Genomic DNA, 57,671 nt, shown 5'->3' on the forward strand with positions numbered 1-57,671 from the left:
AAAATCGTACATATAAGTACGTAAAAATGCACCTTTGCGAAAACCGATTTTAGTGGTGGAGGCATCAAACAAATGGCTGGCATCTATAGCGACTAAATCTTTGTCCAGCGTTTTATCCATCGCCATAGACGCTATAACCCCAACGCCCAGCCCCAACCTGACATAGGTTTTAATCACATCGGCATCGGTAGCGGTAAAAACAATTTTCGGCTCCAGCCCCTTAGCAGCAAAAGCTCTGTCCAGCTCAGAGCGGCCGGTAAAACCAAATACGTAGGTTACTATCGGGTGCTGTGCGACATCTTCTACGGTAATTTTTCCACCAAGCTGCAGTAGCGGATGATCCTGCCGCACGATAACGCTGCGGTTCCAGTGATAACACGGCAACATCACCAGATCGCTGTACAAATGCAAGGCCTCGGTAGCAATAGCAAAATCGGCATCGCCGCGTGAAGCTGCTTCAGAAATTTGTTGTGGCGTGCCCTGATGCATATGCAACGATACCTTGGGATATTTATGCATAAAGCCACTGATCACCGGCGGTAGGGCATATCGCGCCTGGGTATGCGTGGTAGCAATATTCAGCTTGCCCTGATCCGGCAGCGTGTGCTCTTTGGCAACCGCTTTGATACTTTCAACTTTTGCCAGAATTTGCTGGGCTATATCAATAACATCACGCCCGGCCGGGGTAACGTGAGTCAGGTGCTTGCCACTGCGGCCAAAAACCTGAATACCCAGTTCATCTTCCAGCATACGCACCTGTTTACTGATCCCAGGCTGTGAGGTGTATAGGCTTTCAGCGGTAGAGGAAACGTTAAGATTGTGGTTCAGCACTTCAACTATATAACGCAGCTGCTGCAATTTCATGTGTCACTGGTCCGGTAATGGCATATCATTGCTCAATATACATATATGGCAGGATATTCCAACTAATTTTTATTTATCTACTTACTATAACTAATGGTAGCTAAAACAGGCGGCGCACCTGCATTGCCAGCGCCTTTATCGGAGGTTACATGACATCAGATGTTCAGGCCATAGACTTTGCTTCTGTATTGGCCTCTACCGTGCATGATATGAAAAATTCACTTTGCATGCTGATACAGTCTACAGAATTTATTCAACAGGAAAGTGAGCAATTGTCTGAGCCGGCAAAAGACGAACTGGCCCGGCTAAATTATGAAGCAAACCGGCTGAATTCTAATCTGTTGCAGTTGCTGTCGCTGTACCGCTTAGAGCGTAACCAACTGCCGGTACAAATTGATCAGCATTACATTGCTGATCTAGTTGAAGAGATTTTACTAAAAAATCAGTTTTATACTGAACAGCGTGGTTTTTCCATTCAAGTAGAACAAGCCGCTGACCTGCACTGGTTTTTTGACTACGATCTGATGTCGAACCTGCTGAACGATGCCGTTGCCAATGCGATGCGTTATGGCAACAAACACATATTGCTCAGGTTCGGACAACTGGCAGGCAAATTACAGATAGAAGTGCATGATGATGGCCCCGGTTTTCCGGAGTTTATGCTAAATACCGACACTCTTGATATGAATACGCCCGATTTAACCAATAACCACACCGGCCTTGGAATATTTTTTGCTAAGCTTATTGCCAAAGCCCACGGCAATAAAGGCCAGTATGGCGCGGTTGAATTGTTCAACGGCGGTATCTATCACGGTGGCGTATTCCGGGTTACTTTGCCCTGAGTAATACAGATAGCTGTTATTTCAGTTGTTTTGTGATTAATATGAGTTGTTGAACCTGTCCATAATGAGGTTGGAATGCTGGTAACCTTGATCATTACACTGATAATTGCATTGGTAATTATTGCCGTTATTGTCAGTGCTATTCAGCAGCATAAGGAACGGCTGGCAACGTTAAAACGGGCAGAGTACAGCAAGTTACGTGCTGTACTGGAAGACAGTGAAGAATTATTAGTAAATTCTGCCAATGTGCCGTTATCGCCCGCTGTCAACCAGATGCTGTTAAAACGTGTCGCTTTTACGCTACGCGCAATGGTAGAGCTTGAACCTGGCGCACGCGATCTTAAACAACGCCTGCAAGAAACTGAAAACCAGTTAACTGACACTAATACCGATAACAATGCCTCTGCTGAGTCAGTCACGCTGCCAGACAACGACCAGCAACTGATAGGGATGATTAAAGGCATAAAGCGCCTGCGTACTGTGCTGCGTGGTGAGCACGCCAGGGGCAATGTTGATACCCAGATGGTTATTCAGGAAGATCGCCGGCTGGAAGTACTGCAGCTTCGCATTAATGTTGAAAGCCAGATTAAGCGCGGTAATCAGGCCCGTACCAATAATATGCTGGGCTCTGCCCGGCAGTACTTTGAAAAAGCCTTAACGGCACTGACTAATACCCCTCATCAGGACGACTACACCAACACCCGTAAATCTGAAGTGCTGCAAGCACTGGAAGACATTGCCACTCAGTTAAAAGAGGGCAATGTGCGCGACCGTGAGAAGAAAGAAGAAAAAGAAAACAAAGATTTAGACGAGCTGTTTGCACCCAAACGCAAATGGTAACACTTATAGTGTTATACGAAACAGGCCGCATTAGCGGCCTGTTTTTTTACTGTTGGCAATGCCTTTATTTAGCCACCACCCATTTGCCATTTTCATACCAGGCAGCCCAACCGGTCGCTTTGCCGTCTTTTTCCGACATCACATATTGCTGCTTGGTTTTACGGCTCCAGCGTACTATAGCCGGGTTACCATCAGGATCTTTTACCGGCGCATCGGCCAGATAATAGAACTTCGGCGATAGCTGAGCACGGTATTTAGCTAACTCTGCCACTAACGGTGCCCGGGTTTCACGTGATTTCGGGAAGGTAGATGCCGCCATAAACAAGCCGGCAGCGCCATCACGCAGTACAAAGTAAGCATCTGACTTTTCGCATTTCAGCTCTGGCAAATGTACAGGATCTTCTTTTGGCGGCGCGGCCTCGCCATTGCGCAGCAGCTTACGGGTGTTTTTACAGTCACTGTTAGTGCAGCCAAAATACTTACCAAACCGGCCTGATTTTAACTGCATATCACTGCCACACTTATCACACTCAATCAGTGGGCCATCGTAACCTTTAATTTTAAAACTGCCCTGCTCTACCTGATAACCATCACAAGCCGGGTTATTACCACAAACGTGTAATTTACGCTGCTCGTCAATCAGATAGCTGTCCATGGCCGTACCGCACTTAGTACAGCGTTTTTTCTGCCGCAGCGCTTCGGTTTCCATTTCATCTTCGTCGCTGACATTCACTGCCACATCACCCGAAACCAGGTTCATCGTAGTAGTACAGCGCTCTTTGGGCGGCAGGTTGTAACCTGAGCAGCCTAAAAATACCCCGGTAGAAGCCGTACGAATACCCATAGGCCGGCCACAGGTTGGGCAGGCAATATCGGTTAGCACAAACTGATTAACCCGCATGCCGCCCTGCTCAGGGTCGTTTTCGGCAGTTTTCAGTTTTTGATAAAAATCACCGTAGAAGCTATCCAGCTCTTTACGCCACTGCGCCTGGCCATTGGCGATATCATCCAGCTTTAACTCCATATTGGCAGTAAAATCGTAATTCATCAGGTCGTTAAAGTTTTCTACCAGCCGATCGGTAACAATTTCACCCATTTTCTCAGCGTAGAAGCGCTTATTTTCAACGCGCACGTAACCGCGCTCCTGAATAGTCGAAATAATGGCGGCATAAGTAGATGGCCGGCCAATGCCACGTTTTTCCAGCTCTTTTACCAAGCTTGCTTCACTAAAGCGGGCCGCAGGCTTGGTAAAGTGCTGCGCACTTATCAGCTCTTCAAGGCTCAGCACTTCGCCGGGTTTAACGTCAGGTAATACGTTGTCTTCTTCATCTTTACGTTTCACTGCCGGTTGTACTTTAGTCCAGCCGTCAAAACGCAACACCCGGCCTTTAGCTTTCAGTTCAAAATCGCCGGCCTGTACAATAATGTTGCTTACATCGTAAAGCGCTGGCGGCATCTGGCAGGCCACAAACTGACGCCAGATCAGCTCATATAATTTACGCGCATCAGCTTCCATATCGGCCAGGCTGGATGCCAGTACGTTAACATCGGATGGCCGGATAGCTTCGTGCGCCTCCTGAGCATTGGCTTTACTACCATAGCTTAATGGCTGCTCCGGCAGATATTTTTTGCCAAACTGCTCAGCAATATAATCGCGGCAAGCGGCAACCGCATCGGCACTTAAATTGGTAGAGTCGGTACGCATATAAGTGATATGACCAGCTTCGTATAAGCGCTGCGCCAGCATCATGGTTTTCTTTACACCATAGCCCAGCCGTGTGCTGGCAGCCTGTTGCAGAGTTGAGGTAATAAAAGGCGCCTGCGGCTTACTGCTGCTGGGTTTATCTTCACGCTCCTGCACGGTATAGCTGGCTTTGTTTAACAAGGCCAGGGCCGCATCAGCCTGGGTTTTGTTTACCGGCTTAAAGGCTTTGCCTTGCTGTTTAATAACATCCAGTTGTAAGGCCTGCTTTGCTGCCGTTTGCGTATCGGCAGCTATGGTCCAGTATTCTTCCGGCACAAAGGCTTTAATTTCGCGTTCACGCTCTACTACCAGGCGCACTGCAACCGACTGTACCCGCCCGGCTGATAACCCCCTGGCGACTTTTTTCCATAGTAAAGGCGACACCATAAAGCCCACAACGCGGTCTAAAAAGCGGCGGGCTTGCTGTGCATTTACCCGGTCGACATTCACTTCGCCAGGTTCTTTAAAAGCATTTTGAATGGCATTTTTGGTAATTTCGTTAAATACTACCCGCTTAAACTTTTGCTCATCACCACCGATAATTTGCTGCAAATGCCAGGCAATAGCTTCTCCTTCACGGTCTAAGTCCGTTGCCAGATAAACGGTGTCAGCTTTTTCTGCCAGCGCTTTTAGCTCTTTCACCACTTTTTCTTTACCGGGCAAAATTTCATAGCGGGCTTTCCAGCCATGCGCCGGATCTATACCCATGCGATCAACCAGTGCCTGGTATTCTTTTTCTTCTTTACTCAGTGATTTACTCGCCGCAGACTTTTCTTTGCTGCTGCTGGTGGGTAAATCACGAATATGACCTACGCTGGACTTTACAACAAAGTCATTACCGAGGTATTTGTTAATTGTTTTCGCTTTTGCCGGTGATTCGACTATAACCAGTGATTTCGCCATCTTAATCCCGAGATCCCTAACATTTTGTGCATGCCAACTATGCTGCTTTTTTAACGTATATCCGTAAACCGCAGTTGTGACAAGTGAATAAACTCATTATTATGCAAACCAGCTCATTTTCAGAGCTGCCTGGCGAAACCTTCGCCAATCCAAATGAAGCATCCTCAAGCGGCCGCAAAAATAATAAAAACAGTGCCCTTTCCAAACAAGGATATAAAGCAAAAATGAAATACTTCGAAGCAAACTTTGATGGGCTGGTAGGCCCAACCCATAACTATGCCGGTTTATCTATCGGCAATGTTGCCTCATTATCTAACGCTAAAAACAGTTCCAGCCCGCGTCAGGCGGCCAAACAGGGCTTAAGTAAAATGAAGGCCCTGCATGACCTGGGTTTAGTACAAGGTGTGCTGGCACCACAAGAGCGACCCGATGTATACACCCTGCGCCGTCTTGGTTTTACCGGCACTGATGCACAGGTAATAGAAAAAGCTGCCAAACAAGCACCTGCTGTGTTTAAAGCCGTTTGTTCGGCCTCCAGCATGTGGACAGCCAACGCCGCCACCATATCACCCTCTGCTGATACTGCTGATGGCAAAGTGCATTTTACCCCTGCAAATCTTACCAACAAATTTCACCGCTCACTTGAGCCTGTAACTACAGGCAAGATTTTGCAGGCAATGTTCCGTGATCCTCAACATTTTGCGCATCATACACATTTACCGGACAATGATCACTTTGGCGATGAAGGCGCCGCGAATCATACCAGACTTTGCAGCGCTTATGGTAAACGGGGGATTGAACTCTTTGTATTTGGCCGTTATGCATTCGATAGCAGCCAACCGGCGCCAAAGCGTTTTCCGGCCCGCCATACACTGGAAGCCTGCGAAGCGGTAGCCCGGTTACATGGGTTAAGTGCAGAGCACGTGGTATATATGCAGCAAAACCCCGATGTGATTGATCAGGGTGTATTTCACAATGATGTTATAGCTGTGGGTAACCAGAATGTGCTGTTTTACCATCAGCAAGCCTTTATCGACAGCCAGCAAAAGCTAACCGAGTTACAGCGTAAGTTTGGTAATGCCCCCCAGCTGCACCTGATTGAAGTAAAAGACAGCGAGGTTTCTGTAGCAGAAGCGATTAAAACTTACCTGTTTAATACTCAGGTAGTGACGTTACCCGGCGGCGAAATGGCCATTATTGCGCCAACTGAATGCAGCGAAAGCACCGCCGTGTCGGCCTATCTGGCTGCGCTGACAGAGCGCAATACGCCGATAAAACAGATCCACTACTACGATGTTAAACAAAGCATGCGTAACGGCGGCGGCCCGGCCTGTTTGCGCTTGCGTGTAGCCATGAGCGAGCAGGAAAAACAAGCCGTAAACCAGAACGTGCTGATGAACGATGCGTTGTTTACCCGGTTAAACCAGTGGGTAGATAAACATTACCGTGATCAGATTTCCGAAGCCGACCTGGCCGATCCGCAGTTGCTGCTGGAGTCCCGTACCGCACTGGATGATTTAACCCAAATTCTGGCTCTGGGTTCGGTGTATCAATTCCAGCAAGAATAAATAATGTGATTCAGGTAAAAAAAGGGAGCTGATTTAGCTCCCTTTTTTGGTTACTGCATTTTATCAGTTTGCTATTGCACAACTTGCAGCAACCCCGTAAGGATTTGCAGCAGGAGCAGATGTCTCGTTGGTGGTATCTTCAGATGACACCGGTAAACCATAATTACGATAGGTCACATTCTCAGTACCGGCAGCAAAACCTGATACCTGCAGTCTGACATCTAACCAGGCTCCGACATCCTGAGGGTAAATAATGTTAAACACCGCTATCCCATTCTCATCTGCGGTAACAGTTGCAGGGACCGTTACAGGATTTCCCGGCGTTAACAGACCGTCCCCATTGATATCTTCTCCGGCATCGATCATACCATTTAAATTTGCATCTTCGCTTACACAATCAAGTGGCAAATTGTTTGCGTCACGAACAGTGACAAACGGGACCCAAACTTTAAAAGCTGCAGGCGCTGGTGGAGATTCAACCCAATACCCTTTCCTGTATGCAACCGGCGCAACAGAGACATTCAGCGACTGATTCTGTACGGGGTTGCCTGAACTATCAGTTACGATAACAGAAAACTGTTTTGCATAAGTGCTGATACTGGGTTTAGTAATAACGTTGCCCGTACCAAAACGGAAAAACAATGTACGTTTACCCACTGCAATATCTGTCTCATCCGATATAGCGTTGTTGTTTTGTAATGCCGCTTTAATAACCAGATTCAAGCCTTCAACACCGGCGCCGGTATTAGCGTCAGCTGTAAACACTGTAGAGGCTATACCCTGAGAGTTAGTTACAGCAGTACCGGTACTAATAACACCACCAGCGGCGTTATCCAGAGAGAAAACAACAACCTGGTTTTTTACCGGATTATTGTTAACATCACGAACGATGGCGCGTATAGCGCTGGACTCGCCAGCACCAATCTGGGCCGGGAATGCCTGGGTTTCAACTTTTGTCGGGTTAACAGCAACAAACTCCACTACCTTTTTCGCGCTAACAGCATCCTCACCCACGCCGCCAGTTGCACTGATTGTTGCCAGGCCTGCAAATTGCGAACGTACAAAAGTGTGTGCCAGACCATTCGCGTCTGTCACATCCTGAGCAGTTACAGCATTCCCCAGATTAGCTGCAGCATCGGCAATTGCACCACGGGTAGTATTAAATACGATATTTTCACCCACATTAGCTGTGCCGTTAACCAACCACTCTACTGCAAGCTCCTGAGCCGTATTCAAATTAATTTCAAGCACTGCAGCTTCATTTGCGCCAGCCACAAATGCAAACTCATCCGCGCTAACATTTAGAGTAATTGTGCTGGTTGCGCCTAAGGCGGTAACCGTCAGTCTGTCGGTACCGGGATTCACTGCAGTATAAGTAAAACTGGCCTTGCCGGCCGAGCCAACTGTTGCCGGGCTGGTATCGCTTAAGGTATTACCCAGAGCTGACGCTACTTCAACTTCGGTGTTTGGAATACCAATGCCATTTGAGTCTGTTAAGAATACATCTATTGATGTTGTATCCCCCAGCACCACTGAATTAGGGGCAGCTACCTCAATTGAAGTGCCAGACACCGCTACGGTTAACCGTGATGTTTGCTGTTGTACGCGTGCAGTAATCACAATATCGCGGTTGTTTTTGTTGGTTTGAGTCGTCAGAGTAGCCTTCGCAGTGCCGTTAACGGCAGTTACTGCATCAACCTGCACTAATTCTCCGGAGTCGCTTGCGAAGGTAACAGGAACGCCAGGCACAACAACGTTATTGGCATCACGAACCAGTGCCGTCAGTTCTATTTTAGCGGACGCCCCAGAGCCTAACAGCAAGCTATCAGCAATTAATGCAACCGACCCTACTGTCACCCCAACCTGTTCCCCGCCATCACCGGCAGAGGTAAAACCAGCATTAGCCGTTGCTCCAGCAAAAATAGCGGATACAGTACCCGCGCCGCTTTTACTACCAACCAGCAGGCTGATAGTTGCGACACCGTTACTATTAGTCAGTGCAGTGCCAGCAGCATTACCCAACACGGCCAGCTCGGTATCACTAAGGGCGAAGTTGATAACCTGATTGGCAATATTACCGCTATTTGTCGCCGTCAGCGTTGCGGTTATTGTTAAAGGGGTTGCCTGAGATAATGCTGTTGCAGCAGTGCCTGCAGAGTTAGTTATGGTTAAAGCTACACGGTAAACGGGTGTAGTGCTGCCACCACCTGTGCCGCCGTCAGAGTCAAGAGTACCACCGCCACCGCAGGCTGCTAACATAGTTAAAAGCAGCGCAACGATAAGTTGCTGAACGTTTCGCATTAAACTCTCCCAAGCTGTTTTTTTATTATATAGTTTTTGTTAATTCTGCATCTTAAACCAATAATCTGGCAAGCGTGATAGCTATTCTCAAAAAAAAACCAGCGCAATCTGCCTTTCCAGAAGCCAACCTGTTAGGCTTAGTGCCACTGCTTAATTAAAACTAGTCTGATGTTATGACAGGAAATAAAAAACTTGGGTTAACTGCCCGTATTGTAATTGGTATGGCGGCAGGTATTTTGGTCGGCTTTTTCTTCAAATGGCTGCTTGCAGGCCAGGATGAACGGATACTGTATATTCTGGGGATGGAGCTGCCACTTAAAACATTCTTTATTGACGGTATTTTTCATATTGGTGGCGAGATCTTTATTGCCAGTTTAAAAATGCTGGTTGTGCCGCTGGTATTTGTGTCTCTGGTGTGTGGCACCTGTTCACTGTCTGACACGTCAAGCCTGGGCAGGCTGGGTGGCAAAACTATCGGCCTCTACATGGTAACAACAGCTATAGCCATTACTCTGGCTATTTTTGCTGCCTTGCTGATAAGCCCGGGTAAAGGTGTCGAAATGCACTCTGATGCCAGCTTTGATGTGAGCGAAGCGCCGCCGTTATCTCAGGTATTTATTAATATTTTCCCCAGCAACCCTATTGAGTCAATGGCTTCGGGCAATATGCTGCAAATTATTGTTTTTGCTGTATTGTTTGGCCTGGCAATGGCATTAAGTGGCAAAGCTGGTGAGCGTTTGGCGGCTGTTTTTAATGATCTTAGCGAAGTCATTATGAAGCTGGTAACCCTGCTGATGAATCTGGCACCTTATGGTGTGTTCTTTCTGATGGCAAAACTGTTTACCACGCTGGGCTTTGAAACTATCGCCAGCCTGATAAAGTACTTTGGCGTGGTAATGACAGTGCTGATACTGCACGGCCTGGTTACTTATGGCGTGATATTAAAGCTGCTTACCGGCCTGAACCCGCTTATTTTCTTTCGCAAAATGCGTGATGCAGCCCTGTTTGGTTTTAGCACCTCCAGCAGCAACGCTACGATGCCGGTTACCATGGAAGCGGTAACCAAAAAGCTGGGGGTTAAAAACAGCATAGCCTCCTTTACCGTGCCGCTTGGCGCCACTATTAATATGGATGGTACGGCAATAATGCAGGGCGTGGCTACGGTATTTATCGCTCAGGTATTTGTGGTTGACCTGACATTAACCGACTATTTAATGGTAATAGTTACCGCCACGCTGGCATCTATCGGCACCGCAGGTGTACCTGGTGTAGGTCTGATTATGCTGGCTATGGTGTTGCAGCAGGTTGGTTTACCGGTAGAAGGTATTGCACTGATTATTGGCGTGGACCGCTTATTGGATATGACCCGCACCGCTGTGAATATTACCGGCGATGCGATGGTGTCGTGTATTGTGGGTAAAAGTGAGAATGAGTTCGACGTTAATGTCTTTAATGACATTAACGCCGGAAGCAAAGAAGAAAGCGTCGATTTTCATCATTTGCGCTAACCGCTAAACTGCTCATCTGCGCTAGTCGCTAAGCAGGCAGTGTACGCTGCCTGCTACCCTAGCCTTGATTGCTGCATCAGTTTTTGCCACCACACCGATAAAATATTTGCCGAACCGATACCGACTTTTTCAGCAATACCTTTGCGCAGCTGATACCGCACCTGAAACAGATCACGCTGTGACATTTGCGACAATAAATAAGCATCACTTGTCTGGATCTCATCCACCAGTTTAAGCGGCAAAGCCTGGTAGCCAAACCAGTGCTCACCGGTGGCAACCTGATCTATATCCAGCTGTGGCCGGTGATCCTGTACAAACTGTTTAAACAACTGATGCGTTTGCTCCAGTTCCTGCTGAAATTTCTGCCGCCCTTTGTCGTTGTTTTCACCAAACAGGGTTACGGTACGTTTGTACTCTCCGGCAGTAAATTGCTCAAAATCGATATGGCCTTTTTTTAATAACTTATTAAAGTTAGGCAATTGCGCAATAACGCCGATAGAACCGACAATGGCAAAAGGTGCCGCCAGGATTTTATGACCAATACACGCCATCATATAGCCGCCGCTGGCAGCCACTTTATCGATGGCAACCGTCAGGCTTACCTCAGCTTTACGCAAACGGTCAAGCTGCGATGCAGCCAGGCCATAGCCGTGCACTACGCCGCCACCGCTTTCCAGACGTAGTAATACTTCATCTTCCTTGCCGGCAACAGCCAGTATTGCAGTCACTTCTTCGCGTAGCGACTCGGCCTCGCGTGCGTCCATACTGCCATGAAAATCAACCACAAACAGTCTGGGTTTGGTTTCTGCCTTTTTGCTCTGCTGTGTTTTTTGCCACTGCTTAAACTGTTTTTTATCCAGTAACTGCTGCTGCATATCTTCAGTTACGGCCTTGTACTGCGCCGTTAAATCGGTAAATTGCAGTTGGCCTTTTTTCGGCCTGGCTTTACCCGCAGCGGCACCGGCGATTAAACCAATAATTAAAGCTGCGGCCGCTACCAGCGTTACCGCTTTGGCCAGAAACATCCCATATTCGTATATAAACTCCAAGACAGGCTCCTCAATAAAGTTTTGCTGCATTGTAACGGCTTTGGCAAAAAGAAAAAGCCCGGCGAACCGGGCTTTACATGATAGAACAGTACAACTTAATTAGCAGGCGCTAATACTGCCGGGTTAGCAACAACCACTGCCGCCCCCTGAGTAGCCAGGAAAGATGCTACGTGGGTTTGCATTTCAACCGTAGCGGCCGCACTGCCAGCAGCTGGGTCCAGTAACGAGCTGTGAGAGCCGGCAGTAAAGCGGGCAATAACATTGCCTGCCAGTTGCTGCGGCCCGGCAACGGCGTTAATAGCGGTAGCGCCCAGCAGTCTGGCCAGCGGCTCAGTACCGCCCAACGGCATACCCACAGTCTGGTTTGGAATAACCCGATCAGAGGTAGCAGAGTTAATACCCGAGCCAATCACTTCTGCAATGTACACCGGGGTCTGGCTGGCAACCAGTAATTGGGCGTAGTTGTTTGGATCGCCGGCATCGGTAATAGTTTGCGCTGCAAAGGCAAACTGAGAGATAGTCGCCCTGATAGCTGCCAGAGTGGCAGCAGTACTTTCGCTCTGGGCCAGGCTGGCTAAATAGGCATCAACGTATTGCGCAGCACAGCCGGTAAAACTGGCCGGATTTGCCGCCACTGCCATACAGGGGCTTTCATCTTCCAGGTAATCGACAAAACCAGGCTTGAGGGTGTCTGCCCCCAGAATAACACTGGCACGGATCAATGCACCAAAACTGCCAGATTCAAGCAGGAAATTGGCTACCGCACCACCTGGTACAGATAAGGCAGCAGATTTCATATTGTATGCAGCATCAACCGCGGTAATACCTGAAGGTGTATTGGCAACGGCCACCGCGGATGAGCCTGTGATAGAGCCCAGTGACATACCCAGCAACTGAACATTGGCCATATTCAGGCTAATACCGTCAATGCTGTTCAGTGCTAAACGCAGCGCCAGCGTATCAGCAATACTTTGGCGTAAGTTGTCGCGGGTAACCAGTAAGTTAGACAGGTTCATGTACACGGTGGCATTGCCATTGGCTACACCACAACCTGTACCTGAAGCATTAATATCGATAAAACCACGTGAACCATGTAAAGGCTGGTCAATCGCTACTGTAGCAAAACCCTGCTGAGTTAACGCTGCCGTAACCGCCAGCATATTTTCTTTGCAAGAGGTAATACCGTGCGCCAATATCACTACCGGCCAGCCAGCAGCTGGTGCTGGTGCATTCGGCGCCGTCATAATAACGTCAACCGATTGAAACGAATTGATTTTTGGGATCGGGTTAAATTTCGTCAGGTGGCGGCGGCTATCCAGACCAAGATCACGTAACTGCACGGGCTGTTGCGCCGTTAATGCCATACAGACACCATCATTCTGGGATTGTGGTGCAGCAGGGATAGTACCTGCAGGGGCCTGAGCCAAAATAGCACCGCTATCGCAGGCCGCTGACCAGCGGGTGCTTAATGGTGCTGAAGGTGCGCTGCCGGTTTGTGCTCCTAAATAATACGGCAGGTTAAAACTGCCGCGATACAGCATCACATTATCAAAAGACGGATTACCGGTAAGCGGAGTTCCCGGAATCATTGATACCGGCGCGACAGCGGCCACTTCAAGCGCAGATGGCGCATAAGGCGAACCCGGGGCGGCCATTAATGATTTTACCGTTGCCAGCACATTTGAGATCGATTGTGTAGTCATTGCCGCAGTGTAGATAATGCTGTCGCGGTCAACGCCTTCAGCCTCAATAACGTCTTCAAAACTATTGATCAGCCTTTGTAACGATAATTGCGCTGGTGTGCCCAACGGCAGTGTTTCGTCGTCTTGTTTTACCAGCTCATAAGAGGTTGAAGGCGCAACAGAGTTACCATTATTGTCTTCAATTAATGACGTCAGTACTGTCATATAAGTGGTAGCGGGTTTCAGCGGCCGCAGTGGCACCACAGCTATGCTGTTACCACTGACAGTAGTAACAAAATCCTGACCAAAGGTTAGCTCTGCCACAACTTTACAAGCAAAACCCTGGTTCGCTGTTCTGCACTCTTCTACTGTTGAAGTAGGGCCTTGCATCACCACTTCAAATAGCAAAACCGCACCGGGCTGTTGCACAGAGCCTGGCTCTAAAGCCGCACCTGGTGCTAAATCTACAGCAATAGAATAAGGGCTTTGCGTAGACCAGCCATCTAATGCACCTAACGCCACCTGTGGGTTAGTGTAATTAGGCTCAGCACCAGAGTCAGTGGTTAACGTGCCATCCGTTGTGCCCTGAAACAGTAAATCATTTGGCACAGACAGTCTTGGTGTGGCGGCACCCGGATCGAATACTACTCTGGAATATGGTTTAACAGTGTTGTTGCCGGTATCTTGCTTAATATCATCTAAAGAATCACCGCCACATCCGGTTAAACCTAATGCAACAGCAACAGCCACACTCAGTGTCAGCTTATTCATAGTTTCTCCCCTATCCTGTCTCTTATTTTTTATATGCAAAGCAAAAACTTACCTTGCTTATTGGAAACCTGTTGTATATATAGCCGGTAACAGCTACGACCAGTTAAAGTTAACTCAAACCAGGCAAAATCGCTAGCTGAAAAATACAGAATAAACGAAGAAAGGTGCAAATAGCCCCATTTGGGCGTATGCTTTCGCCGTTTTTGCAGCAACAGGTGACATTTTATGCACAATTATCAAGCAGCTACAGATGCATTAAAAGACAAAGTAATTTTAGTTACCGGTGCCGGGGATGGTATTGGTAAAGAGGCCGCATTAACCTATGCCCGTTTCGGTGCCAGCGTTATCCTGCTGGGCAAAACAGTCAGCAAGCTAACTGCGGTTTATGATGAAATAGTGGCCAGTGGTGGTAAAGAGCCGGCCATAGTGCCACTTGATTTAAAAGGTGCTACCGCGAAACATTACCGCGATATGGCTGCCACTATTACCGCTGAATTCGGCAAACTGGACGGTGTGCTGCATAACGCCGGCATTCTGGGTGTGCTAAGCCCGTTTGAACATATTGACTTACCCACCTGGCAAGACATTATGCAGGTTAATGTCACCGCCCCAATGCTGATGACACAGGCATTAATGCCGGTACTGAAATTGTCCGCTCACGCATCTGTCGTTTTTACCTCTTCCGGCGTTGGCCGCAAAGGCCGAGCATTCTGGGGCCCTTATGCGGTATCTAAGTTTGCCACTGAAGGCCTGATGCAGGTTATTGCAGATGAGTATGATAACAGCACCATACGGGTAAACTGTATAAACCCGGGCGCGACCCGCACTAAAATGCGCAGCCGTGCCTATCCGGGCGAGGATGTTAACCTGTTAAAAACACCGGCAGATTTAATGTGGCTTTATGTTTATCTGATGAGTGACGACAGCATTACTGTTAACGGCCAGACTATAGATGCACAGGTAAAATAGCTGCATAACAAAACGGCCTCTTGCGCTGTAAGGCGCAAGAGGCCGTTTTCATTTACTTACTTTGCTGTATAAAACCAGCCTAGCCTTTTAATACTGTTGCCACCGATTTAGCGAAGTAATTAATATTGCTGTGGTTTAAACCAGCGATACTGACCCGGCTTGAACCCACCATATAAATGCTGAACTCGCTGCGCAGGCGATCAATTTGCGCTTTGTTAATACCTAAAAAGCTGAACATACCGTGCTGACGGGTAATAAAACTGAAATCCTGCTGCACACCTTCAGCGGCCAGGGTGTCGATAATCAGCTGGCGGTAGTTGTTAATGCGATTACGCATTTCGGCCAGTTCCTGATGCCATAAGCTGGTCAGCTCGTTGCTATCAAGAATATTGGCGACAATAATGGCACCATGTGCCGGTGGCATAGAATAAATACTGCGCACTACACTTAACAGGTTTACTTTGGCAACATCCGCTACTTTGCTATCTACTGCAACGATAGATACTGCACCAATACGCTCACGATACAGTCCAAAGTTTTTTGAGCACGAACTGCACAAAATCATCTCATCAACATTATCTGCCAGATAGCGCAAGCCTTTGGCGTCTTCATCCAGGCCGGTACCAAACCCCTGATACGCCATATCAACTAAAGGCGTAAAACCACGCTCTTTGGCGATATCAGTAAAACGCTGCCACTGGGCAAAGGTTAAATCCATCCCGCTGGGGTTGTGGCAACAAGCGTGCACCAGCACTACATCGCCGGCCGGCACTGTAGCAAGCTCGGCAAACATAGCGTCTTCGTTCAGGCCTTTGGTGTCATAATCGTAATAAGTGTATTCTTTTACGTTCAGGCCAGCGGCTTTAAACATAGAGATATGGTTAGCCCAGGTTGGGCTGGTTACCCAAATAGTCGCATTCGGGTTGGCTTTTTTAATAAACTCAGCAGCTACACGTAGCGCGCCTGTGCCGCCTGGTGTATGTGCTGTCGTAACACGGTTGGCCAGCAATACTTTGTGGCCAATGCCAAACGCCAGTTTTTCGATATGGGCATTAAAGCCCAAATCACCGGCCATACCGATATAGGTTTTGCTGTCTTCCTGCTTCAGGCGCAGTGCTTCAGCTTCTTTTACGCACTTCAGTACCGCCGTATGGCCTTGCTCGTCTTTATACACCCCTACGCCGAGGTCTACTTTGTTCGGGTTTGGGTCTTCTTTATAGGCTGCCATTAAACCTAGAATTGGATCGGTTGCCACCGGTTGTAACTGAGCAAACATAGTGTTCTACCTGAGTTAAAGTTGCATGAAAAAAGCTACGGTTATGGTAAATACGCCGGCACGGTTAAACATACCGCCACCAACAAAGCCAAAGCATCCGCCGTAAATACGTTTTTATTAAAATCTTCTGCATCGACAATGCCGGCTATTTTGCCTGATTGGTTAAACAGAGGCAAACAGGCCTCTGCCTGCACTTTAGGATCGCAGGTGTAATACTCCCCGCCTGTGCCTAAATAAGCCGCCACATCATTAATAACTTTGGCTTTGCCGCTTAAACCTACCGTACTGTTATTGCTGATTTTGGCAAATTCGCTATTTAACGGAAATTCAGCCCTTGATGGCGCACCATAATAAGCCAGTTTTACTAGCACAGCCTCACCGGCGCCGTTGGTACGGGCCTGATAAATACCAAACCAGTCCAGTGCAGAATGTTCACGGTAAAATGCGGCAATAAGGCTTAGTTGCGCAAGTGCGTGCTGATTGGCCGCGTTTTGCCCACCCAGAATTGCCGTTAAATCATAGGGCTCATCTGCCAGTTGACCAAACAGCGAGCAAGCACCGCCCTCGCCTAACTCCGGTACTTTATATTGCCATTGCACCGCTGGTGCAGTTGTTGCTGTTAAAAAAGCCTGCAGTTCGGTTTGGCGCTGTTGTACTTTTTCAGCAAAAGCCGCCGGTGAAACGTCGCCCAGATACGCCTGTATGCCGGCGCGTGCAACATAGTCTGATACAGAAACAGCATCTCGTGACATTATAGCCATCCAGATTTCTAAAAATTGGTAAACATTCTACCAGAAGCGGTTAAAAAACCAAGCCAGCCGGCAACAAGTTCAGGAAATTGTTGCCGCGGCTTAAGTGGATGTTTAAGCTGACAGTTCTGTAAAGTAAGCGAAGTAAGCGAACCCACTTATGGCAGGCAATAAAATTTCTCTGGCCGACTGGCAGGCCAAAATGAACCCGGCAGGTGCAACTGCTGCAGTAAAAGACGATCCCAATCTGGTGTACAGCACCGACAGCGGCAAAATAAATGCAAAACCCGCAGCCAAACCGGTGGCAGAAGCTTTTGCCGATGGCGCAGTACGCATAAGGCGCGAAACCAAAGGCCGTGGTGGCAAAGCTGTGCTGACTATTAGTGGTATTGCCAAACCGCATGACGAACTGGTGTTGCTGGCAGCGAAACTGAAAAAGAAATGTGCCTGTGGCGGTGCGGTAAAAGATGGCGTGATTGAAATCCAGGGTGATAAACGCGAGCTGGTAGAGCAGTTATTACAGGCCGAGGGTTTTAAAACTAAATGGGCCGGTGGTTGATAGACGCAAAAGTGCCGGTTCATTATCTCTCAGCGAGAAGAGAACCGGCTTGCTCTAAGCTAACCGTTGAAGGCATGGATGCCTGAGTCGAGCCCCCACGGACGGGTTTACGGCGCGTTAGCGTGAGCAAACCGGTTCGAGTCCGGAGCACAAAACGTTGTGCTGCCTTACTTCACCGCTTCACGATTATACGGCTGACCAACGGCGCCATTAAAAAAGCTGTCTTTTAACCAGTAAGGTCGCTGGGTGGTGTTGGCAATATCCAGCGCAATATTAAAGTTAATATTGGCAAACACCGCACCAGCGTCATAGCGGATTGCCCCGTAGTCTTTAATCAGGCTTGGAATATCGTCTGATGGCTTATGATAGTGCTTAGCAAAAAAGCTGGCCCAGATTTTACCGCCATCCTGCTTTGGATCCTGCGATTTAAAACCGGTCATTAAGAACACTGCCGGTACGCCTTTTTTCACCAGCGTATAGTGATCTGAACGGGTAAAAATAGCCTGCTCCGGCATAGGATCGGCGCTTAGCGCTATGCCCTCTTTCGCTGCGGCGTTTTCTACCACTTTACCCAGCGATGAATGGTTAGCACCAAAAGCGATCATATCGGCAAACGGATACAGTAATACCGGCATATCCAGGTTAACGTTAGCCACCAGTTTATCTATTGGCCGGGTTGGAAAGTGCGCGAAGTAATCGGCGCCGAGCAAGCCTTTTTCTTCACCGGTTACCACCACAAACAAAATCGAACGCTTTGGTTTTACCGGCAACTGGGCAAATAAACGCGCAGTTTCCAGTAAAATAGACACACCGGCAGCGTTATCCATAGCGCCATTGTTAATTTTATCTTCGATGCGTAAGTCGTTGCTGTAGCCAATATGATCAGAATGCGCCGTGACCACAACGTACTCGTCTTTCAGTACAGGATCCGAACCCGGTAATACCGCAATAACGTTGGGGCTGGAAATATCTTCATGGCTGCTGCTACGGCTTAAGGTAGCCGATACACCAAGCTGAAATCCCACAGGGTTCTGCTTATTTTCCAGTTGGGTAAAAATATCCGCCAGCGATTGCGGCGCTTTGGCAAACAGTGCAGCAGCGGCTTCATGATGCACGTAGGCTCCACCTTTTAAATCCGGGAAGCTGTCGGCCGGCGTGCCATCGGCTTGCAGCCACTCCATGCCGGGCGTATTTAAATACAACAGGCTGTTGGCATAAGGCCGCACTTTTTCCTGTGCCGGGGTGTGTAGGGTAATAATACCTACTGCACCGCGCTCTGCTGCTAAACGGGTTTTCTGGCTGCTTAAGTGCGCAGCTTCTTCGCTTGGCAGGCTTTCCGGCCGGCCAGTTAGCAGCACCACTATCTTGCCTTTTACATCCAGATTAGCGTAGTCATTTAAACCAAATTCTTCCGATACCATGCCATAACCGGCAAACACCAGCGGTGCGGTAATATCGGTTTGGGTGTACTGCAAACTCGGGCCGGTAAAAAAGGCTTTGGGGTAACTAAGTTGGGTATCTTTGCCATCGGTATGCAGGGTAAATTTCGCGCTTTCCTGTGCTAACCGCGCCTGGCGCAGCGGCACACGCTGGTAATAGCTGCCATTGTCACCGGCAGGCTCCAGGCCCAGTGCCTGTAATTGCGTGGCAATATACAACGAGGCAATTTCATGCTCTTTACTACCGGTTTCTCGCCCGGCCAGCTCATCTGCGGCCAAAAACTGCATATGGGCTTCTATTGCTTTCGCGCTTGCCGCCGTAGCAGCGGGGGCTGGAACTGATGACTGCGTTGCAGCACAACCGGCTACTACTGCCAATAGCAATGCAGCGGGTATAAATTTGCTTTTCATAGGGTTTCCTTTAAAAACAACAGTGCCAGCATGAGCTGGCACTGACTTTACGGCAACAGACTCAGCTTAGTTTATCCGTTGCTTATATTTGTTGTGTAACTGCTTATGGCGGTTGTTTAAGTCAACTTCCCGGCCGCCAATCCACAGATGGGTGACTTTGTGGCCGAGATAATCGAAAATATCGCCTTCAGACACTACCAGGCTGGCTGCCTTGCCCACTTCAATGCTGCCAATTTTATCGGCAACACCTGCAATTTGCGCGGCATTAATGGTAACAGAACGTAACGCCTGCTCTGGTGTTAACCCAAAGCTTATGGCCTGGCCGGCGGCAAATACCAGATTGCGGGTATCCCAGTAACCGTCCAGCGACAACGCGTAGTTAACACCGGCATCCTGCAAGGTTTTCGGCACGGTAAAAGCCCGGCTGTAGTTTTCATCGCCACGGCTGGGTAAACCATAAGGAGCAGTGTAAATAACTGCCACTTTAGCTGCTGCCAGCTCATCGGCCAGGCGCCAACTGTCGCGGCCACCAACAATAGTCAGCTTAAGGTTGTACTCTTTAGCCAGTAACATAGCCTGGCGAATTTGCCTCTCGTCATCGGCATGCACAAACAGTGGCCGTTCACCTTTAAACACGGCCAGCATTTCATGCCAGCGCGAGTCTATGCCTCTGTTTAACCCGGCTTGCTCAGCATCATAATATGCTTTTGCTGCCTGAAAATACTGCTGTAGTTTAGCCAGTTGCTCAGCATTGGCTTTGCGCACTTCGTCGGCCGGTTTTGGGTTCCAGCGCGAGCCCAGCGTACTGGCATTAGGCCAGCGCACATGCAAACCGGTGCCGTCAGCGACTACCGCATCCTGATAATTCCACGCATCTAACTGCATCAGGCTGGACTGCCCCATCAGCATACTGCCGTCGGGGTAAATCATGCTGTAGGCAAAACCATTGCTGCGAATGGTTGGGATAACCTCTGAGTCGGCGTTGTAGCCCACTTTAGCTTTAATATCCGGGTTAGTCTGGGTTACCTCACGCGAGTCGTCGGTAGAGCGTACAGCCTCTATTTCAATTAAGCCCAGCTGGTTAGCCAGGGCTATCAGGCCCGGATACAGGTGCTTACCGTCCAGAGCAAGCACCGTTGCGCCTTGCGGCGCGCTCAGGTTTTGGCCCACAGCCGCAATTTTACCGTCCACAATTAATATATCACTGTCGGTTTTTACGCCATCGGTTACGGTATGAATTGTCAGGCCGGTTAACAGTAACGGGCCTTCGGCGGCTTTACCCGGCACCATATCGTGCGCCAGCGCTTGTGTACCGCCCAGGCTGCCCGCTAAGGCAGCAAACAGGCTTAAACAGGTTTTAGAAAGTTTCATGCTGCTGCTCCTTAGTGTTTGTGGCCATGAACGTGGCTATGAATATAACTGCCGATGTTCCACCAATCGCCCTGATCTTCACAGTGCCATTCTGGTTCATCCTGCTTATAAGCATCTTTGCTGCCGGCTTTAGCGCTGTCATCTGCGCTCAGCACTTTTTGGATCAGCGCGGTTTTTTCAGCTTCCAGCTGTTGTTGCAGTTGTTTATCCGTATTGATATCGAAGTACTTAGTGCCTTCAATCCAGGTTTGTTGTGCCTGGCTGTATACCGATAGCGGATGGGTGTTCCACAGCACAAAATCGGCCTGCTTACCGGCTTTAATTGAACCGGTAACACTGTCTATTTTCAGCTGCATCGCCGGGTTAATGGTGACCATTTTCAGCGCTTCGTGCTCGTCCATACCACAGTACATCACTGATTTAGCCGCTTCCTGGTTCAGCCGGCGCTGTAAACCGGCATCGTCTGAGTTAATGCTGACATTTACCCCTTGCTCGGCCATTAAACAGGCGTTGGTTGGAATGGCATCCTGCACTTCCATTTTATACGCCCACCAGTCGGCAAAGGTAGAAGCGCTGGCACCATGGGCCTGCATTTCTTTAGCGGTTTTATAGCCTTCCAGAATGTGAGTAAAGGTAGTGATGTTAAAGCCCATTTCATCGGCCAGCTCAATCAGCATCAGAATTTCTGACGCGACATAAGAGTGGGTATGAATAAAGCGCTGCTTATCCAGAATTTCTACCAGGGCTTCTAAGCGGTAATCAATACGTGGCGGTGCGACCTGCTCACGCTGGCGTTTAGACAACTTGTCGTAAGCGGCCAGTTTGGCTTTATACTCTTTGGCGGCAACAAAAGCATCACGAATGGTGGTTTCAACGCCAACACGGGTTTGCGGATAACGCTCGGTAAAGGCATCGCCCCAGTTAGATTGTTTAACGTTTTCACCCAGGGCAAATTTGATGCTTGGCGGTGCGGCTTTCATTTTCAGCCCCTGAGCATTTTCGCCCCAACGGAACTGAATAACCTGCGCCTGGCCACCAATAGGGTTGGCACTGCCGTGCAACAGCTGTGCGGTAGTGGTACCACCGGCTAAACCACGGTAAAGGTTAATATCTTCCGGGTTTATTACATCGGCAATACGCACCTCTGATGTTACTGCGTCGGTACCTTCATTGACACCGGCCTCAATAGCGACATGCGAGTGCTCGTCAATAATACCGGGTGTAAGGTGCATGCCGGTGCCGTCGATAACGTCAAAACCACCTGGGGTGCCCAGGTTTTTACCAATTTTATCGAACTTGCCGTTGCGCACTATCACGTCGGTATTTTCAAGGATGCCGTCTTTTTCTGCAGTCCATACTGTGACATTTTTAATATGCACATTCTGTTGTTTAGCTAAGGCCGGTAAGCCGTAAGCCCGGTTGGGAAAGGTTAATTTAGACAGCATAACGGTGTCAGGCTTGCTGGCTGCGGTTTTGGCCGGGCTTTCTGTCAGCGGCTGGCGCTGTGCCGTTACCAACTCGGTGCTGCTGCCAAGCTGCCATTTACCTGTCAGGCTGTTATCCGCTAACTTGCCACTAAACTGCGCTACCTGCTTATCGCCGGTAAGCTCAGCCAGATTCAGGTTAAACTGCAACAGTTGTTGCTGGCTGTGAATATGCTCTAACTTAACACTTTTTGCTGCAGCATCGCCAGCCTGTAACACCGCAGAACCACTGAGTTTATCGGCATGGCCGGTTAAGGTAACTTTAATAGCCTTACCCGCAACAGACAGCTGGTAATCACCGGCAAAGTCTACCGGGGTTATGGCTTTAATGCTGTGCTGCTGGCCACGCACCCAGGTGGCCACAATTTCACCATCAGCAAATAAATCGCCGCTGGCCAGTACTAAGTCAGCCTGATAACCGGGGGCAATTTTACCCAGTTTGTCGGCTACACCACTCAAACGGGCCGGCACTGTGGTTAATGCAGCCAAAGCGGTGTCGGCAGATAAACCATACTGCACAGCTTTGCGTAAATTAGGCCAGAAGTCTTTCGTGTCTTTTAACTTGTAGGTGGTTAGCGCAAAAGGCACGCCAGCCTGCGCCAGGGCCGCAGCGTTTGCCGGTGCACGCTCCCAGTGGCGTAAATCGGCCAGGTTCACATCCAGTTGATCAGCCACCTGCTCTACAGCAGGTGCAGCAGGGAAGTTAAGTGGTAAAATGAGGCTGCGCCCGGTGGCTTTAATTTCATCCAGCCGCACATATTCAAAACCTGAGCCCACCATAGCGGCATTGTTCAGTTTGAACTCGTTTAACAACAGGTGGGCACGCAGTAACGATCTGTCGTCACCGGTTTCAAACACTGCGCCCTGCTGGTTAATATTGGCCAGGCTTTGCAGCGCCACATTAAACTCGACCGGCTGGTTAAAATAACGCACATCGGTTTTACCGTAAGCCTGGCTGTACCAGTTGGCATCACTTAAAGTCTGGCGGATAAGCGCCATACTGCCCATCAGCGATGACGGATAACTTTGCTTTGACGTGCCTTTGCTAAAAGCCATAAATTGCGGGCCATCGGCTTTTAACACCAACTGATTGGGCAAGCCTTCACCTAAGGAGCTGACAAAAGCCTGACCGCGGAAGATGCCGTCAAAGCGGGCGGACTGCGCAGCAGTAAAACCGAGCTTACGTAAGGCTTCTGCGGCTTTGGCATCAGGCTTAAATTCACTTACCCAACGCTGCTGGGCATGGATGGCATCATTGCTGGCATTGCCACCTTTGCGCTCATTTTTATACACCGGCGCATCACGGTAACTGCCGGATTTGGCTGGCTTGGCTGCCTCAATACCATATTGGGTATAAGGATCGATAAAGCCCGGATACAGCGTATAGCGGCTGGCGTCAATTTGCTGATACCCCGCTGGCACCTTTACACTGCTGCCTACCGCGCTGATGCGGCCATCGGCAATTAATACGGTGGCATTTTCCAGTTTTTTACCGGGTTCGGTATAGACAGTGGCACCGGTCAGGGCGATTAAATTGGGGGTTTTATCCTGGATACCTTGCAAGGGGCTGGTCTGGTCGGCGTGGCTACTGGCGGCAAATACCGTCAGCAGCGCTGCGCTTAACAGCGACAAACGCTCTGAAGTCATAACATGTTCCTGAATTAAGAATTAACTGTTAATAACGTAGTTCAGGCGACTAAGCTCCTGCTCAGCCAGCGGCATGCTGAAGTAGTAACCCTGAACCTGATAGCAAGCATTTTTTCTTAGAAATTCAACTTGTTCGGCAGTTTCTACCCCTTCGGCCACTACGCGAAGATTCATCTTCTGCGCCATAGCAATAATCGCTGCAACAATATCCATGTCGTTGCGATCATCAGGAATATCTTTGACGAACGAGCGATCTATTTTCAGCTCGTCTACCGGAAAACGCTTTAAGTAACTAAGCGAAGAGTAGCCTGTACCAAAGTCGTCGATAGATAAAGACACCCCGAGACGCTTTAACTGATTTAACTGGTTAATAGCCGCATCAGTGTCGCCCATCAACATACTTTCAGTAATTTCAAAGATTAAAAACGCCGGGTTGGCACCGGTGCGCAGTAAAATCCGTTCAACAATTTCCGGCAGGTTATCATCTTTAAACTGCCGTACAGATAAATTAATCGACAAGGTAACATTATGGCCACGGCTATGCTGGCGTGATAAAAACCGGCAGGCTTCCCAGACAATCCACTCGCCAATTTGCACTATCAGCCCGGTGCTTTCGGCCACGCCAATAAAACGCAGTGGCGGCACCAGGGTATTGTCTGGCCGTAACCAGCGCAGTAAGGTTTCATAGCCAACAATGCTGTTATCGCGAATATCAATTTTTGGCTGGTAATACAGCAGGAACTGATGCTCACGGATGGCTTCTCGCAGCTGGTTTTCAATTAGCAGCCGTTCATTGGCCGCTTCATTTAAGTCATGGCTGAAAAAGTGAAAGGTGTTTTTACCGCGGGCTTTGGCTTCATACATGGCTAAATCAGCATGTTTGAGCAACAGTTCTTCTTCTGAGGCATCTTCCGGCGCTACTGTAATGCCAATGCTGGCACTGATAGACACTTCATGGTTACCCAGTTTTACCGGCGCGGCAAATGCCTGTTGTAAATTCGCGGCAATGCTGGACGCCTGGCCCCGGTCGGTAATGCCGCTTAAAATAACAGCAAATTCATCGCCGCCCAACCTGGCAATAGTATCTTCTTCACGCAGGCGACTGATCAGCCGCTTGGCCACTTCTTTTAATAATTCGTCCCCGGCATCATGGCCCAGGGTATCGTTAATGCGTTTAAATTCATCCAAATCAAAATATAACAATGCAAAGCTGTAGTAGCCGCGGTGCGACATAGCAATGGCTTTACGCAACTGGTCGCGGAAGTAACTGCGGTTAGCCAGCCCGGTCAGCACGTCGTAGTACGCCAGTTGCTCCATCTTTTTCTGGCTTTGCTTAATAAAAGAAATGTCCTGCATGGCGCAAACATAGTTACTTATACCGCCTTTTTCATCGCGGATAGGCGCTATGGCCAGCGACACCCATAACTGGCGCTCAGCATGTTGCAACAACATATCACCACGCCAGTGTTGGCGCTCAGCCAGCGTTTGCTGAATTTCCTCTGCCACGTGGTACATTTCTTCGGCAAATAAGCTGCCAAGCGGCTGTAAATGTATTTGCTCTGTTGTGGTGCCAATCATCTCGGTCAGAAACGGGTTAGCATATTCAATACGCAGCAACTGGTCGGTTAGCACTATACCCGAGCTGGAAAAAGACACCGCTTTACTCAGTTTTCTGGCTGAGCGCTCAGCCTGTTCTTTTTCTTCTATCCGGGCATTTAAACCACTGACTAAGGTGGATATTTCATCAGACATGCGGCCAAAGGCCTGATTAAGCAAACCTATTTCATCGTTTTGTGTATCCAGTTGCACCTGTTCCAAGTCGCCACGGGATAAGCGACTGATAGCACCGGATAAGCGGTTTATCCGCTTTAATATAAAATGATAAATAACCAGTTGTAAAAACAATGCCACCAGCAACGCCACTGCAGTAAACACCAGCACCAGGCGGGAACGCACTGAACTAAAAGCAGTAGAAATATCGGCTTTATCAACGTAAACACTTAAGTACCAATCTGCGCGCTCGACAACATCGGTCGCAATAAGCTTTTCCGGCGCCAGGGCTTGCGCCTGCATAACTTGGCGCGGATTGGCAGCATACTGACGCGCATACTGGCTCAGGCTGTCAGCACTGGCGGCGTCGGCCTGTAAAGGGGTGTTCATTGGCGGATCGGTGCGCAAAAACTGCCGGGCTGAGCTGATAATCTGGCCCTGGCTGTCAAAAATCATACTATGGCGGCCGTCCTGGCGTGGCAACATGGCCAGAATATCCTGCAGAATAAAATCCGTACCGGTAACCCCAACAAACTCATCATTGACATAAACCGGAATGATCAGGCTGGTCATCCATTTTTTCCAGATATTGTCGTAATACAGAGGCGTCCAGCGTGGTTGGCGTGCCGGGTTTTGCTCCGGTGTGGCGATGTTGTAAAACAGATCCTGATTAAAATCATGCTGGGTGCTTACCTGCAACGCCCAGTCAGCCGGTGAAATACGGATAAACTGCTCTTTGGAAATAAAATAGAAGTTAAAAAACTCTTGCAGCATCAGTGGCGAAAGCTGCTGCCACAACAAGCCGGTTTTATCAAACAGCGCGGCAACTCGGGCATTGTAGTTTTGCGCGGCGACAAAAGCACCGGAGTAATCATCCTGCACGCGGATACTGCCATCAGCAGCGGCTTGCATAGTGGTGGCGCCAGACAGCGAGGCCAGGCTAAGGCTGCGGCTAATAACCTGATTAGCTGCAATAGCCTTTTGTTCTTTTTGCAGAAAATTTTTGTTCAGCTGTAAAGCGTGATTTGTGGCACTGTGTTTCAGAGCCACCTGTTGTTGCTCAAATTCATTGGTCTCTTGCAGCAAAATAACTGCATAGCCTATAGCAAAACCGGCAGTAACGATGGCAAGAAATACCACCAGCGCAAATTTGCGCCCCAGCGAGTCCATTCCTGTTGGTTTAATAAAGTTTACGTCCTTCACTACTCTGCCTGATTTTGAAAAAACTATTGATTATTGGCAAGATATCGCTTTCTATAACAACACGACGCAATCATTATTGCATGTTAATTCATCAAAAGAGAATGAAACAATGAAAAAACCCCTGTTAACTGTCGTTTTAGTATCATTGCTATCTACCTCTGCTTTTGCCGGCAGCGCCTTTACTGAAGCCAAAGATAGCGTGAAATACCGTCAATCTGCATTCCAGCTGATCCGCCATAATATGGCTGATATTGCTGATATGCTAAAAGGCGACGTCAGTTACGATGCAGAGCGTGTCAACAAGCGTGCTACTGCACTGGCTACGCTAACAACCTTACCATGGGAAGCCTTTACGGTACCGGGTGCCGAGCAAGGCGGTGGTGATGCCAAAGCTGCTGTGTGGAAGAACCTAAGCGATTTTCAAAGCCGGGGCGAAAAACTGGCAACTGATGCACTGGCATTAAAATCGGCGGCTGACAGCATGGATCAGGCCGAAGTACGTAAAGCCTTTGGCAGCTTTGCCCGCAACTGCAAAGCCTGCCACGACGAATACAAAAACTAAGAGCGACACGGCGCTGTTTACAGCAGCGCCAGCAATTTATGCCCCTGCCAGAAATACAACACCACTAATAACAACCCAAACAGAATAAAGTAAACGCCACTGTGTTTTACGCCGCCAGTATAGGTACTTGCTGCATGGTCTTTGCCACTAAGCATGACCCACAGCACATTATGTACCCGCATACTGTGCCAGAGTGCCGCAACAACATGCACAGCTACCGCCGCCAGCAGAATATTGATATTGATTTTATGAATATCCGAGGCCATATCAACCCAGCTTGCCGGTAACAAACTGACCAGTGGGCCGTCACTCATATAACTGTTATCAAAGGTAGCCAGCCCGGTTAGCAATTGCACCAGTACCAACACAATCAATAGCACTATCATATAAAAAGACGCCGGATTATGGCCATTAACCGCATACGGCTTACGCAGGTAACGCACAGCCGCAGCAGGAGTAGCGGCAAACTGGCTAAAACGCGCGGTTTGACTGCCAACAAAGCCCCAAACCAGCCGTGATACCACCAGCGCCAGCAGCGTATACGCCAGTAACTGATGCTGCGCCATTAAACCTTCTTCACCGGTGTACCACAGCCCTGCCAGCAACAGAACCTGGCTCCAGTGAAAAAACCGCACGGCAAAATCCCAGACTTTTACTTTTTGTGACATTGTGCGTAGTCTCCGTTATGCTAAGTTTCTGATTTTATACCAGAGACACAAAAAGATGAATTGGTGGAAATGGATCCTTACCATATTAACCTTATTGCTGGCCCTCGCCGCTGCGGCAATTTACACCGTGCTACACCTGAGTTTACCAAACTACGATGGCACCCAATCAAGCAGTATCAGTAACACCGCCCGGCTGGAACGCGATGCGCTGGGTTATCTTAGTATCCATGCCGCAAACCGCAGTGATGCTGCCTTTGCACTGGGTTTTGCCCATGCTCAGGAGCGTTTCTTTCAAATGGATCTACTGCGCCGCAATGCCGCCGGCGAACTGGCCGAGCTGTTTGGCAAGCGCGCATTAAAGGCCGATCTGGCGTTGCGCCAACACCGTTTTCGCAGCCGTGCCACGCAAGCTCTGGCGGCACTGCCTGTTGAGGACAAGCAGTTGCTGAGCAACTATAGCCGTGGCGTTAACGAAGGCCTGGCGGCCCTTAGCATGCCGCCGTTTGAATACACCGTGCTGCAGCAAACACCAACACCCTGGCAAGAAACAGATTCGTTTTTAGTTATTTACAGCATGTATCTGGATTTACAAGGCAAACTGGGCCGCGACGACTATGCAATGACCATACTAAAACAAACCGTGCCGGATGAATGGTATCGTTTTTTACAGCAACATTCTGATATCTGGCAGGCCGCAATAGATAACAGCCAGATTGAAGCCGTGCCTCTGCCCACTTCAACCTACCCAAAGCTGTTAACAAACAGCCAGACTGCCTGTAACCTGTGCACAGTAAAAGATGCCACCGACATTGGCAGCAATAACTTTGCCGTAGCCGGCAGCTTAACCAGCCATGGCAGCGCTATACTGGCAGATGATATGCATCTGAGTATCCGCGTACCCGGCACCTGGTATAAAGCCCAGCTAAACTGGCGCGATGGCACACAACTGCGCACCGTTACCGGCCTTACGCTACCCGGCACACCCGCTATCGTAGTGGGCTCTAACGGTAATATTGCCTGGGGTTTTACCAACAGTACCGCCGACTGGCATGATCTGGTCGCGCTGCAACTGTCAGACGATGGCAAACGCTATTTAACGCCAGATGGCTGGCAGGCACTGGAATACGTATACGACACCATTAAAGTTGCCAACGGCCCTGATCAGCCGTTACAACTGGCGCAAACCCAATGGGGGCCGCTGGTACGCTTTGGCGATAGCCCGGCCTATGCTTTACGTTGGGTTGCTTATGATATTGAGGCAGTTAATTTTAACCTGCTGCAACTGGAAACCTCAGCAACAGCACAGGATGCCCTGCAACTGGCACCACAGGTTGGCATACCCACGCAGAACCTGCTGGTAGCCGACAATAAAGGTAATATTGGCTGGAGCCTGATGGGCCGCATACCTAAACGCAACCTGCCGGATCTGGATACCGCACAAGACTGGAGCAATGCTGATTTTGGCTGGTTTGGCTATATAGCAGCTGAAGCTCAGCCACAGTTATTGAACCCCGCCAGCCACAGGTTATGGACCGCAAATTCGCGCATGATCGGCGCGGCTGATTATCAGCTGATTGGCAATGGCGGTTATGACTTAGGCGCCAGAGGCTGGCAAATACAACAAGGCCTGAACCAGTTACACAGTGCCGATGAACAGGCTCTGCATAAAATTCAGCTGGATAACCGCGCACTCATGCTGGAACGCTGGCAACAGCTGTTATTAGAGGTGCTGGACAACGACACTGTGCAGCAGCATCAGTTACAATCGTACCGCCAGCATGTGTTAACCAGCTCACAAAGCGCCAGCGTTGATGCCGTGGGTTACAGCCTGGTACGGGCGTTTCGGCTGAAATTACTGGAGTTGCAGTTTGCCCCACTGTCAGCGTATCTGGAGCAGCATGGCGCCCGCAGTCAGGATCTGAAATACTCACTGGAAACGCCACTTTGGGCCATGTTACAACAACGCCGTACCGATACCTTACCGGCAAGCTTCAGCAGCTGGGATGAATTATTACTCACTGCCGTGCTGCAAAGTAAGCAACAGCTGCTGCAAGACAACGGCAGCATTAACCAGAGCAACTGGGGTTATATTAATCAGGCCCGTATAAATCACCCGTTGTCTGGCGCCATACCGCTGCTGGGAGGCTGGCTTAATATGCCGGCTACCGAACTTAATGGCGACAGCCATATGCCAAGGGTACAGCGGCCGGGTTTTGGCCAGTCACAGCGTATGGTGGTAGCGCCGGGGCAAGAACATAAAGGGATTTTAACCATACCGGCAGGTCAGTCTGGCCACCCGCTTTCGCCGTTTTACCGTGGCGATCACCAGTACTGGTTAAACGAAGTAGCCTTGCCGTTTTTACCCGGCGAGAAAAAATATCAGCTGCTGCTGACACCTCAGGGTTGACTTTAGCCATCCAGACGGACTATGTTAGACGCCATGAAAACATCTAATGTCGCGCTCAGCTTTTTTCGCTTTACCACCTTACACGGGAGGCGGTGAGCTGCGCGCGCAGTAATACCTGAAACCTCCCACGCCGGGAGGTTTTTTTTTGCTTACTTTTAGCTCAGACAAAGAGAATTAACATGGAACTGGATGAAATACGCCACGCAATATCTGACACCGACAAGCAATTGCTGGCTTTATTATCAAAACGGCGTCAGCTGGCACTGGCTGTAGCCGACGCCAAACTGGCACAAAACAAACCGATACGTGACCAAAAGCGCGAGCAAGAGCTGCTGCTGTCACTGATTGAGCAAGGCAAACCATTGGCGCTGGACGCCCAATATGTAACCCGGCTGTACCATGTGATTATTGAAGACTCGGTGCTACAGCAACAGGCTAAAATTCAGGGCCAGCTAAACGGCACCAACAGCCCGGCTGTACGCGTAGCTTTTCTCGGTGGCCAGGGCTCATACAGTTACTGGGCGACACAAAAGTATTTTACCCGCCGCGCCGAGCGTATTATTGAACAAGGCTGCGACAGCTTTAACGAAATAGTCCAGGCGGTTGAAACCGGCCATGCCGATTACGCCCTGCTGCCGATTGAAAACACCTCGTCGGGCAGTATTAACGAGGTATACGACTTACTGCAGCATACCCGGTTGTCTATTGTTGGCGAGCTGACCCACCCTATCGCCCACTGCCTGCTCGGTTTACCGGGCACCGATTTAAGCAAAATCCGCCAGGTGTGCGCCCACCCGCAGGTTATTGCCCAGTGCAGCCAGTATCTACAGGGGTTATCGCAAGTAAAAATTGAATACTGCGACAGCTCATCCGACGCCTTTAACCGCATTAAGCAGCAGCAAGATCCAACAGTGGTAGCCATAGGCGGCGAAGAAGGCGGCCAGCTATACGGTTTGCAAGTGCTTACCCGTGATCTGGCTAACCAGAAAGACAACGTCAGCCGTTTTATAGTAGTGGCGCGTAAGCCGGTGACAGTAGCCAAAGCCATACCGGCAAAAACCACCTTTATTATGTATACCGGCCAGCAACCCGGCGCGCTGGTAGATGCCTTGCTGGTGTTAAAGCAGCATGGTATCAGTATGGGCAAACTGGAATCGCGGCCTATTAATGGCAACCCGTGGGAAGAGATGTTTTACGTCGATGTATTCGCCAACCTGAATGATTACGCCATGACCCGTGCCCTGGAAGAGTTAAATAAAATCACCAAATTTATTAAGGTGTTAGGTTGTTACCCCAGTGAAGATATTGAACCAACTCAGGTAACTGCCGGCTGATAACATGTGCTCAGGGGCTTCAGGTTCCAGGATCAGGCCCCTGCCGCACTACTCAAATTCATGTTAATAAACTAGACTTGAGCGGTCATAAGTAACCATAAGGTTTAGCTTTTAATGCGGCATTTACTGTGTTTTTGTTGTTTTATTGCCGTGTTCGCCGCAGCAGCAGAAAAAGCCGTATTGCGCATGGCCATGCCTGATTACCCTCCTTACACCTATGTTGAGGATGGCCAATATCAAGGCGAAGGCTATGACGCTTTTGTTTTTATTATGCAGCACCTGCAGCGTGATTTTCATATTTCACTGGTGCCAAATTATGGCCGCGCAGTACTGGATTTACAAAATGAGGTAATCGATGGTTTGTTTTTAGCCTCAGAAAATGCTGAGCGCAACAATATGGCGGTATTCTCAGATCCGGTAAGTATTACCCGCTGGACCTGGGTATGGTTAACGCAGGAGCAAACACTTACACCCGACAGTAGTAACTTTGCCAGCCGCGCGATTGTATCGGCGCAAATTAACAGCAATATTTATCTTTGGTTAAAAGCGCAAGGCTACCGCGTAGCTGGTGGGCCAAACAATATTCGGGATCTGTTTCGCTTGTTAAATAATCGCCGGGTAGATGCCATTATGCTACCGGAACAAACCGCGTTAACCGTGATTAAGGAAAATAACTACCCGTTGCAAAACTATCAGTTTAAAACTATGCGGGAGTTACCTTTTGCCATTTATATCAGTAAACGTTTTTTAGAAAAAGAACCGGATTTTATGGTGCAGTTAAATAACGCTATTGCCGAGTATCAGCAAAGCCGGAAGGCTTTGCCGCAATAAGTCTTAGTAGTGCAGCTAAACCGGGCCTTTAATGGTTAGCGTAGTACATTGATCGGTAACCAGGCGCTGCAGCAGTTGCTGATCGGATAACAACTGCTGTTCATTATCGAGATTTAATGACGCCACGCCGACAATTTGGTTACGTCCTTTCGTCTTTGCCTGGTACAACAGGTGATCAGCCAGCTTCAACGCTGTTTCCCAGTACATACTTTGCTGCGCAATGTGTTTTACCGGCAAACAGATATAGCCGCCACTTAAGGTCACTCTGATCGGATTACTATCGATATATACTGGCTGAGCACCGATATCATGCAAAATACGTTTCGCCAGTTCCGGCAAAATCTCTGCCTGGCTGTGGTGCAACACCAGCAAAAACTCTTCTCCTCCCCAACGGATAGCTAAATCATCAGAGCGACATAATGCCTTTAGCCTTTTAGCGACAGCGATCAGTATTTCATCTCCGGCTGCGTGGCCGGATACGTCATTAATATGTTTAAAGTGGTCAACATCCAGCAAAAAAATAGCATGGCTATCTGTTATTTTGCGGCGCTCCTCAGGCATATAGTTCTGCAATGCCCGGCGGTTTAACAGCCCGGTCAGAGGATCATGTAAAGATTGCTGTTGCAGCATGTCGTTGTTTTTACTGAGTAACTGATTCACTTTACGGCTGCTGATATAGGCAAAAAATAACAAGGCAGCAATCACCAGCATCAGCAAAATAGCTAACAGGATCAATCGTTGGGTCAGTTTACGGTTGTCCAGCTCCTTACGCTGCAATTGGGTTTGCTGCTCCAGCAATTTAATTTGCAGCGCGTTTTCTTCTGCCTGATAACGAATTTGCAGTTCACTAAACACTTTATCCCGCTCTGACTGAAAAAACTCGTCTTTCAGCCGGATTTGCTCCTTTAATGCCTGCGCCTGCAACGAATAGCGGCCGGCAACTTCATAGGCATCGGCAATAAGCGCTTGTATCTGCGCAACCTGGCTTGCCGGTGCAAAAGAGCGGAATATTTCGGCAGCACTTAACATCTCATTCAGGCCGGCATCATGGTTACCTCGTAATACCTGGATATAGCCCAGGTTAAAATCAATAACTGTACCGTCGGTAATATTATGTATTGATGTGGCAATATCCCGGGCGCGCAGCAAATATTGCTCTGCTTTATCATAGTGTTTCAGCAACAATAACGATGCGCCGGCATTGTTATAGCCGGCAAGCTCTACCCGCTGATTCCCCTGTTCTTTGCCAATCTTTGCCGCCAGCAAAAAAGCGTCAATAATTTCGAGCGACAGGCCATTAAGTTCCCGTGCTGCATAAGCCCGGTTAAGATAAAGCTCTGGCAGCCGCTGCTGCAGGTCGTGTTTTAGTGAGTCTTCAATCGTTTTATCCAGTAACTCCAGTGCGGCTTTAAAATTCTGTAGCGATAACTGGATCCTGGCAATTTGCAGGTTTAAAAACTGTCTGCGCCGGTGCGTGTTGACATCATCAGTGTTACTGATAGCAGCATGAGCTTGCAGAAAATGCTCCAATGCAGCAGCAAACTGCCGGTTATTTTGTAACACCTGACCGATGACAGTATGCGTGTAATAACGTGTCCGGCTGCTGCTGACTGTTTCTAGTTGCTGCTCAATAGCAGGGATAAGCTCCAGACTTTTATCTGTATTATTATTTTGTAAGTAAATTTCTGCTTTTACTGCCAGCAGCTCTGCTGTGGCTGCCGGCGAAGATTGTATTCTTGGTAAGTTGAGAAAACTGTCTGCCAATGCCAGTGCTGCTGCTGTATTGTTGTCGCCCAGCGCCATTGACAGAACTTGATAACCTCTTGCTCTGGCATAGCTTTCAACCGGGGTAGATTCATTTAGCGCTGCAATAATTGTGCTAAGTGTAACCTTATCTTCCGGGTAGTTGGCAAAACCAATAAGCTTGTCTAACTGCTGCTCAAGGGCAGCATCTGTTTCCTGCGCCGCAGCATAGCTGTGGCTTATACTCAGCATCAGGCAAATAAAGCAAAAATACACGACCTGACGAGAAAGAGAGGGGTGTGCAGGGCTGACTATTTTCACTTTAAAATTCCTGTGTAGCTACCGTTCTGAGCAGTCCGGTAAATACCAGACAGTGACAACTTTAGTTTATAAGCTATTGAGCAAATTCACAGAAGATGTTTTGTAGAAAATAACCTTTAAAAACGCATCTATAAGCAACGCATTTTCATATTCAAATTTTTATTAACGTGAATGTGATCAACGCTGATACAACTCCAGCGGCAGGCCGTCGGGATCTTGAAAAAAGGTGAAAGCTTTGCCGGTAAATTCGTCGATGCGGATTAGCTCTACCGCTACGTCGTTTTGCGTTAAGTAATCGGCAAATTCTGCAACGCTATCTACCACAAAAGCCAGATGACGCAGGCCTTGCGCTTCGGGTTTACTTGGCCTGGGTGGTGGATTGGGAAAGCTGAACAGCTCAATTTGGTTACCGTTTGGCAGGGCTAAATCCAGCTTCCAGGAATCGCGCTCTTGGCGGTAATTTTCGGCGATAACGGTTAGGCCCAGCAGTTGTGTATAAAACTGCTTTGAACGGGCGTAATCGCTGCAAATTATCGCCACATGATGAATGGCGCTAAGTACGGGGCGGGTCATAAAAAAGGCCTTAAGCTGTTAAGGCCCTAATTGTATCAGAGCAGCTTTTGCAGCTCACCTTTTAACTCTTTGTCTTGTGTTGATGCCAACAGTGGTTTTAAAATTTCCTCTGCTTTAGCCTGTTGTTGCTGCGCTATATATAGCTGACCTAAGCGCAATTTTGCCCAGTCGATATTATCAGCCGCTGGTTGCTGTGCAATAAACTGCTGCAAAGCGCTAATGCCTTTATCAACTGCCAGCCCACCTTTTACTGCCGAGCGGCCAATTTGGTACAGCGCCTGCGCTTGCGCAGCGGCAGCATCGTCATCGCTGGCCGGCATGGTCAATGCCTGGTCAAATAATGCGATTGCTTTGGTATGCTCATCAGTGCGCGAAAACGCTACACCGCGCTGCAGGTAGGTTTCCGGCCGTTGCGTTAGCAGTTCATCTTTGGCTAAAAGTGCATTAAAAACAGCGTCATCCTGTAAATCCGACGCATTTAACTGCAGTAATGCCCCTTGTAAGGCATCAATCTGCTTTAACTGCTCAGCCAGCTGCAAGGCTTTGCCTTTATCACCACCGGCAATACCGGGCGCCTGAGCAAGAAAACTGCCCAGCGCAATATAGCTGCGCGGGTTATCTGGTGCCAGTTTAAGGGCGGTTTCGTAGGCTTTTTTACAGCGCTTGGCATACCCCAGCGCACTTAACATGCTGGCAGAAGATGCCAGATTACAGCTTACCGTGGCATACCAATGCTGATAGTCTGCGTTTTTGCTGTCAATTTTCACGGCTTTTTCCAGCAAGTCTTCTGCTTTGTCTGCGTTGTTTAACAGTGCCTCGGTTTGCCCCAGCAACGCCAGTAGCTGGGCATCTTTGGTTTTTTTAGTGACCAAAGGCGTTAATAATGCTTGTGCTGCCTGGGCGTCTTTGGCTTGCCATAAGGCTTTAACCTGCGCGGTTAATGCCTGCGGATCAGTAGAATTGGCCAGCACGCTACTGCTGAGGATCAAGCCGGAAAAAAACAGGATGCTACGCATAATGATGCTCCCTATCGCGCTGCTGTCATTGAAGTAGCAAACACTATAAGGCACAGCATAGGTGCCTGACTATAGGTTAAAAGTAACAAAACATATTTTACCGCTTACAACGCAATAACATCGCCTTTGACCGGAATTTTCGCTGCGATACCAAGCTGTGCCAACTCCTGCTGCAGCACGGCTTGTGCCTCCGGCTCACCATGTACCAGATAAAACTCTGGCTGCCCACCGATGGCCTGCGCCCAGTCTAACAGTTCACTCTGGCCGGCATGGGCCGAAAAACCACCGATAGTATGTACTTTGGCTTTTACCACTATTTCCTGGCCAAATAATTTTACCCGCCGCTCACCATCTACCAGACGCCGGCCTAACGTGCCCTGCGCCTGAAAGCCGACAAAAATCAGGTGGTTTGAGCTTTTCCATAAGTTGTGTTTTAAATGATGCACAATACGGCCACCATTACACATACCACTACCGGCAATAATAATGGCACCGCCGCTAACACGGTTTATCGCCATTGATTCTTCCACGCTTTCGGTTAAGCGCAGCATTGGTAGTAAATCCTGCAGTTGCATGCCTTTTTTAAAGCCAATGGCCGCTAAGTCTTTTTGCTCCAGACTGTGCAGGTAGTCGTTGTAAATATTGGTGATACTGATCGCCATAGGGCTGTCAAGAAACACCATCCGCTGCTTTAACCGGCCCTGATGATGCAGCAATGCTAGGTAGTACAAAATTTCCTGCGAACGGCCAAGCGCAAAAGCCGGAATAAACACATTGCCACCGTCTTTATTAGCGTGTTCCAGCGCGGTAGCCAGCTCTTCCAGCGAGTTATCAATATTCTGATGGTTGCGGTTACCGTAAGTACTCTCCATCAGTACAATATCAGCCTGGCCAATGTCAGTGGGGTCGTGCATTAATACCGTGGCCGGGTTACCTAAGTCTCCGGAAAACACCAACTTGCGCATCGCTTTATCGCCTTTAAGCCACAGCTGCACTATGGCCGAGCCCAGGATATGGCCGGCATCAGCAAATTCCAGCTCCAGCCCCGGCAGTGGTGTAACACGCTTTTTGTAGCTTATGGTTTCGCATAATTGCGCCACCCGTTCGGCATCCTGCACTGACAACACCGGGTCTTGCAGTTTTTTACCCGAGCGCGCCGCTTTTTTGTTTTGCCATTCCAGATCTTTTAAATACAAATGCACTGAGTCTTTTAGCAATATTGGCAGTAGCTCAGCGGTGCCGGGGGTACAAAGTATTTTGCCGTCAAAACCACGTGCTACCAGCAGTGGCAGCAGGCCGCTATGGTCGATATGGGCGTGGGATAAAATAACTAAATCAATATCTTTGGGCCGAAAGGCAAAATGAAATTTATGCCATTCACGAATTTGATCGGCGCCCTGCACCATACCGCAGTCGAGTAAAATCTGCTTATTTTGGAATTTAATTAAATAGCACGAGCCGGTAACCTGCTGCGCAGCGCCGACAAAAGTTAAACTGGCATTAAGCGGCATCAGTTGCCTCCTGGTTGTTTGTTAAAGGTTCAAACCGGCTTTGCAACGCGCCAAGCGATAGCAAAGCACGGGTCAGTTGCCGGGTAAAACGTTTGGTTTCCGCTAAGCGCAGTAGTTGTTCTCCACCGGCATCTTTACTTACCCGTTCTTGTAATACTAAGGTGTACAACTGCTTTTTATTTTGCTCGCGCTGGCGCAGCAGTTCGCGGTAACTGCTGCGGATCTGCCCGGCGTCGTCCGGCCAGATTGCCCGGTTTAGCAGTTGCCACAGCTCAGCTTCGTTATGAAATACTGTAATATCCGCCGCCAAATGCTGTGTCAGCACCGGTAACAGCTGCAGTGTCATTTCAAGTTGCAACTGGCTTTTTACCAGTTCATTCAGCAGCATTGCTTCGTTAGCCGGCAACGGCTCCCGGCCCAGCAGGTGCATATAGCTGCTGATCTCTGTCTGTAAACTGCGGATATCATCAATGCTATCGGCTTCAGTGGGCAGGGCCTGCGTCAACCGCACTGCCTGAGCCGCAATAAGTTGACCAACCCGCAACAGCTCAGCACTAAGACCATTAATGGCCAGTGCCGGTATGGCCAGACTGGACGCATCCAGGTAACGTAAACCAGCGCTATTCTGCCGCCGGAACCTCTTATTCAGCCACAGCACCAGCCGGCCGGTTACCGGCCACATCAGCAATACGCCAAGAACGTTAAACAAGGTATGAAATAACGCCAGGCTAACCGCCGGCTGCGGATCGGTAAACAACCACTGCTGCAACAGGTTTATGCCCCACAGCAATGGCGATAACAGTAATAAAGCTACCAGCCCGGTTAGCACATTAAAAATAACATGCAGCCAGGCCAGACGTTTCGCTTTAGCCGTAGCAGCCAGGGTGGACATCAGCGCAGTAGATGTAGTGCCAAGGTTAGCGCCGATAACAAAAGCCGCTGCTAATGACAGCGGAATAATGCCGGCCGACACCGCAGTGATAACCAGGGCGATTACCGCAATGGAGGCCTGCATCAAGGTACTTAATAAAGTACCCAACAGCACTCCCAGCAAAATACCCCAAATGCCCAGCTGTGCCAAACCGGTAAATTCAATGTCGACAAAAGCGGTATCAAAACTCTGCTTTAAAAACGCCAAGCCGAGAAACAGCAAGCCAAAACCAAGCAAGCCTTCGCCAAAGCCTTTATTGCGGCTACTGCGGCCAAACAGCTTTAACAACACACCTACACCTATAATGGGTAACGCCAGCGCATCTATCTTAAATTGCAACCCCACCAAAGCGATAAACCAGCCGGTTAGCGAAGTACCTACGTTACTACCATAAATAACAAAGGCTGCATTTTGCAGCGACAAAATACCAGCATTAACAAAGCCGATGGTAGTTACCGTAATAGCACTGGAAGATTGCACCGCCACGGTAGCAACAGCGCCAAAAGCCACCCCCTGCAACGGCGTATTGGTCCAGCGCTGCAAAAACTGCATCAAGCCCGGGCCGGCTGCCACTTTCAGCCCCTGGCTCATCCAATCCATGCCGAGTAAAATCAGGCCCAGAGCGCCAAAGGCCATTAACACGTCAGTCCACATTTATCATCCTTCGCAGTTATGGTTTAACCTAACAGAAAAACAAATGCAAAATATTAATCTCAGTCAAACAATAGCTTAGTTTGTTACCATGCCATAGTATGAATCTGGTTTAATTGCGCCCGGAGGACAGTATGTCAGGCGACCCACATCAGTTACACGAACGCCACCTGGCGTCAGCACAGCAATCACTGGAGGCAATAGCCAGGTTGCAGGACCATAGCTCTTACCGGCTGGCGTTTGCCGATAATGAATTTTTAATGCAGGACGAACTGCGCCATGTGCGCCTGCAACTGGAGTATTTAAAACCACAACTGGTGCTGGAGCAGCACAATATCAGCGCTACCATAGTAGTATTTGGCAGCGCGCGGTTTTTATCACCTGAGCAAGGCAAAACTGCAGTAGCACTGGCAGAACAACAATGTGCAGAAAACAATACCGCTGACAACCAGCAGGCACTGCAAAGAGCTAAAAAGCAGTTAGCTAACAGTAAATATTATGCCGCGGCCCAGCAGTTTTCTGCATTGGCTACCCGCTTCAGTTGCTGCAACCCCGACTGCGCCATGACCATTATCAGCGGCGGTGGCCCCGGCGTAATGGAAGCGGCCAACCGTGGCGCTATGGATGCCGGCGGTGAAAGCATAGGCTTAAATATAGTGCTGCCAAGAGAGCAGCAGCCCAACCCTTACATTACGCCGCAGTTTTGTTTTCAGTTTCACTACTTTGCCATTCGTAAAATGCACTTTTTACAGCGCGCTCGTGCATTAGTCGCTTTTCCCGGGGGTTTTGGTACTTTAGATGAGCTGTTTGAAACCCTTACCCTGATTCAAACCAGAAAAGCCGCGCGGGTGCCGGTAATTTTGTACGACAAAGCCTTCTGGCAAAAGCTGATTAACTTTGACATGCTGGTAGAAGAAGGTGTGATCAGCGCCTCAGATCTGGAGCTTATCCAGTATGCAGATACACCAGAACACGCCTGGCAACTGATACTGGATTATTATCATCTAACTTAACAGGTAACTGGCAACATAAAAGGCAGCAGACAAACCGGCTGCTGCAGCCTAACTGCGGCTGTCAGCCGCTTTTTGCAGTAGCTGTTTGCTCTCTTGTAAAAACTGCCCGGCCAGCTCACCAAAAAACTGTTGGCCCTTACCAAACTGTGCCATTAAACCGGCTTTATCTTTGGCTTTAAGTAGCTGTAGCAGTGCAGTAAAACGCTGCTGATAACGCTCGAGCAAAGCGGCTACTTCGCAGGATGACAACATAATATCGGCATACAGCTCGGCATTTTGGGCAAATAAGCGCCCAACCATCGCCAGCTCTAACCGGTATATTGGCGAGCTTAGCTGTAATAGCTCACTCAGATCGGCATTTTCATCAGCTAAATGCACGCCATACACTAAAGACGAAAAGTGCCGCATGGCCTGAATCAGCTGCATGGCGCTATCGTGCTCAGCCGCCTGTTTTACCGCGAGCTCAGCGCCCCAGACATTCAGTTGTTTTAACAACCACTGGTACTGAGTTTCATCCCGACCATGACACACCACCACCACCTGCTTTACCAGGTTAGTGATATCGGGGCCAAACATCGGATGTAGCCCTACTACCGGGCCGCTATGTTTGGCTAACATGGCAGCTAATGGTAGCTGTTTAATACTGGTAATATCGGCCAGTACACAGTCAGCCGGCAATACAGGTAGTTTATTAATTAACTGTTCGGTTAAGGTAATTGGCACCGCCAGCAACACTAATGCTGCCTTAGCGCAAATAGCCTCTGCCTGTGGCCAGTCTTGCTGCTCCAGCGCGACAACCTCGTAACCGGAGCGCTGAAAAAGACTAACAAAACGGGCGCCAAGCGCACCACCACCGCCAACTACAACCACCTTGCCACCGCCATCACGGCAACACACAAAACCACTTTCCTGGGTTTGATATGACTCGCGCATAATACGGCGCAGCACATCTTCAGTTAAGTCTGCCGATACGCCAAGCGCTTGCGCCTGTTCACGCCGGGCACTAAGTAACGCTTGCTCACGCTCGGGTACATATACCGGCAACGCAAATTGTTGCTTAATTTTACCTACCTGCGCGGTAACTTTAGCGCGCTCGGCAAGCAGCGCCACCAGTTGGCTGTCAATACTGTCTATTTGTTGACGCAGTGGTGCCAGTGCCTGCTGTGCTGTCAGATTTGTCATGTCAGGCGGCCACCACCGCCGGCTGCATCTGCTGGTGTAATGCCGCCAATAGCTGGGCTGTGGTATCCCAATCAATGCAGGCATCTGTTACCGACACACCGTACTTTTCAGCTTTACCGTCAATTAAATCCTGACGCCCGGCAAACAGGTGGCTTTCCAGCATAATACCGATAATGGCCTCGTTGCCGGCCAAACGTTGTGCCAGCACATTTTGCGCTACTTCACCCTGGCGGTTGTGATCTTTATTTGAGTTGCCGTGGCTGCAATCAACCACTATGCCACGCGGTAATTTAAGTTTATCCAGCTTGGCCAGCGCTTCGCCAATGCTTTGCTCATCATAGTTAGGCTTGGCACCACCGCGCAAAATAATATGGCCATCCGGGTTACCGGCAGTTTGCACTAAGCTGACTTCGCCGCGCTGATTAATACCAATAAAGCTGTGGCCACTGGCGGCAGATTGCAGCGCATTCAGGGCGATATTTAAGTTGCCGTCGGTGCCGTTTTTAAAGCCCACCGGCATCGACAAACCGCTGGCCATTTCGCGGTGGGTTTGCGACTCTACCGTGCGGGCACCAATGGCAGACCAGCTGATTAAATCCGACATATATTGCGGGCTGATAGGATCCAGTGCCTCGGTAGCAGTAGGTAACTGCATTTCTACCATTTTCAGCAATAGCTCACGGCCCCAGGTTAAGCCGGTTTCCAGATCGAAAGAGTCATCTAAATGCGGGTCATTAATAAAGCCTTTCCAGCCCACCGTCGTGCGCGGTTTTTCAAAATAAACCCGCATTACTATGTACAGGCTATCGGCGTATTGCAGCTGCAGTTGTTTTAACTTCTGCGCATATTCAACTGCCGCCAGCGGGTCGTGGATGGAACAGGGGCCGGTAACCACCAGCAGCCGTTTATCGCGGCCGTGTACGATATCGGCAATGGTGTTACGCGCCTGTTGTACAAACTGCGCGCCCTGTTCTGACAATGGCAGTACTTTTTTTAATACCGCCGGTGGGCTTAGCGGCTTTTCTGCCACTATGCGCAGGTCGTCTACTATTTTACTCATGCTAAAACTCCGGTGTGCGGTGTTGCAGGCATTAAGCATAGGTAAAAACGCTAAATTTGCTAAGGTGCGCCCTTACGTAAACTTTAATATACAACACGTAATTATTTAAATACGATTTGCGCATAATAAAGATCCATAACTGCAGCGTCAACCCATTGCAGACCAATAAAATCAAGATAGCAGCAAATAATTGCACCACAGAAACCATGTATAGTTAAGTGTACATAAAATATCAGCCGGGTTGCTGCAGTTGCTGATACGCCTGTTGCAGTAAAATAAATTGCTGCTGCTCGCCACCCCGATCCGGGTGCAGCTGCAATGCCTTAGTGCGATAAGCTTTTTTCAGCTGTTGTGGTGTAAACCCAGCAGGTAAACCGAGTAAAGCCAGCGCTTCGCTGTGCGCCATAGTATTTACCGCTACAACCGGCCGTTGCAGCTGTTGCCAGAAAGCGTCCAGATGCTGATCAAGTAATTGCTCTGTCATGGCATAAAAGTTTTGCCAGTTCAGATAATAGTCTTGCCGGCCGGCATCGGCGTCTGGCGGCAATGCTTGCGTTAACGGTAATAGCTGTAGTTTGGCCAGGCCAATGGCCAAATAGCCGTGGCGCTGTGCCAGCCAGTGCTGCTGAATGCGGTATAACAGGTGGTACAGCACAAAGTGTTGTTGAAAGCGGGCAAGATCAGCGCTTTGCAGCGTATCGCTGTGTAGCTTTAACCCAAGGCGCGCTAACAAATACTGCTCTTCTATCGGGCTGTGTGCCGGGGTAAACCCTAAAATCAGGCTTTCCAGCTGGCCTTGCAACAAGTTAAGAATGGGTGTAGCCAGGGGGGCTTTGCTATCGGTCATAGGGTGCACTATGCCAAAAAGAAAAAAGGCCGACAAGTGTCGGCCTTTTAAGGGTAGCTTAGTTAAGCTTTTCGCGGATACGCGCTGATTTACCTGAACGATCGCGTAAGTAGTAAAGCTTAGCACGGCGTACTGCACCACGACGTTTCACGGTGATGCTGTCTACCATTGGGCTGTGCGTCTGGAATACACGCTCAACACCTTCGCCATTAGAGATTTTACGTACAGTGAATGCAGAGTGCAGACCACGGTTACGTTTTGCGATAACTACGCCTTCAAAAGCCTGCAGACGTGTTTTATCACCTTCAGTTACTTTTACCTGAACTACGACAGTGTCGCCCGGCGCGAACGCAGGAACGTCTTTCTTTAACTGCTCGTCTTCAAGCATTTTGATGATGTTTTGGCTAACTTTGCTCATAACAATCTCACTTTACCTGGAATTAACTGTCTTCTTGCTGCCCCGCCCGGCACTCTTGCTGATGTTCACGCTGGAACTCAGCCAGTAACCGTCGTTGCTCCTCAGTCAGAGCCAGGAGATTTAACATATCCGGTCGTCTAAGCCAGGTTCTCCCAAGAGACTGCTTTAAACGCCAGCGTCGTATATTTTCATGGTTACCACTCAGTAAAACTGCTGGTACCTGTTTGTCTGATAACACTTCGGGCCTTGTGTAGTGCGGACAATCCAGCAAACCGGATGCAAAAGAATCCTGCTCTGCCGACTGTTCATGCCCAAGTACACCAGGTACTAAGCGCGACACTGCATCTATCAATGTCATCGCCGGCAATTCACCGCCACTTAACACGTAATCACCAATTGACCATTCTGCGTCAATTTCGCTTTCTATTACGCGCTCATCAATGCCTTCATACCGGCCAGCTACTAACAGCAGCTTAGAATACGTCGCCAGTTCAGTGACACCTTGTTGGTCTAACTTGCGGCCTTGCGGCGACAAATACACCGTGTGTACACCTTCACCTGCAGCTTGCTTGGCGGCGCGTATAGCGTCACGTAGCGGCTGCACCATCATCAGCATACCGGGGCCACCACCATAAGGCCGGTCATCTACAGTACGATGCTTGTCCGTTGTGAAATCACGCGGGTTCCAGCATTGCAGTTGCATAATGCCTTGCTTTACAGCACGGCCGGTTACCCCATATTGCGTTATTGCCTGAAACATTTCCGGGAATAAGGATACAACCCCTACCCACAGCTTAGTGTCATCCGGCATTAAAACGCGGGATCCCAGTCTACGATAATGCGACGCTCGGTTAAATCGACGCTTTTAATCACGCTATCGGTTAAAAACGGCAACAACCTTTCTTTCTGACCAAATGCATCGGTACGGTTGGCTTTAACTACTAAAACGTCGTTAGAGCCGGTTTCCATCATATCGGTTACTTCACCTAAGTGATAACCCGCCTCGTTTATTACTGCTAAGCCCATCAGGTCTTTCCAGTAATATTCACCGTCTTCCAAAGAAGGCAGTGCCTGGCTTGCTACGGCAATTTCAGCATTTACATACTGCTGTGCCAAATCCCGATCATTGACGCCGTCCAGTTTCGCTATCAGGCCATTACTATGGCGCTTCCAGCTGGAAACCTGCACTGGTTGCCAGTTACCCTGAAATTTTATTTGCCAGGGTGTGTAATCAAAAATCCCTTCCGGGAAGTCGGTGTAAGCGTTAACTTTCAGCCAGCCATTGATGCCGTAAACTGCACCAAATTTGCCAAGAACGACTAAATCTTTCTCACTCAAGCTGACTACCCCACACGACCTTTTGCTAATTAAGCAGTTGCTTTCTTAGCGTTTTTTACCAAAGTTGCCACGCGATCACTCAGTGAAGCACCTTGTGCTACCCAGTGATTAACGCGGTCCAGGTCCAGACGCAGTTTCTCTTCAGTACCGCCGGCGATTGGGTTAAAGAAACCCACGCGCTCAATAAAACGGCCATCACGAGCAAAACGGCTGTCCGCTACCACAACTTGGTAAAATGGACGCTTTTTCGCGCCACCACGTTGTAAACGAATAGTTACCATAAGGCCCTCTAATTTTATCGTTCAGGTTTTATCAAAAATAACAAAGCCCCCGGTTGGACCGAAGGGCTGCAGCATTTTACTGATTTGACGCTTAATTGCAAGGTATTTCGCGGCTTGGCTGTTATTGCAGCGTTATTGCAGCGTTATTGTACGGGTAAATAAAACCCCGCACTACGGCGGGGTTAAGTAAACATCTTTGCGGCTTAACGCGGTGGCAGCATACCCGGCGGCAGTTTACCGCCCATACCACGCATCATCTTCATTAAGCCGCCTTTACCCGACATTTGCTTCATCATCTTCTGCATTTGGGTGAATTGCTTCAGTAACTGGTTAATATCCTGCACCTGAGTGCCAGAGCCGGCGGCAATACGCTTTTTGCGTGAGCCTTTAAGTAAATCCGGAAACTCACGCTCTTTGGGTGTCATCGAGTTAATAATGGCTTCCATTTTAACAAACTGCTTGTCACCCATCTGGTTCATCGCACCGGCCGGCAGGTTTTTCATGCCTGGCAGTTTATCCAGCATCGACATCATGCCACCCATACCGCGCATCTGCACCAATTGCTCACGAAAATCCTCTAATGAAAAGCCTTTGCCTTTCATCATCTTCTGCGCCATTTTGGCCGATTTTTCTTTATCTACTTTTTGCTCAAGCTCTTCAATTAAGCTAAGCACATCGCCCATACCAAGAATACGCGATGCTACCCTGTCCGGATGGAACGGCTCTAACGCATCGGTTTTTTCACCGGTACCTAAAAACTTAATCGGCTTGCCGGTAATATGGCGGATCGACAACGCCGCACCACCACGGGCATCACCATCGGTTTTGGTTAAAATAACCCCGGTAAGCGGTAAGGCATCATTAAAAGCTTTGGCGGTGTTGGCTGCATCCTGGCCTGTCATGGCATCTACCACAAACAAGGTTTCAATTGGCTTTACTGCGCTATGCAGTGCTTTAATTTCATCCATCATGTCATTGTCGACATGCAGGCGACCGGCAGTATCAACTAACAGCACATCAAAAATGCGGGTACGGGCATAAGCAATAGCCGCATTAACAATATCAATTGGTTTTTGGGAAATATCGCTGGGGAAAAACTCTACACCAACATCTTTAGCCAGTGTTTCCAGCTGTTTAATCGCCGCAGGGCGATAAACGTCAGCAGACACCACCAATACTTTTTTCTTTTTACGCTCAGTTAAAAACTTGGCCAGTTTACCTACCGATGTCGTTTTACCGGCGCCCTGCAAGCCAGCCATTAAAACTACCGCCGGCGGTTGCGTATTCAGAGCCAACTCTTCATTGGCATCCCCCATCGCCTCTTCTAAGGCTTTGCGGACAATTTTCAGAAATTCCTGGCCAGGAGTCAGGCTTTTGCTTACTTCCAGCCCTACTGAACGCTCTTTAACGTTAGCAACAAAATCACGCACTACCGGCAGGGCAACGTCGGCCTCCAGCAATGCCATCCGCACTTCGCGCAGCGTCTCTTTAACGTTGTCTTCAGTTAAACGGCCCCGGCCGGTGATATTTTTCAGCGTGGCGCTTAAACGATCAGAAAGATTTTCAAACATGGTTTTTCACTCGACAGCCATAATACGGCCGATTATATCAAACTCAAGCGGCAGAAGCAGCCGTTAAGAAACTGTTGATCGCAGCTATGGGCATCTGGCAAAAGTTGCAATACAATGGTTAGCCATTAAAACAAAAGGAAATGCTGCTAATGTCTACGGTGCTGTTAACTGCGCTGGCTTTAATTGCTTATCTGGTTGCGACCGGTTCGGTACTGCTGCGCATTTTTCATCCACAGGGGCCGCATTTTAAAACCACCTTCAGCGCAGCTATTATTGGCCTGGTGCTGCATATGCTGGTGCTGGCAGCGATGTTGTTTACTGAGCAAGGGCAAAACTTTAGTTTGCTTAATGTCAGTTCACTGGTGTGCTGGCTTATTACCGTGGCAATAACCCTTACCGCACTTCGCACTCCCACTATACTGTTGTTACCTGTGGTATATGGCTTTGCCAGCTTGGTACAGCTTGCTGTATTAACCTTGCCTCATAGTGTACAGCTACAACATTTTGAGCAAGATATTATTCTGCTGCTGCATATCATGCTGGCCTTTATTGCCTACGCCATTTTGATTATGGCTATGCTGTACTCGTTTCAGGTTAGCTATATCAGCAACCGGCTAAAGCAAAAAGACTTTGCCGCCATGACACGACACATGCCACCTTTAGTTCAGGCAGAAGTGCTGCAGTTCCGTATTTTATTGGCGGGCACTGTGCTACTTGGCGTGGCCCTGCTGATAGCTGCGGTATTTATGGATAACTGGCTCGCCAAAGAAAACCTGCATAAAAATGTGTTCAGTTTAATTGGTTTTGGCGTGTTTGTGGTGCTGTGCTGGGGTCATGCCCGCAAAGGCTGGCGTGGTAAAACTGCTAATATTTTAACTATCACCGGCGCAGCCTTATTAACTCTTGGCTATTTTGGCAGCCGTTTTGTACGTGAAGTGCTGCTAAATACACTTTAATTCTTGACTCACCTGCTACTTCGTAATATCAAGTACAGGTGTTTGGCAATACAGGTATTTGACTCTTGGACGACATATCGACGGGTACGCTATTTATCATTCTTGGCGTGCTCTTATTTTTATCTGCCTATTTCTCAGGATCAGAAACAGGCATGATGTCTGTTAACCCTTATCGTTTGAAACATTTAACAAACGAAAATCATAAGGGTGCCATTCGGGTCAGTGAACTGTTAAAACGGCCTGACCGCTTAATCGGCTTAATTCTTATTGGTAATAACCTGGTAAATATTGCCGCCTCCGCTATTGCCACTATTATTGGTATGCGTTTGTACGGCGATGTAGGTATTGCCATTGCCACTGTGGCTTTAACAATGGTGGTGTTGGTATTTGCCGAAGTCACACCAAAAACCATTGCCGCCCTGCACCCGGAGCGCATAGCTTTTCCCAGCTCTGCTGTGCTTAAATTACTGCTTAAAATATTCTATCCGCTGGTATGGCTGGTTAATTTTATTACTAACGGCATTTTGGCTGCTATGGGCATTAGCCCGGAAAAACATCAGGGTAACAGCTTAAGCGCTGAAGAATTACGTACCGTAGTACATGAAGCCGGTGCACTTATACCGGAGCAACACCAGAGTATGCTGGTGGGCGTATTGGATCTGGAAAACGCCACAGTTGAAGATATTATGGTGCCGCGCAATGAAATTGTCGGTATTGATATTAACGACGACTGGAAAGATATAGAGCGCCAGCTGGCAAATATGCAGTATAGCCGCATCTTGTTGTTCCGTGACAACATTGATGATGCCATTGGCTTTGTGCACCCGCGCGAGCTAATGCGCCTGCTGATTAAAGAGCAACTGACTAAATCAACCCTGATGCGCGCAGTAAGCGATATTTACTTTATTCCTGAAGGCACCCAGCTCAATACGCAACTGTTAAAATTTCAGCGCACCAAAGACCGTGTCGGCCTGGTAGTAGACGAGTATGGCGATATTCAGGGCCTGGTAACGCTGGCCGATATTCTGGAAGAAGTGGTCGGTGAATTTACTACTGATATTGCCAGCAATGACAACGAGGATATTATTGCCCAGCCTGATGGTTCATACCTGATTGATGGTGGCATTAATTTACGGGATCTGAACCGTGAGATGCACCTTGAGCTGCCCACTGATGGCCCAAAAACCTTAAACGGCCTGATTCTGGAATATCTGGAAGAAATCCCCCAGGGTAAGCTAAGCATAAAGCTGGCCGGTTATCCGCTTGAAGTGGTAGACGTACAGGACAATATGATTAAAACCGTGCGTCTGTTGCCGCATATGAAAAAGCCTTAAAACGGCAGTAAAAAAACCGGCTGTGCCGGTTTTTTTATTTTTCTATACTATGTTCGCCAAAAACAATGTTAACCAAAAAACAACCGCCATAACCAGCCACGTTTTAGATCATCCTCACACCGGTTTAACTGCGCGGCATAGGTTTTGGCGCGGTTATCAACCTGCTTGGCAACATTAACCAGCCATGCTTTATTTTTGTAGGTGCCACGCCGGTAACCACCCCAACCTTCATGGTAATTCAGGTAAAGGTTGTAACCATCCCATTTGGATATTTTGTTAACCCTGTGGGTTTTATCCAGATACCAGCCCATAAAGTCCATGGCATCAGAAAAATTATCACGGCTGGCCCAGAAGCGATCAGCTTCTTTAACGTATTCATCCCAGGTAACTGTTTTTGCCTGCGAATAACCGTAAGCACTGCTGGCACGGCCATAAGGGATAAAGCCTAAAAACCAGCGCATGGGTGGCCGGGCATTATGCCGGAAGCTACTTTCCTGATACATAATGCTCATTGGTATATGAATGGGCACACCCCACTTGTCACGCATTTTCGCGGCAGCGTCGTACCAGTCACGGTGTTCATAGAAAATTTCACACAGATTAGAGCTATTCTTTGGCGGCGGTGTGCTACAACCGCTGATAAACAGTACCGCTGCAGTGATTAATATAAATGGTTTTATTTGTGTGTGAACTTTTTTCATCCGACCGATTCTAACAAGGTGCACGGATGCAACCAAGTTTTATTCTCCCTGGATACTGTTACGGCTACCATTAGGTAGCCGCTTTTTTATCCTCACATTGCGGTACTTCGGCAAAATACTGCTCAATATACTGATCAAAGCTCACATTATCCTGTTGCTCAACCTGTTGTTGCGCCAATAGTGACTGTGTAGCGGCTTCGCTAAACTGCTCAGCAGAATAATACTGGTAGGGTTCTTTTAGCAGCTGCTGGCGATACGTTGCCGATAATTGCAAGGTATAGCTGCTGTTATCCTGCTGTTGTGCCAGTAACTGGTTTAATAATTTACCGGAAAAAGTCTGGGATGGGTCCAGCAAGCCAAGATAAAACTGCTTTAAGGCGCCGCTGTAGCCCTGCGTTTCATAGGCCGAATCCAGATACTGTGCCAGCGGCATCATGTCGGCAAACAATTCTTCTGCCCAATCCAGCATTAAGCGTGGCTGGCCGTGTTGCAGGATCTCCAGATTAGTGCGCCGCCCGTCGGTGACAACTTTTTTCAGGTTTTGCTCTGTAATAGTTTGCTCCGCAGCAGACAGCGGCGGGCTGTCCTGCAACAGGCAATACAGCAGGAAAACATCAAGAAAACGCATCTGCTCTGCGCTGATACCAACACTGCTAAACGGATTGACATCCAACGCCCGCACTTCAATGTACTCAACGCCACGCTTAGCCAGTGCACACGTTGGCCGCTCGCCAGACTGGGTAGTACGTTTAGGCCGGATGGTAGAGTAGAACTCATTTTCTATTTGCAGCACATTGGCATTAAGCTGCTGGTACTCGCCATTAACCTTAACGCCAATATTTTTATATTCGTCAGACGGCATGCTAATCGCCTGATGCAGGCCGGCAATATACTCGGGTAGACTGTTGTAAGTAATATTCAGGCTGGATTGCGCACTGTTGGTGTAACCCAGGTCACTCATACGCAACGAGGTAGCATAAGGCAGATACAACGAACCTTTGCCAAGCGCCTGAAAGTTGTACCGGCTGCTGCGCCCTTCCAGAAACGACTTACACATCGCCGGTGATGCCCCGAATAAATATACGATCAGCCAGACGTAGCGTTTGTAGTTACGTATCAACGCCAGATATTGCTCGGAAATAAATGTCTGTAAATCGCCGCTTTGCCCCAGAATTTGCTGGTACTGTTGCCAAAAACTGTGTGAAAAAGAGAAGTTAAAATGCACACCACTGATGGCCTGCATCATGCTGCCATAGCGGTTATGCAGGCCTTTGCGGTACAGGGTTTTCATTCTGCCGACATTAGAGCTGCCATACTGCGCAAACGGAATTTGCTTCTGATCAGTAATAAAACACGGCATGCTGCCAGCCCAGAACTGCTCGTCACCGATGTTCTTAATGGTAAAACGGTGAATGTCTGTCAGCTGTGCTAAAGTGGTATCAATGCTGTCGCTGACCGGGGTAATAAATTCAAGCAAAGATTCGGAAAAATCGGTCGTGATCCACGGATGGGTTAAAGCAGCGCCAAGCGCTTTTGGATGAGGTGTTAATGCCAGTTGGCCATCGGGCTTAACCCGCAACGTCTCCCGCTCTATACCGCGCTGAATACCTGTAATAGCATGTTTATTCGGCGCTGCATTCAGCTTAGCCAGACGTTGTTGTAAAGTTGAGCCCAAGGTAATTCCTTAATTGGTAGCTGATTGTGCTGAAATTGGGGCGCTAAGGCCAATCTCAAGACCGGTGCTTAATTTAGCCTGCAATTTCATTTTCAACAATCGAAGATTTGGTCGCTTAACCCCCTTAAGCGTTAAACTGCCACAGCCATGGCTGCAATTATTACGTTAATACATTAGACTTACCGGAAAAGGTACAAGGCAACAACTACTTAAATAAGCAGGTGACATGAACCGTCGCAACACAAGTACTATAAACGAAGAAGTTAAATTCAGTGCTGAACAGGAGCTGGTTTCTACCACAGATTTACGCGGTGTTATCACCTATGCTAATCCGGCCTTTTGTAAGGTTGCAGGTTACAGCGCAGAAGAACTCGTGGGCAACAACCATAATCTTGTACGCCACCCGGATATGCCGGCAGCGGCTTTTGCTGATCTGTGGCACAAACTTAAGCAAGGCCAATCATGGCGCGGCCTGGTAAAAAACCGCTGCAAAGATGGCCGTTATTACTGGGTAGACGCCTTTGTTACGCCCATTTACCAACAGGGCAAACTGGTGGGCTATCAGTCAGTACGGGTAAAACCCGATGCAGCCATGATAGAGCGGGCAAATAAAAGTTATCCGGCCATAGCTGCCGGTAAAATACCATCAGACTGGCGCAGCCGCTTTGGCTTAAAACGCCTGGTAGCCGTTACGCTTAGCCTGCTGCTTGCCGCTATTGGTGTCGCCAGTTTTGGCTGGCATTTTTTGCTGGCCTTACTGCTGCCGCTGGTATGGTTACTTTGCTGTTATGACGAACTGTTTATTATTCCGGCACAGTTGCAGCAAGCTAAAGCCAAATTCGACAGTGTGTCACGCTGGATTTACTCTGGTTTTGGCCCTTACGGCATTGCGGATTTTCAGCAGAAAATGGCCCAGGCCAGGCTACGCACCGTTTTAGGCCGTGCCACCGACAGCACCGCAGCACTGAGCATTATTGCTGAAACGCAGGCCGAAGCCGTGCATATGACAGAGCAAGGTATTCACCAGCAGCACGACCGCTTAAGCAGTATTGTCGCTGCGACATCTCAGCTTTACGGTACAGTACAGGACATTGCCGGGCGTACTCAGGACACCCATCAACAGGTAAACGAAACGCATAAAATCTGTGAAGCAGCAAAAACCACCATGCAGCACACAGCCAAAACAGTACAGCAACTGGCAACAGAGGTTCAGGGTGCAGCAGCAACAGCCGACGGCCTGGCAGTTGAGGCCGAGCGCATTGGCACAGTGATGACTGAAATTCAGGGTATTGCCGATCAAACCAACCTGCTGGCATTAAATGCTGCCATTGAAGCAGCCCGGGCCGGTGAGCATGGCCGGGGGTTTGCTGTGGTAGCAGATGAAGTACGGGCATTATCGTCGCGCACTCATAAGGCTACAGAGCAAATTAAGCAGTCCATCGGCGAAATACAGCAAACCTTACTCAGCTGGGGCCAGGTTATGCTGCATAGCCGCCAGCAAGTGGATATTTGTGTAAAAGAAACCCAGCACAGCGAGCAGCAGCTGGCGGAAATTTCACGCATGATTGACCACATTGCCCAGCTGTCATCACAAATTACCACAGCAGCAACCCAGCAAGGGGTTGTGGCCAATGACGTGCAACAAAGCGTTGAGCATATTCAGCAAATTGCCCAGACCAACCTGAGCAATATTCAGATAGTGTCTGACAACAGCTCAGCCTTGCAGCAGCAAGCTGGCAAAATTGCTGATATGAATAAAAGCTTTGGCTAAAAACAAAAAACTCCGCCGCGGCGGAGTTTTTAATGCATTACTTATTTAGCGTATCTGTTTACAGGCTCTTGCTGTCGTCTTTGGTGGCAGAGTCTGCCGCTTTAGCCTCTTTGTCAGCATCGGCAAAGTCAGCATCGTCAGAGTCACCCAGCACATGTTCCAGTTTTAGTTTACGCACACTGCGAATTGTCGTCACCGGGCCAGAGCAGGCATAGATAAAGAATATACCAAACAGCATTTCTGCCGGGCGGGCAGCAATTACGACAAAAATCAGCACTACCATCAAAATGGTTAAAAAAGATACCCTGTCGCGCCAGTTCAGATCTTTAAACGAGTTATAGCGGAAGTTACTTACCATCAGTAAACCGATAACAATAGTCAGCAAGCCCACCAGGTAGCCAATGTTATCCCCATCAACCTGATAAATACTGCCGCTCCATACCATACCGGCAATAATAGCTGCAGCGGCCGGGCTGGCTAAGCCCTGAAAAAACCGGCCGTCAGTAACGCCCAGATTGGCATTAAAACGCGCCAGACGCAGCGCAGCACAGGCAACATAAATAAATGCCGCCAGCCAGCCGAATTTGCCGTACTCGGCAAGGCCCCAGTTGTAAGCAACCAGTGCCGGCGCAATACCGAACGACAACATATCAGACATACTGTCGTATTGGGCACCAAACTCGCTTTGCGTATTGGTTAAGCGCGCTACACGCCCATCCAGACCATCGAAAATCATTGCGATAAAAATGGCTACGGCGGCGGCTTCAAAGCGGCCGTTCATTGACGACACTATGGCGAAAAAACCAGAGAACAAGCCAGCGGTTGTCAGCAAATTAGGTAGCAGGTAAATGCCCTTACGCGGGCTGGTATCATTTGTTTTTGACTCAGGCATAAAGCAACTTCTACGTTGTGGATTTACAATGGATTATAAGGGACATACCTTAACATGGATAGCCTGCAGGCAAAAGTGACCGCCGAAGCAGCCACTTTCTGCCGGCAAATACCAGGTTAAACCTTACTGCTCACAATAAATTGCGAACCGTTATGATCCAGCAATATGGTACTGCCAGGCGCTACGTCGCCTTGTAACAACGCTTGCGCCAGCGGGTTTTCCAGGTGCTGCTGAATAGCCCGCTTCAGCGGCCTGGCGCCATATAACGGGTCAAAACCTATTTCGGCCAGTTTATCCAGTGCCGCTTCAGTAATACTAAACCGATACTGCCGCTCGGCCAGTCTTTGCTCCAGCCTCGCCAGCTGAATTTTGGCAATACTGCGAATTTGCACACTATCCAGCGGGTGAAACACGACTGTCTCATCCAGCCGGTTTAAAAACTCCGGCCGAAACTGCTTACTGAGCACACCCATCAGCATATCTTTCATCTGGCTGTAACTGTATTCACGGTAATGCTCCTGAATAAGATCTGAGCCCAGGTTCGACGTCATAATAATAACGGTATTCTTAAAATCGACCGTACGGCCCTGGCTGTCGGTTAACCGGCCATCATCCAGCACCTGCAGCAGAATATTAAACACATCCGGATGGGCTTTTTCCACTTCATCCAGCAGCACTACCGAATAGGGCTTACGCCGCACAGCTTCCGTTAAATAGCCGCCTTCTTCATAGCCAACATAGCCCGGCGGTGCGCCAACTAAACGTGATACGGCATGTTTTTCCATAAACTCTGACATGTCTATACGCACCATAGCATCGGGGCTGTCGAACAAAAAATTGGCCAGCGATTTGGTCAGCTCGGTTTTACCCACACCGGTAGGGCCTAAAAACAGGAATGAGCCTATCGGTTTATTCGGATCAGCCAGCCCAGCCCGCGAACGGCGAATAGCATGCGATACCGCTGTTACCGCTTCGTCCTGGCCGATGACTTTTTCATGCAGCGCTTGCTCCATACGCAACAGCTTGTCGCGCTCGCCTTCGAGCATTTTATTCACCGGTATACCGGTGGCTTTAGACAATACATCTGCAATTTCCTGTTCGGTAACTTTGTTACGCAGCAAGGTATTTTCGTGCATTTCTGCCTGAGAAGCTAAATCGAGCTTTTTCTCCAGCTCAGGAATGCGGCCGTATTGCAACTCAGACATACGCTGTAAATCACTGGCGCGGCGGGCAACTTCTAAATCAAGCCGGGCTTGTTCCAACTCGGTTTTAATATTTTGCGTACCTTGCAGTGCAGCTTTTTCTGACTCCCACACTTCATCCAGCTCGTTGTAGTGGGCATCAAGTTCGACAATTTGCTCCTGAATTGCATCCCGGCGTTTTTTACTGCCTTCGTCAGATTCTTTTGCCAGCGCATTGTCTTCCAGTTTTAACTGAATAATACGCCGCTCCAGCCGGTCCAGCTCTTCTGGTTTAGAGTCCATTTGCATACGGATGCTGGATGCCGCTTCGTCAATTAAGTCGATAGCTTTATCCGGTAATTGCCGGTCTGACACATAACGGTGCGACAAGGTAGCCGCCGCCACTATCGCCGGATCGGTAATTTCCACCGCGTGGTGAATTTCGTAACGTTCTTTTAAGCCCCGTAAAATAGCAATGGTGTCTTCCACCGACGGCTCTTCTACTAACACTTTTTGAAAACGCCGCTCCAGTGCCGCATCTTTTTCGATATACTTGCGGTATTCATCCAAAGTGGTAGCGCCCAAACAGTGCAGCTCACCACGCGCCAGCGCCGGTTTTAACATATTACCGGCATCCATCGCGCCCTCTGCCTTACCGGCGCCCACCATAGTATGAATTTCATCAATAAACAGAATCACCTGGCCTTCTTCTTTAGCCAGTTCATTCAGCACCGCTTTTAGCCGCTCTTCAAACTCACCACGGTATTTGGCGCCCGCTAATAAAGACCCCATGTCCAGTGACAGCACCCGTTTATCTTTTAAGCCTTCGGGCACTTCTTTGTTGATAATACGCAGCGCTAACCCTTCAACGATAGCGGTTTTACCTACGCCCGGCTCGCCAATTAATACCGGGTTATTTTTAGTGCGCCGCTGTAATACCTGAATGCAGCGGCGAATTTCTTCATCCCGGCCTATTACCGGATCCAGTTTACCGGCCTCGGCTCGGGCGGTTAAATCTACCGTGTATTTAGTTAATGCCTGGCGAGTATCTTCGGCATTCACATCGTCGACTTTCTGGCCGCCACGCATTTGAGTAATGGCCGTTTCTACATTTTCTTTGCTTACGCCGATTAAGCGCAAAATCTTACCCAGATCAGATTTATCTTCCGTCGCCGCTAACACGAATAGCTCGCTGGAAATAAACTGATCTTTGCGTTTTTGTGCCAGCTTATCGCACTGCTGCAGTAACTGAGCCGTGGCAGACGATAGCTGCAGGTTAGCGCCCTCGCCTTCAACCCGCGGTAGCTTGTCTATCGACTGGCTGACTTTAGAGCGCAGTTCATTAAAATTAATCGCCAGTTTGTTTAGCAGCTCACGCACTGTGCCGCCTTCCTGATTTAACAAGGCAAACATCAGGTGCACCGGCTCGATAAACTGCTGATCACGGCCAAGCGCCAGCGACTGCGCATCAGCTATCGCTTCCTGGAACTTACTGGTAAATTTTTCAAGACGCATTTCTGGCTCCTACAAGCACAACACTGTTGCGTTATAAGATTGGGCGTTATTGCTGCAAATTCAAGCAGACAAACGTCAAAAATTTGACTTAGATCAGGCTAACCAGATTGAACTGGCCATACGCCCGGTTTGGCCGTCACGCCGGTAGGAAAAAAACAACTCACTTTGCTGATATGTGCAGTACTGGCCACCATAAATATGTTGCACCCCACTGGCTTGCAGACGTTGTTTTGCCAGCAGATATAAATCCGCCTGCCACTTATTACTGTTGCCGCTGATAAAGGCCTGCTCCGCCTGTGCATTGTGGCTAATAAAAGCGTCACGTACCTCAGGCCCTACTTCAAATGCACTTTGGCTGATAGCCGGGCCAAGATATACCAGTACTTCAGCAGGCCTGGCAAAGTGCGCCAGTGTGGCTTCAATCACGCCGTCACACAA

General features: G+C 48.9%; 44 protein-coding genes (2 of these 44 cut by a window edge). 14 read left to right on the forward strand and 30 right to left on the reverse strand.

The genetic code is table 11. From position 1 onward, the window contains the following. Positions 1 to 864, reverse strand: partial view of an HTH-type transcriptional regulator CysB gene (gene cysB / locus BLW68_RS15785; RefSeq protein ID WP_092795461.1) — the 5' portion only. 114 nt of this gene lie to the left of the window's left edge; 864 of the gene's 978 nt are visible here — the first part of the coding sequence; it begins with the start codon at positions 862 to 864; its stop codon lies beyond the left edge, outside the window. 149 nt (positions 865 to 1,013) lie between these two features. On the opposite strand from cysB, the gene BLW68_RS15790 reads away from it, so the two are divergent. After that, positions 1,014 to 1,706: a sensor histidine kinase gene (locus BLW68_RS15790; protein WP_092795462.1), complete on the forward strand. Its 693-nt coding sequence runs from the start codon at positions 1,014 to 1,016 to the stop codon at positions 1,704 to 1,706. A gap of 75 nt (positions 1,707 to 1,781) precedes the next feature. Beyond that, positions 1,782 to 2,546, forward strand: a complete 765-nt coding sequence (locus tag BLW68_RS15795; RefSeq protein ID WP_092795464.1) for a hypothetical protein — start codon at positions 1,782 to 1,784, stop codon at positions 2,544 to 2,546. Between the two features lie 64 nt (positions 2,547 to 2,610). On the opposite strand, the gene topA is transcribed toward BLW68_RS15795, so the two are convergent. Beyond that, positions 2,611 to 5,193 carry a type I DNA topoisomerase gene (gene topA / locus BLW68_RS15800; protein WP_092795466.1) on the reverse strand — a complete coding sequence of 861 codons (2,583 nt, stop codon included), beginning with the start codon at positions 5,191 to 5,193 and terminating at the stop codon, positions 2,611 to 2,613. Positions 5,194 to 5,417: 224 nt separating this feature from the next. Between topA and astB the strand changes: the two genes are divergently transcribed. Continuing rightward, complete coding sequence (astB, locus tag BLW68_RS15805) at positions 5,418 to 6,761, forward strand: N-succinylarginine dihydrolase (protein WP_092795563.1); 1,344 nt, start codon at positions 5,418 to 5,420, stop codon at positions 6,759 to 6,761. Between the two features lie 63 nt (positions 6,762 to 6,824). Here astB and BLW68_RS15810 read toward each other — a convergent pair whose 3' ends face one another. Further along, positions 6,825 to 9,062: a beta strand repeat-containing protein gene (locus BLW68_RS15810; RefSeq protein ID WP_092795468.1), complete on the reverse strand. Its 2,238-nt coding sequence runs from the start codon at positions 9,060 to 9,062 to the stop codon at positions 6,825 to 6,827. Positions 9,063 to 9,235: 173 nt separating this feature from the next. Here BLW68_RS15810 and BLW68_RS15815 point away from each other — a divergent pair, with 173 nt between their 5' ends. Further along, positions 9,236 to 10,570 (forward strand): dicarboxylate/amino acid:cation symporter, encoded by a 1,335-nt coding sequence (locus tag BLW68_RS15815; RefSeq protein ID WP_092795471.1) that lies wholly within the window; start codon positions 9,236 to 9,238, stop codon positions 10,568 to 10,570. Between the two features lie 53 nt (positions 10,571 to 10,623). Here BLW68_RS15815 and sohB read toward each other — a convergent pair whose 3' ends face one another. Beyond that, a complete protein-coding gene (gene sohB, locus BLW68_RS15820) occupies positions 10,624 to 11,619 on the reverse strand; it encodes a protease SohB (protein ID WP_092795565.1) in 996 nt (331 codons plus the stop codon). 95 nt (positions 11,620 to 11,714) lie between these two features. Further along, positions 11,715 to 14,072 carry a VolA/Pla-1 family phospholipase gene (locus BLW68_RS15825; RefSeq protein ID WP_092795473.1) on the reverse strand — a complete coding sequence of 786 codons (2,358 nt, stop codon included), beginning with the start codon at positions 14,070 to 14,072 and terminating at the stop codon, positions 11,715 to 11,717. 225 nt (positions 14,073 to 14,297) lie between these two features. On the opposite strand from BLW68_RS15825, the gene BLW68_RS15830 reads away from it, so the two are divergent. Next, on the forward strand, positions 14,298 to 15,041 hold the full coding sequence (locus BLW68_RS15830; protein ID WP_092795475.1) for a YciK family oxidoreductase: 744 nt from the start codon (positions 14,298 to 14,300) through the stop codon (positions 15,039 to 15,041). 79 nt (positions 15,042 to 15,120) lie between these two features. Here BLW68_RS15830 and BLW68_RS15835 read toward each other — a convergent pair whose 3' ends face one another. Then, positions 15,121 to 16,317 carry an amino acid aminotransferase gene (locus tag BLW68_RS15835; protein WP_092795477.1) on the reverse strand — a complete coding sequence of 399 codons (1,197 nt, stop codon included), beginning with the start codon at positions 16,315 to 16,317 and terminating at the stop codon, positions 15,121 to 15,123. A gap of 41 nt (positions 16,318 to 16,358) precedes the next feature. Further along, positions 16,359 to 17,069, reverse strand: coding sequence for a GAF domain-containing protein (locus tag BLW68_RS15840; RefSeq protein ID WP_092795479.1), 711 nt, complete (start codon positions 17,067 to 17,069; stop codon positions 16,359 to 16,361). 157 nt (positions 17,070 to 17,226) lie between these two features. Here BLW68_RS15840 and BLW68_RS15845 point away from each other — a divergent pair, with 157 nt between their 5' ends. Beyond that, positions 17,227 to 17,625, forward strand: coding sequence for an SUI1 family translation initiation factor (locus tag BLW68_RS15845; RefSeq protein WP_092795481.1), 399 nt, complete (start codon positions 17,227 to 17,229; stop codon positions 17,623 to 17,625). Between the two features lie 167 nt (positions 17,626 to 17,792). Here BLW68_RS15845 and BLW68_RS15850 read toward each other — a convergent pair whose 3' ends face one another. The 4 genes from BLW68_RS15850 to BLW68_RS15865 all read right to left on the reverse strand — a co-directional run bounded on the left by BLW68_RS15850 (position 17,793) and on the right by BLW68_RS15865 (position 26,950). Further along, on the reverse strand, positions 17,793 to 19,475 hold the full coding sequence (locus tag BLW68_RS15850; RefSeq protein WP_092795482.1) for a M28 family metallopeptidase: 1,683 nt from the start codon (positions 19,473 to 19,475) through the stop codon (positions 17,793 to 17,795). 66 nt (positions 19,476 to 19,541) lie between these two features. Beyond that, positions 19,542 to 20,846: an amidohydrolase family protein gene (locus tag BLW68_RS15855; RefSeq protein WP_092795484.1), complete on the reverse strand. Its 1,305-nt coding sequence runs from the start codon at positions 20,844 to 20,846 to the stop codon at positions 19,542 to 19,544. Positions 20,847 to 20,857: 11 nt separating this feature from the next. Further along, positions 20,858 to 23,977, reverse strand: coding sequence for an amidohydrolase family protein (locus BLW68_RS15860; protein ID WP_092795486.1), 3,120 nt, complete (start codon positions 23,975 to 23,977; stop codon positions 20,858 to 20,860). 21 nt (positions 23,978 to 23,998) lie between these two features. After that, a complete protein-coding gene (locus BLW68_RS15865; RefSeq protein ID WP_092795488.1) occupies positions 23,999 to 26,950 on the reverse strand; it encodes a bifunctional diguanylate cyclase/phosphodiesterase in 2,952 nt (983 codons plus the stop codon). Between the two features lie 109 nt (positions 26,951 to 27,059). Here BLW68_RS15865 and BLW68_RS15870 point away from each other — a divergent pair, with 109 nt between their 5' ends. Beyond that, complete coding sequence (locus BLW68_RS15870) at positions 27,060 to 27,512, forward strand: c-type cytochrome (RefSeq protein WP_092795490.1); 453 nt, start codon at positions 27,060 to 27,062, stop codon at positions 27,510 to 27,512. 17 nt (positions 27,513 to 27,529) lie between these two features. Here BLW68_RS15870 and BLW68_RS15875 read toward each other — a convergent pair whose 3' ends face one another. Continuing rightward, entirely contained in the window at positions 27,530 to 28,180 is a 651-nt protein-coding gene (locus BLW68_RS15875) for a cytochrome b/b6 domain-containing protein (RefSeq protein ID WP_092795493.1), read from the reverse strand. 55 nt (positions 28,181 to 28,235) lie between these two features. Here BLW68_RS15875 and BLW68_RS15880 point away from each other — a divergent pair, with 55 nt between their 5' ends. The 3 genes from BLW68_RS15880 (at position 28,236) to BLW68_RS15890 (ending at position 32,752) form a co-directional block, all read left to right on the forward strand. Continuing rightward, complete coding sequence (locus BLW68_RS15880) at positions 28,236 to 30,587, forward strand: penicillin acylase family protein (RefSeq protein ID WP_092795495.1); 2,352 nt, start codon at positions 28,236 to 28,238, stop codon at positions 30,585 to 30,587. Positions 30,588 to 30,766: 179 nt separating this feature from the next. Then, positions 30,767 to 31,921, forward strand: a complete 1,155-nt coding sequence (locus BLW68_RS15885) for a chorismate mutase (RefSeq protein WP_092795497.1) — start codon at positions 30,767 to 30,769, stop codon at positions 31,919 to 31,921. 114 nt (positions 31,922 to 32,035) lie between these two features. After that, the gene (locus BLW68_RS15890) at positions 32,036 to 32,752 is read left to right on the forward strand and encodes a substrate-binding periplasmic protein (protein WP_245728364.1); all 717 of its coding nucleotides are present in this window, start codon (positions 32,036 to 32,038) and stop codon (positions 32,750 to 32,752) included. A 15-nt stretch (positions 32,753 to 32,767) separates the two neighbouring features. Here the strand turns inward: BLW68_RS15890 and BLW68_RS15895 are convergent, their stop codons facing one another. From BLW68_RS15895 to BLW68_RS15915, 5 genes are all read right to left on the reverse strand, one after another. Continuing rightward, positions 32,768 to 34,816: a tetratricopeptide repeat-containing diguanylate cyclase gene (locus BLW68_RS15895; RefSeq protein WP_143039977.1), complete on the reverse strand. Its 2,049-nt coding sequence runs from the start codon at positions 34,814 to 34,816 to the stop codon at positions 32,768 to 32,770. A 177-nt stretch (positions 34,817 to 34,993) separates the two neighbouring features. Next, on the reverse strand, positions 34,994 to 35,389 hold the full coding sequence (gene gloA2 / locus BLW68_RS15900; RefSeq protein ID WP_092795501.1) for an SMU1112c/YaeR family gloxylase I-like metalloprotein: 396 nt from the start codon (positions 35,387 to 35,389) through the stop codon (positions 34,994 to 34,996). Positions 35,390 to 35,424: 35 nt separating this feature from the next. Next, on the reverse strand, positions 35,425 to 36,405 hold the full coding sequence (locus BLW68_RS15905; RefSeq protein WP_092795503.1) for a tetratricopeptide repeat protein: 981 nt from the start codon (positions 36,403 to 36,405) through the stop codon (positions 35,425 to 35,427). Positions 36,406 to 36,509: 104 nt separating this feature from the next. After that, positions 36,510 to 37,916 (reverse strand): MBL fold metallo-hydrolase RNA specificity domain-containing protein, encoded by a 1,407-nt coding sequence (locus BLW68_RS15910; RefSeq protein WP_092795505.1) that lies wholly within the window; start codon positions 37,914 to 37,916, stop codon positions 36,510 to 36,512. Further along, positions 37,906 to 39,501: a Na/Pi cotransporter family protein gene (locus tag BLW68_RS15915; protein WP_092795507.1), complete on the reverse strand. Its 1,596-nt coding sequence runs from the start codon at positions 39,499 to 39,501 to the stop codon at positions 37,906 to 37,908. Before BLW68_RS15915 ends, BLW68_RS15910 begins: the two co-directional genes overlap by 11 nt. 131 nt (positions 39,502 to 39,632) lie before the next feature. On the opposite strand from BLW68_RS15915, the gene BLW68_RS15920 reads away from it, so the two are divergent. After that, the gene (locus BLW68_RS15920) at positions 39,633 to 40,511 is read left to right on the forward strand and encodes an LOG family protein (protein ID WP_092795509.1); all 879 of its coding nucleotides are present in this window, start codon (positions 39,633 to 39,635) and stop codon (positions 40,509 to 40,511) included. Between the two features lie 48 nt (positions 40,512 to 40,559). Here the strand turns inward: BLW68_RS15920 and tyrA are convergent, their stop codons facing one another. From tyrA to ffh, 8 genes are all read right to left on the reverse strand, one after another. Beyond that, positions 40,560 to 41,693 carry a bifunctional chorismate mutase/prephenate dehydrogenase gene (gene tyrA, locus BLW68_RS15925; protein WP_092795511.1) on the reverse strand — a complete coding sequence of 378 codons (1,134 nt, stop codon included), beginning with the start codon at positions 41,691 to 41,693 and terminating at the stop codon, positions 40,560 to 40,562. A gap of 1 nt (position 41,694) precedes the next feature. Further along, a complete protein-coding gene (locus tag BLW68_RS15930; RefSeq protein ID WP_092795513.1) occupies positions 41,695 to 42,753 on the reverse strand; it encodes a 3-deoxy-7-phosphoheptulonate synthase in 1,059 nt (352 codons plus the stop codon). A 232-nt stretch (positions 42,754 to 42,985) separates the two neighbouring features. Next, on the reverse strand, positions 42,986 to 43,600 hold the full coding sequence (locus BLW68_RS15935) for a DNA-J related domain-containing protein (RefSeq protein ID WP_092795569.1): 615 nt from the start codon (positions 43,598 to 43,600) through the stop codon (positions 42,986 to 42,988). Between the two features lie 58 nt (positions 43,601 to 43,658). Then, positions 43,659 to 44,018: a 50S ribosomal protein L19 gene (rplS, locus tag BLW68_RS15940; RefSeq protein ID WP_068234280.1), complete on the reverse strand. Its 360-nt coding sequence runs from the start codon at positions 44,016 to 44,018 to the stop codon at positions 43,659 to 43,661. Between the two features lie 22 nt (positions 44,019 to 44,040). After that, entirely contained in the window at positions 44,041 to 44,829 is a 789-nt protein-coding gene (trmD, locus tag BLW68_RS15945) for a tRNA (guanosine(37)-N1)-methyltransferase TrmD (RefSeq protein WP_092795515.1), read from the reverse strand. Continuing rightward, on the reverse strand, positions 44,829 to 45,356 hold the full coding sequence (rimM, locus tag BLW68_RS15950) for a ribosome maturation factor RimM (RefSeq protein ID WP_177172267.1): 528 nt from the start codon (positions 45,354 to 45,356) through the stop codon (positions 44,829 to 44,831). Before rimM ends, trmD begins: the two co-directional genes overlap by 1 nt. A gap of 29 nt (positions 45,357 to 45,385) precedes the next feature. Next, positions 45,386 to 45,637: a 30S ribosomal protein S16 gene (gene rpsP / locus BLW68_RS15955; protein WP_068234274.1), complete on the reverse strand. Its 252-nt coding sequence runs from the start codon at positions 45,635 to 45,637 to the stop codon at positions 45,386 to 45,388. Between the two features lie 203 nt (positions 45,638 to 45,840). Next, positions 45,841 to 47,208: a signal recognition particle protein gene (gene ffh / locus BLW68_RS15960; protein WP_092795520.1), complete on the reverse strand. Its 1,368-nt coding sequence runs from the start codon at positions 47,206 to 47,208 to the stop codon at positions 45,841 to 45,843. A gap of 149 nt (positions 47,209 to 47,357) precedes the next feature. On the opposite strand from ffh, the gene BLW68_RS15965 reads away from it, so the two are divergent. Together BLW68_RS15965 and BLW68_RS15970 are read left to right on the forward strand one after the other, a co-directional pair. Then, entirely contained in the window at positions 47,358 to 48,164 is an 807-nt protein-coding gene (locus tag BLW68_RS15965) for a cytochrome C assembly family protein (protein ID WP_092795522.1), read from the forward strand. A 65-nt stretch (positions 48,165 to 48,229) separates the two neighbouring features. Beyond that, complete coding sequence (locus tag BLW68_RS15970) at positions 48,230 to 49,498, forward strand: HlyC/CorC family transporter (protein ID WP_092795524.1); 1,269 nt, start codon at positions 48,230 to 48,232, stop codon at positions 49,496 to 49,498. 68 nt (positions 49,499 to 49,566) lie between these two features. On the opposite strand, the gene BLW68_RS15975 is transcribed toward BLW68_RS15970, so the two are convergent. Together BLW68_RS15975 and gshA are read right to left on the reverse strand one after the other, a co-directional pair. Continuing rightward, entirely contained in the window at positions 49,567 to 50,199 is a 633-nt protein-coding gene (locus BLW68_RS15975; protein WP_092795526.1) for a transglycosylase SLT domain-containing protein, read from the reverse strand. 70 nt (positions 50,200 to 50,269) lie between these two features. After that, positions 50,270 to 51,874, reverse strand: coding sequence for a glutamate--cysteine ligase (gshA, locus tag BLW68_RS15980; protein ID WP_092795528.1), 1,605 nt, complete (start codon positions 51,872 to 51,874; stop codon positions 50,270 to 50,272). A gap of 226 nt (positions 51,875 to 52,100) precedes the next feature. Between gshA and BLW68_RS15985 the strand changes: the two genes are divergently transcribed. Beyond that, positions 52,101 to 53,645 carry a methyl-accepting chemotaxis protein gene (locus BLW68_RS15985; protein ID WP_092795530.1) on the forward strand — a complete coding sequence of 515 codons (1,545 nt, stop codon included), beginning with the start codon at positions 52,101 to 52,103 and terminating at the stop codon, positions 53,643 to 53,645. A gap of 58 nt (positions 53,646 to 53,703) precedes the next feature. Here the strand turns inward: BLW68_RS15985 and pssA are convergent, their stop codons facing one another. The 3 genes from pssA to pgeF form a co-directional block, all read right to left on the reverse strand. Continuing rightward, positions 53,704 to 54,537 carry a CDP-diacylglycerol--serine O-phosphatidyltransferase gene (gene pssA / locus BLW68_RS15990; protein ID WP_092795532.1) on the reverse strand — a complete coding sequence of 278 codons (834 nt, stop codon included), beginning with the start codon at positions 54,535 to 54,537 and terminating at the stop codon, positions 53,704 to 53,706. A 116-nt stretch (positions 54,538 to 54,653) separates the two neighbouring features. Next, the gene (gene clpB, locus BLW68_RS15995) at positions 54,654 to 57,233 is read right to left on the reverse strand and encodes an ATP-dependent chaperone ClpB (protein ID WP_092795534.1); all 2,580 of its coding nucleotides are present in this window, start codon (positions 57,231 to 57,233) and stop codon (positions 54,654 to 54,656) included. 93 nt (positions 57,234 to 57,326) lie between these two features. Further along, a protein-coding gene (gene pgeF / locus BLW68_RS16000) for a peptidoglycan editing factor PgeF (protein WP_245728365.1) crosses the window boundary here: on the reverse strand, positions 57,327 to 57,671 show its final stretch. It continues 402 nt past the right edge of the window; the window shows 345 of its 747 coding nt (coding positions 403–747); its start codon lies off the right edge, out of view; its stop codon occupies positions 57,327 to 57,329.

This window comes from Rheinheimera pacifica (genome assembly GCF_900108485.1).
Taxonomy (GTDB): domain Bacteria; phylum Pseudomonadota; class Gammaproteobacteria; order Enterobacterales; family Alteromonadaceae; genus Alishewanella; species Alishewanella pacifica.

Excerpts from the sequence above, each read along its gene's own strand:
- BLW68_RS15790 (WP_092795462.1), top strand. The coding sequence starts at position 1,014 with ATGACATCAGATGTTCAGGCCATAGACTTTGCTTCTGTATTGGCCTCT.
- BLW68_RS15795 (WP_092795464.1), top strand. The coding sequence starts at position 1,782 with ATGCTGGTAACCTTGATCATTACACTGATAATTGCATTGGTAATTATT.
- topA (WP_092795466.1), bottom strand. The coding sequence starts at position 5,193 with ATGGCGAAATCACTGGTTATAGTCGAATCACCGGCAAAAGCGAAAACA.
- astB (WP_092795563.1), top strand. The coding sequence starts at position 5,418 with ATGAAATACTTCGAAGCAAACTTTGATGGGCTGGTAGGCCCAACCCAT.
- BLW68_RS15810 (WP_092795468.1), bottom strand. The coding sequence starts at position 9,062 with ATGCGAAACGTTCAGCAACTTATCGTTGCGCTGCTTTTAACTATGTTA.
- BLW68_RS15815 (WP_092795471.1), top strand. The coding sequence starts at position 9,236 with ATGACAGGAAATAAAAAACTTGGGTTAACTGCCCGTATTGTAATTGGT.
- BLW68_RS15825 (WP_092795473.1), bottom strand. The coding sequence starts at position 14,072 with ATGAATAAGCTGACACTGAGTGTGGCTGTTGCTGTTGCATTAGGTTTA.
- BLW68_RS15830 (WP_092795475.1), top strand. The coding sequence starts at position 14,298 with ATGCACAATTATCAAGCAGCTACAGATGCATTAAAAGACAAAGTAATT.
- BLW68_RS15835 (WP_092795477.1), bottom strand. The coding sequence starts at position 16,317 with ATGTTTGCTCAGTTACAACCGGTGGCAACCGATCCAATTCTAGGTTTA.
- BLW68_RS15840 (WP_092795479.1), bottom strand. The coding sequence starts at position 17,069 with ATGTCACGAGATGCTGTTTCTGTATCAGACTATGTTGCACGCGCCGGC.
- BLW68_RS15845 (WP_092795481.1), top strand. The coding sequence starts at position 17,227 with ATGGCAGGCAATAAAATTTCTCTGGCCGACTGGCAGGCCAAAATGAAC.
- BLW68_RS15850 (WP_092795482.1), bottom strand. The coding sequence starts at position 19,475 with ATGAAAAGCAAATTTATACCCGCTGCATTGCTATTGGCAGTAGTAGCC.
- BLW68_RS15855 (WP_092795484.1), bottom strand. The coding sequence starts at position 20,846 with ATGAAACTTTCTAAAACCTGTTTAAGCCTGTTTGCTGCCTTAGCGGGC.
- BLW68_RS15860 (WP_092795486.1), bottom strand. The coding sequence starts at position 23,977 with ATGACTTCAGAGCGTTTGTCGCTGTTAAGCGCAGCGCTGCTGACGGTA.
- BLW68_RS15870 (WP_092795490.1), top strand. The coding sequence starts at position 27,060 with ATGAAAAAACCCCTGTTAACTGTCGTTTTAGTATCATTGCTATCTACC.
- BLW68_RS15875 (WP_092795493.1), bottom strand. The coding sequence starts at position 28,180 with ATGTCACAAAAAGTAAAAGTCTGGGATTTTGCCGTGCGGTTTTTTCAC.
- BLW68_RS15880 (WP_092795495.1), top strand. The coding sequence starts at position 28,236 with ATGAATTGGTGGAAATGGATCCTTACCATATTAACCTTATTGCTGGCC.
- BLW68_RS15885 (WP_092795497.1), top strand. The coding sequence starts at position 30,767 with ATGGAACTGGATGAAATACGCCACGCAATATCTGACACCGACAAGCAA.
- BLW68_RS15890 (WP_245728364.1), top strand. The coding sequence starts at position 32,036 with ATGCGGCATTTACTGTGTTTTTGTTGTTTTATTGCCGTGTTCGCCGCA.
- gloA2 (WP_092795501.1), bottom strand. The coding sequence starts at position 35,389 with ATGACCCGCCCCGTACTTAGCGCCATTCATCATGTGGCGATAATTTGC.
- BLW68_RS15905 (WP_092795503.1), bottom strand. The coding sequence starts at position 36,405 with ATGCGTAGCATCCTGTTTTTTTCCGGCTTGATCCTCAGCAGTAGCGTG.
- BLW68_RS15910 (WP_092795505.1), bottom strand. The coding sequence starts at position 37,916 with ATGCCGCTTAATGCCAGTTTAACTTTTGTCGGCGCTGCGCAGCAGGTT.
- BLW68_RS15915 (WP_092795507.1), bottom strand. The coding sequence starts at position 39,501 with ATGTGGACTGACGTGTTAATGGCCTTTGGCGCTCTGGGCCTGATTTTA.
- BLW68_RS15920 (WP_092795509.1), top strand. The coding sequence starts at position 39,633 with ATGTCAGGCGACCCACATCAGTTACACGAACGCCACCTGGCGTCAGCA.
- tyrA (WP_092795511.1), bottom strand. The coding sequence starts at position 41,693 with ATGACAAATCTGACAGCACAGCAGGCACTGGCACCACTGCGTCAACAA.
- BLW68_RS15930 (WP_092795513.1), bottom strand. The coding sequence starts at position 42,753 with ATGAGTAAAATAGTAGACGACCTGCGCATAGTGGCAGAAAAGCCGCTA.
- BLW68_RS15935 (WP_092795569.1), bottom strand. The coding sequence starts at position 43,600 with ATGACCGATAGCAAAGCCCCCCTGGCTACACCCATTCTTAACTTGTTG.
- rplS (WP_068234280.1), bottom strand. The coding sequence starts at position 44,018 with ATGAGCAAAGTTAGCCAAAACATCATCAAAATGCTTGAAGACGAGCAG.
- trmD (WP_092795515.1), bottom strand. The coding sequence starts at position 44,829 with ATGCCGGATGACACTAAGCTGTGGGTAGGGGTTGTATCCTTATTCCCG.
- rpsP (WP_068234274.1), bottom strand. The coding sequence starts at position 45,637 with ATGGTAACTATTCGTTTACAACGTGGTGGCGCGAAAAAGCGTCCATTT.
- ffh (WP_092795520.1), bottom strand. The coding sequence starts at position 47,208 with ATGTTTGAAAATCTTTCTGATCGTTTAAGCGCCACGCTGAAAAATATC.
- BLW68_RS15965 (WP_092795522.1), top strand. The coding sequence starts at position 47,358 with ATGTCTACGGTGCTGTTAACTGCGCTGGCTTTAATTGCTTATCTGGTT.
- BLW68_RS15975 (WP_092795526.1), bottom strand. The coding sequence starts at position 50,199 with ATGAAAAAAGTTCACACACAAATAAAACCATTTATATTAATCACTGCA.
- BLW68_RS15985 (WP_092795530.1), top strand. The coding sequence starts at position 52,101 with ATGAACCGTCGCAACACAAGTACTATAAACGAAGAAGTTAAATTCAGT.
- pssA (WP_092795532.1), bottom strand. The coding sequence starts at position 54,537 with ATGCCTGAGTCAAAAACAAATGATACCAGCCCGCGTAAGGGCATTTAC.
- clpB (WP_092795534.1), bottom strand. The coding sequence starts at position 57,233 with ATGCGTCTTGAAAAATTTACCAGTAAGTTCCAGGAAGCGATAGCTGAT.